This window comes from Nitrobacter sp. TKz-YC02 (genome assembly GCF_049852135.1).
In the GTDB taxonomy this organism is placed as follows: Bacteria; Pseudomonadota; Alphaproteobacteria; order Rhizobiales; family Xanthobacteraceae; genus Nitrobacter; species Nitrobacter vulgaris.
Map to the genome: position 1 here is coordinate 3,350,730 of NZ_CP180728.1, position 57,671 is coordinate 3,408,400.

Annotated in this window: 53 protein-coding genes (2 of these 53 cut by a window edge); 31 read left to right on the plus strand and 22 right to left on the minus strand. The window is 61.2% G+C overall.

Features of this window, described 5'->3' with window-relative positions; all coding sequences use genetic code 11:
* Positions 1-88: the start of a cell division protein ZapA gene (locus ACM561_RS16130; RefSeq protein ID WP_425906352.1), read on the minus strand. Its footprint begins 296 nt before the window's first position; only the first 88 of its 384 coding nucleotides appear in the window; the start codon lies at positions 86-88; its stop codon lies beyond the left edge, outside the window.
* Positions 85-417, minus strand: coding sequence for a DUF4164 domain-containing protein (locus ACM561_RS16135; RefSeq protein WP_425906354.1), 333 nt, complete (start codon positions 415-417; stop codon positions 85-87). Before ACM561_RS16135 ends, ACM561_RS16130 begins: the two co-directional genes overlap by 4 nt.
* Before the next feature lie 281 nt (positions 418-698).
* Between ACM561_RS16135 and tkt the strand changes: the two genes are divergently transcribed.
* The 7 genes from tkt (at position 699) to ACM561_RS16170 (ending at position 9,286) form a co-directional block, all read left to right on the plus strand.
* Positions 699-2,684, plus strand: coding sequence for a transketolase (gene tkt, locus ACM561_RS16140; protein ID WP_425906356.1), 1,986 nt, complete (start codon positions 699-701; stop codon positions 2,682-2,684).
* 322 nt (positions 2,685-3,006) lie between these two features.
* Positions 3,007-4,014 (plus strand): type I glyceraldehyde-3-phosphate dehydrogenase, encoded by a 1,008-nt coding sequence (gene gap / locus ACM561_RS16145; protein ID WP_425906358.1) that lies wholly within the window; start codon positions 3,007-3,009, stop codon positions 4,012-4,014.
* Positions 4,015-4,152: 138 nt separating this feature from the next.
* Positions 4,153-5,349 carry a phosphoglycerate kinase gene (locus ACM561_RS16150; RefSeq protein ID WP_425906360.1) on the plus strand — a complete coding sequence of 399 codons (1,197 nt, stop codon included), beginning with the start codon at positions 4,153-4,155 and terminating at the stop codon, positions 5,347-5,349.
* Between the two features lie 118 nt (positions 5,350-5,467).
* Positions 5,468-6,499: a class I fructose-bisphosphate aldolase gene (locus tag ACM561_RS16155; protein WP_425906362.1), complete on the plus strand. Its 1,032-nt coding sequence runs from the start codon at positions 5,468-5,470 to the stop codon at positions 6,497-6,499.
* Positions 6,500-6,700: 201 nt separating this feature from the next.
* Entirely contained in the window at positions 6,701-7,396 is a 696-nt protein-coding gene (locus tag ACM561_RS16160) for a thiamine phosphate synthase (protein WP_425906364.1), read from the plus strand.
* Positions 7,393-8,433 (plus strand): tetratricopeptide repeat protein, encoded by a 1,041-nt coding sequence (locus ACM561_RS16165; protein WP_425906366.1) that lies wholly within the window; start codon positions 7,393-7,395, stop codon positions 8,431-8,433. The genes ACM561_RS16160 and ACM561_RS16165 overlap by 4 nt, the downstream gene beginning before the upstream one ends.
* A 61-nt stretch (positions 8,434-8,494) precedes the next feature.
* Positions 8,495-9,286: an inositol monophosphatase family protein gene (locus tag ACM561_RS16170; RefSeq protein ID WP_425906368.1), complete on the plus strand. Its 792-nt coding sequence runs from the start codon at positions 8,495-8,497 to the stop codon at positions 9,284-9,286.
* A 185-nt stretch (positions 9,287-9,471) separates the two neighbouring features.
* Here the strand turns inward: ACM561_RS16170 and ACM561_RS16175 are convergent, their stop codons facing one another.
* The gene (locus ACM561_RS16175) at positions 9,472-12,633 is read right to left on the minus strand and encodes a multidrug efflux RND transporter permease subunit (protein WP_425906370.1); all 3,162 of its coding nucleotides are present in this window, start codon (positions 12,631-12,633) and stop codon (positions 9,472-9,474) included.
* A 3-nt stretch (positions 12,634-12,636) separates the two neighbouring features.
* The gene (locus ACM561_RS16180; RefSeq protein ID WP_425906371.1) at positions 12,637-13,845 is read right to left on the minus strand and encodes an efflux RND transporter periplasmic adaptor subunit; all 1,209 of its coding nucleotides are present in this window, start codon (positions 13,843-13,845) and stop codon (positions 12,637-12,639) included.
* Positions 13,846-14,420: 575 nt separating this feature from the next.
* Between ACM561_RS16180 and ACM561_RS16185 the strand changes: the two genes are divergently transcribed.
* From ACM561_RS16185 to ACM561_RS16195, 3 genes are read left to right on the plus strand one after another with little or no spacing between them, the layout of a single operon-like run.
* Entirely contained in the window at positions 14,421-15,494 is a 1,074-nt protein-coding gene (locus ACM561_RS16185; protein WP_425906373.1) for a flagellar motor protein MotA, read from the plus strand.
* A gap of 10 nt (positions 15,495-15,504) precedes the next feature.
* Complete coding sequence (locus ACM561_RS16190; protein ID WP_425906375.1) at positions 15,505-16,533, plus strand: peptidoglycan -binding protein; 1,029 nt, start codon at positions 15,505-15,507, stop codon at positions 16,531-16,533.
* A gap of 44 nt (positions 16,534-16,577) precedes the next feature.
* Positions 16,578-17,039: a GNAT family N-acetyltransferase gene (locus tag ACM561_RS16195; protein WP_425906377.1), complete on the plus strand. Its 462-nt coding sequence runs from the start codon at positions 16,578-16,580 to the stop codon at positions 17,037-17,039.
* A 45-nt stretch (positions 17,040-17,084) separates the two neighbouring features.
* Here the strand turns inward: ACM561_RS16195 and ACM561_RS16200 are convergent, their stop codons facing one another.
* Positions 17,085-18,971 carry an ABC transporter transmembrane domain-containing protein gene (locus ACM561_RS16200; RefSeq protein WP_425906378.1) on the minus strand — a complete coding sequence of 629 codons (1,887 nt, stop codon included), beginning with the start codon at positions 18,969-18,971 and terminating at the stop codon, positions 17,085-17,087.
* A 148-nt stretch (positions 18,972-19,119) separates the two neighbouring features.
* Here ACM561_RS16200 and rpmE point away from each other — a divergent pair, with 148 nt between their 5' ends.
* A complete protein-coding gene (gene rpmE / locus ACM561_RS16205) occupies positions 19,120-19,347 on the plus strand; it encodes a 50S ribosomal protein L31 (protein ID WP_079448021.1) in 228 nt (75 codons plus the stop codon).
* 239 nt (positions 19,348-19,586) lie between these two features.
* Here the strand turns inward: rpmE and ACM561_RS16210 are convergent, their stop codons facing one another.
* Positions 19,587-20,108, minus strand: a complete 522-nt coding sequence (locus tag ACM561_RS16210; RefSeq protein ID WP_425906380.1) for a DUF1465 family protein — start codon at positions 20,106-20,108, stop codon at positions 19,587-19,589.
* Positions 20,109-20,700: 592 nt separating this feature from the next.
* Positions 20,701-20,889, minus strand: coding sequence for a DUF1192 domain-containing protein (locus ACM561_RS16215; RefSeq protein ID WP_425906382.1), 189 nt, complete (start codon positions 20,887-20,889; stop codon positions 20,701-20,703).
* A 185-nt stretch (positions 20,890-21,074) separates the two neighbouring features.
* Here ACM561_RS16215 and ACM561_RS16220 point away from each other — a divergent pair, with 185 nt between their 5' ends.
* Positions 21,075-22,073: an NAD(P)H-quinone oxidoreductase gene (locus tag ACM561_RS16220; protein WP_425906384.1), complete on the plus strand. Its 999-nt coding sequence runs from the start codon at positions 21,075-21,077 to the stop codon at positions 22,071-22,073.
* Between the two features lie 218 nt (positions 22,074-22,291).
* Positions 22,292-25,168, plus strand: a complete 2,877-nt coding sequence (locus tag ACM561_RS16225; RefSeq protein ID WP_425906386.1) for an EAL domain-containing protein — start codon at positions 22,292-22,294, stop codon at positions 25,166-25,168.
* Positions 25,169-25,212: 44 nt separating this feature from the next.
* Here ACM561_RS16225 and ACM561_RS16230 read toward each other — a convergent pair whose 3' ends face one another.
* A complete protein-coding gene (locus ACM561_RS16230) occupies positions 25,213-25,863 on the minus strand; it encodes a YqgE/AlgH family protein (protein ID WP_425906388.1) in 651 nt (216 codons plus the stop codon).
* 139 nt (positions 25,864-26,002) lie between these two features.
* Here ACM561_RS16230 and ACM561_RS16235 point away from each other — a divergent pair, with 139 nt between their 5' ends.
* Both ACM561_RS16235 and ACM561_RS16240 read left to right on the plus strand, forming a co-directional pair.
* On the plus strand, positions 26,003-26,845 hold the full coding sequence (locus ACM561_RS16235) for a protein-disulfide reductase DsbD domain-containing protein (RefSeq protein ID WP_425906390.1): 843 nt from the start codon (positions 26,003-26,005) through the stop codon (positions 26,843-26,845).
* Positions 26,846-26,955: 110 nt separating this feature from the next.
* On the plus strand, positions 26,956-28,335 hold the full coding sequence (locus ACM561_RS16240) for a flippase (RefSeq protein WP_425906391.1): 1,380 nt from the start codon (positions 26,956-26,958) through the stop codon (positions 28,333-28,335).
* Between the two features lie 76 nt (positions 28,336-28,411).
* Here ACM561_RS16240 and ACM561_RS16245 read toward each other — a convergent pair whose 3' ends face one another.
* The 8 genes from ACM561_RS16245 to cysG all read right to left on the minus strand — a co-directional run bounded on the left by ACM561_RS16245 (position 28,412) and on the right by cysG (position 36,338).
* Positions 28,412-29,200, minus strand: a complete 789-nt coding sequence (locus ACM561_RS16245; protein ID WP_425906393.1) for a 3-hydroxybutyrate dehydrogenase — start codon at positions 29,198-29,200, stop codon at positions 28,412-28,414.
* A 170-nt stretch (positions 29,201-29,370) separates the two neighbouring features.
* Positions 29,371-29,880 (minus strand): CAP domain-containing protein, encoded by a 510-nt coding sequence (locus ACM561_RS16250; protein ID WP_425906395.1) that lies wholly within the window; start codon positions 29,878-29,880, stop codon positions 29,371-29,373.
* Between the two features lie 361 nt (positions 29,881-30,241).
* Positions 30,242-31,291, minus strand: a complete 1,050-nt coding sequence (locus tag ACM561_RS16255; protein WP_425906397.1) for a sulfate/molybdate ABC transporter ATP-binding protein — start codon at positions 31,289-31,291, stop codon at positions 30,242-30,244.
* Positions 31,281-32,150: a sulfate ABC transporter permease subunit CysW gene (gene cysW, locus ACM561_RS16260; RefSeq protein ID WP_425906398.1), complete on the minus strand. Its 870-nt coding sequence runs from the start codon at positions 32,148-32,150 to the stop codon at positions 31,281-31,283. The genes ACM561_RS16255 and cysW overlap by 11 nt, the downstream gene beginning before the upstream one ends.
* An 11-nt stretch (positions 32,151-32,161) precedes the next feature.
* Positions 32,162-32,947, minus strand: coding sequence for a sulfate ABC transporter permease subunit CysT (cysT, locus tag ACM561_RS16265; RefSeq protein WP_425909791.1), 786 nt, complete (start codon positions 32,945-32,947; stop codon positions 32,162-32,164).
* Between the two features lie 75 nt (positions 32,948-33,022).
* Positions 33,023-34,012, minus strand: a complete 990-nt coding sequence (locus ACM561_RS16270; RefSeq protein ID WP_425906399.1) for a sulfate ABC transporter substrate-binding protein — start codon at positions 34,010-34,012, stop codon at positions 33,023-33,025.
* Between the two features lie 128 nt (positions 34,013-34,140).
* The gene (locus ACM561_RS16275; RefSeq protein ID WP_425906401.1) at positions 34,141-34,905 is read right to left on the minus strand and encodes a phosphoadenylyl-sulfate reductase; all 765 of its coding nucleotides are present in this window, start codon (positions 34,903-34,905) and stop codon (positions 34,141-34,143) included.
* Positions 34,902-36,338, minus strand: coding sequence for a siroheme synthase CysG (gene cysG / locus ACM561_RS16280; protein WP_425906402.1), 1,437 nt, complete (start codon positions 36,336-36,338; stop codon positions 34,902-34,904). Before cysG ends, ACM561_RS16275 begins: the two co-directional genes overlap by 4 nt.
* A 254-nt stretch (positions 36,339-36,592) precedes the next feature.
* On the opposite strand from cysG, the gene cysD reads away from it, so the two are divergent.
* The 5 genes from cysD (at position 36,593) to ACM561_RS16305 (ending at position 42,989) form a co-directional block, all read left to right on the plus strand.
* A complete protein-coding gene (cysD, locus tag ACM561_RS16285; RefSeq protein ID WP_425906404.1) occupies positions 36,593-37,399 on the plus strand; it encodes a sulfate adenylyltransferase subunit CysD in 807 nt (268 codons plus the stop codon).
* Positions 37,400-37,425: 26 nt separating this feature from the next.
* Positions 37,426-39,351, plus strand: coding sequence for an adenylyl-sulfate kinase (gene cysC / locus ACM561_RS16290; protein WP_425906406.1), 1,926 nt, complete (start codon positions 37,426-37,428; stop codon positions 39,349-39,351).
* Positions 39,352-39,649: 298 nt separating this feature from the next.
* Entirely contained in the window at positions 39,650-41,836 is a 2,187-nt protein-coding gene (locus tag ACM561_RS16295; RefSeq protein ID WP_425906408.1) for a malate synthase G, read from the plus strand.
* 251 nt (positions 41,837-42,087) lie between these two features.
* A complete protein-coding gene (locus ACM561_RS16300) occupies positions 42,088-42,453 on the plus strand; it encodes a DUF883 family protein (protein ID WP_425906410.1) in 366 nt (121 codons plus the stop codon).
* 98 nt (positions 42,454-42,551) lie between these two features.
* Complete coding sequence (locus tag ACM561_RS16305) at positions 42,552-42,989, plus strand: hypothetical protein (RefSeq protein WP_425906411.1); 438 nt, start codon at positions 42,552-42,554, stop codon at positions 42,987-42,989.
* A gap of 33 nt (positions 42,990-43,022) precedes the next feature.
* Here ACM561_RS16305 and ACM561_RS16310 read toward each other — a convergent pair whose 3' ends face one another.
* Both ACM561_RS16310 and ACM561_RS16315 read right to left on the minus strand, forming a co-directional pair.
* Entirely contained in the window at positions 43,023-43,409 is a 387-nt protein-coding gene (locus ACM561_RS16310; RefSeq protein WP_425906413.1) for a hypothetical protein, read from the minus strand.
* Positions 43,410-43,621: 212 nt separating this feature from the next.
* Entirely contained in the window at positions 43,622-44,428 is an 807-nt protein-coding gene (locus ACM561_RS16315; RefSeq protein WP_079448038.1) for a response regulator, read from the minus strand.
* 238 nt (positions 44,429-44,666) lie between these two features.
* On the opposite strand from ACM561_RS16315, the gene ACM561_RS16320 reads away from it, so the two are divergent.
* Complete coding sequence (locus ACM561_RS16320) at positions 44,667-44,885, plus strand: NepR family anti-sigma factor (protein WP_079448133.1); 219 nt, start codon at positions 44,667-44,669, stop codon at positions 44,883-44,885.
* Positions 44,885-45,430 (plus strand): sigma-70 family RNA polymerase sigma factor, encoded by a 546-nt coding sequence (locus ACM561_RS16325; protein WP_079448039.1) that lies wholly within the window; start codon positions 44,885-44,887, stop codon positions 45,428-45,430. Before ACM561_RS16320 ends, ACM561_RS16325 begins: the two co-directional genes overlap by 1 nt.
* 110 nt (positions 45,431-45,540) lie before the next feature.
* On the opposite strand, the gene ACM561_RS16330 is transcribed toward ACM561_RS16325, so the two are convergent.
* The 3 genes from ACM561_RS16330 to dapF all read right to left on the minus strand — a co-directional run bounded on the left by ACM561_RS16330 (position 45,541) and on the right by dapF (position 49,611).
* Positions 45,541-47,190, minus strand: a complete 1,650-nt coding sequence (locus ACM561_RS16330) for a CHASE domain-containing protein (RefSeq protein ID WP_425906416.1) — start codon at positions 47,188-47,190, stop codon at positions 45,541-45,543.
* Positions 47,191-47,470: 280 nt separating this feature from the next.
* Entirely contained in the window at positions 47,471-48,739 is a 1,269-nt protein-coding gene (mtaB, locus tag ACM561_RS16335) for a tRNA (N(6)-L-threonylcarbamoyladenosine(37)-C(2))-methylthiotransferase MtaB (RefSeq protein ID WP_425906418.1), read from the minus strand.
* Positions 48,739-49,611: a diaminopimelate epimerase gene (gene dapF / locus ACM561_RS16340; RefSeq protein WP_425906420.1), complete on the minus strand. Its 873-nt coding sequence runs from the start codon at positions 49,609-49,611 to the stop codon at positions 48,739-48,741. The genes mtaB and dapF overlap by 1 nt, the downstream gene beginning before the upstream one ends.
* 282 nt (positions 49,612-49,893) lie before the next feature.
* Here dapF and ACM561_RS16345 point away from each other — a divergent pair, with 282 nt between their 5' ends.
* The 9 genes from ACM561_RS16345 (at position 49,894) to leuC (ending at position 57,380) form a co-directional block, all read left to right on the plus strand.
* Positions 49,894-50,622 (plus strand): GyrI-like domain-containing protein, encoded by a 729-nt coding sequence (locus ACM561_RS16345; RefSeq protein WP_425906421.1) that lies wholly within the window; start codon positions 49,894-49,896, stop codon positions 50,620-50,622.
* Between the two features lie 8 nt (positions 50,623-50,630).
* Positions 50,631-51,335 carry an SIMPL domain-containing protein gene (locus tag ACM561_RS16350; protein ID WP_425906422.1) on the plus strand — a complete coding sequence of 235 codons (705 nt, stop codon included), beginning with the start codon at positions 50,631-50,633 and terminating at the stop codon, positions 51,333-51,335.
* Positions 51,336-51,669: 334 nt separating this feature from the next.
* Complete coding sequence (gene ffh, locus ACM561_RS16355) at positions 51,670-53,205, plus strand: signal recognition particle protein (RefSeq protein ID WP_079448044.1); 1,536 nt, start codon at positions 51,670-51,672, stop codon at positions 53,203-53,205.
* A 78-nt stretch (positions 53,206-53,283) separates the two neighbouring features.
* Positions 53,284-53,616, plus strand: a complete 333-nt coding sequence (gene rpsP, locus ACM561_RS16360) for a 30S ribosomal protein S16 (RefSeq protein WP_425906425.1) — start codon at positions 53,284-53,286, stop codon at positions 53,614-53,616.
* A 12-nt stretch (positions 53,617-53,628) separates the two neighbouring features.
* Positions 53,629-54,150 carry a ribosome maturation factor RimM gene (rimM, locus tag ACM561_RS16365; protein WP_425906427.1) on the plus strand — a complete coding sequence of 174 codons (522 nt, stop codon included), beginning with the start codon at positions 53,629-53,631 and terminating at the stop codon, positions 54,148-54,150.
* A gap of 127 nt (positions 54,151-54,277) precedes the next feature.
* The gene (gene trmD / locus ACM561_RS16370) at positions 54,278-54,994 is read left to right on the plus strand and encodes a tRNA (guanosine(37)-N1)-methyltransferase TrmD (RefSeq protein ID WP_425906428.1); all 717 of its coding nucleotides are present in this window, start codon (positions 54,278-54,280) and stop codon (positions 54,992-54,994) included.
* A gap of 224 nt (positions 54,995-55,218) precedes the next feature.
* Positions 55,219-55,614, plus strand: coding sequence for a 50S ribosomal protein L19 (gene rplS, locus ACM561_RS16375; protein WP_425906430.1), 396 nt, complete (start codon positions 55,219-55,221; stop codon positions 55,612-55,614).
* 149 nt (positions 55,615-55,763) lie between these two features.
* Positions 55,764-55,895: a hypothetical protein gene (locus tag ACM561_RS16380; RefSeq protein ID WP_425906431.1), complete on the plus strand. Its 132-nt coding sequence runs from the start codon at positions 55,764-55,766 to the stop codon at positions 55,893-55,895.
* A gap of 78 nt (positions 55,896-55,973) precedes the next feature.
* Positions 55,974-57,380, plus strand: a complete 1,407-nt coding sequence (leuC, locus tag ACM561_RS16385) for a 3-isopropylmalate dehydratase large subunit (protein ID WP_425906433.1) — start codon at positions 55,974-55,976, stop codon at positions 57,378-57,380.
* A gap of 238 nt (positions 57,381-57,618) precedes the next feature.
* On the opposite strand, the gene ACM561_RS16390 is transcribed toward leuC, so the two are convergent.
* A protein-coding gene (locus tag ACM561_RS16390; RefSeq protein ID WP_425906434.1) for a hypothetical protein crosses the window boundary here: on the minus strand, positions 57,619-57,671 show its final stretch. It continues 325 nt past the right edge of the window; only the last 53 of its 378 coding nucleotides appear in the window; its start codon lies off the right edge, out of view; the stop codon is at positions 57,619-57,621.

A 57,671-nucleotide genomic window follows, 5' to 3' on the forward strand; every position in this document is an offset into this window, starting at 1 on the left:
CTGCAAGCTTCAGCAGCCGGTCTTCCTGGCCATCCTCGCAGGCCATCCGGTACTGGCGGCTATTGATGGTCACGTTGACGTGGCTCATGGCTTCTCTCCCGCCGCCTCGAGCATGGACTTGATAGTGCCGATCGCTGCGTCGAGCTTTTCGGCGATCTCGCGATTGGTGCGCTCGAGCTTGCGGGTGCGCACCAGCGATCCGTCGAGCTCATCCGCAAGGCGCGAACGATCCGCACCCAAAGCCTGAATACGGCTCGCTAGCTCGTCCTCATTGCGGTCGGCATCGCGCCGTCGCTCCACCGCTCTCTCCAGCGCATCAAGCGCGGCCGTCAGTCGCCGAGTTGCAGCGTCGATATCGGTTCCGCCACTATTAGCCGGTTCAGCACTGCCGGAACGATTGGCCGGTTGGTCGTTCATGTTCGTCCTGCGCGCCTTTGGGCCAACTGCCGGCCAGACTACAAAGGTGCGGCTCGGCAAGCCCTTAGAGACCGAAATTTACGTGGTGGACGAGGCCAACGCAACGCCGCTGCAAAACTATGCACCGCAAAACATTCTCGCCCTAAGGAGGGCCTCCCGCCCCTTGGACTCCGCCGACGCAGGTGCTATGCCCCCGGCAAGCTAGTTTTTACCCCCTTGGACACCATCGGATTCCCATGCAAACCGTCAGCCCTCCTCCCTATCAGGATCGGATATCTCCCATGCCGACCGTCGATTCCTCCCGTATGGCAAATGCAATCCGCGCGCTCGCGATGGATGGTGTAGAAAAAGCAAAATCGGGCCATCCCGGCCTGCCAATGGGCATGGCCGACGTCGCCACGGTGCTGTTCACCAAGTTCCTGAAATACGACGCCGCCGATCCGCACTGGCCGGACCGCGACCGCTTCATCCTCTCCGCCGGCCACGGTTCGATGCTGCTTTACGCGTTGTTGTACCTGACGGGCAACAAGGACATGACGCTCGATCAGCTCAAGAATTTCCGGCAGCTCAACTCCAAGACGCCGGGCCATCCCGAGAACTTCATCACCGACGGCGTCGAAACCACCACCGGCCCACTCGGCCAGGGCGTCGCCACCTCGGTCGGCTTTGCGCTGGCGGAGCGCCTGCTGGCCGCGGAGTTCAGCAGTGAAGTGGTCGACCACTACACCTATGTGCTGTGCTCCGACGGCGATCTGATGGAAGGCATCAGCCATGAGGCGATCGCGCTGGCTGGTCACCTCAAGCTCAACAAGCTGATTTTCCTTTACGATGATAACGGCATCACCATTGACGGCCCGATCTCGCTGGCCGACGACGTCGATCAGGTGGCGCGTTTCAAGGCGTGCGGCTGGGACGCAAAACGGATCGACGGCCACGATCAGAAAGCGATCGCCGCCGCAATCCGCCGGGCGCAAAAATCCGATAAACCGTCGCTGATCGCCTGCAAGACCATTATCGGTTTCGGCGCCCCCACCAGGGCCGGCACGTCCAAGGCGCACGGCGAAGCGCTCGGCGCGGAAGAACTCGCAGGCGCGAAGAAAGCCCTCGACTGGGATTACGGCCCCTTCGAAATTCCCGACGATGTCCTCAAGGTCTGGCGAAGCGCTGGACGCAAGGGCAAGCGGCACAACAAGGAGTGGCGCGCGCGGTTCGCAGCCCGGCCAGAGGCGGAGCGAGGCGAATTCAAGCGCCGCGTCATTGACCGCAAGCCGTCTCAAAATCTCGACGAAGTGATTCGCAAGCTCAAGGACAAACTGGTCGCCGAGCCGCCGACGGTCGCCACCCGCAAAGCCAGCGAATTGGCGCTCGAGGTGCTGGTTCCGGCGGTGCCGGAATTGCTGCTCGGCTCCGCCGATCTCACGCCGTCCAACAACACCCGCACCAAGGGTCTAAAAGAAGTGCAGCCTGGCCACTACGATGGCCGCTACATCCACTACGGCATCCGCGAGCTCGGCATGGCCGCGGCCATGAACGGCATCGCACTGCATGGCGGATACGCGCCGGCCGGCGGCACCTTCATGTGCTTCACCGACTATGCTCGCCCGGCGATGCGTGTTTCAGCGCTGGCGCATATACCCACAATCTACATCATGACCCACGACTCGATTGGGCTCGGCGAAGATGGCCCGACCCATCAGCCGGTCGAGCATCTGGCAAGCTTGCGCGCGATGCCGAACATGCGCGTGTTCCGCCCCGCCGATGCGGTCGAAACCGCCGAGTGTTGGCAGCTCGCTCTGGAACGGCCGAAGGGACCGACGGTTCTGGCGCTGTCCCGCCAGAACCTCACGCCGGTGCGCAAGACCGCGCATGCGGACAATCGCTGCACGCACGGTGCTTATGAGCTGGTCGCGGCCAATGGCGAGGCGAAAGTGTCGATTTTCGCGACCGGGTCCGAAGTTGAGATCGCCGTCGCCGCACAACAGCAACTGTCCCAGCGCGGCATCGCGTCGCGGGTGGTTTCGGTGCCCTCGCTGGAGCTATTGCTCGAGCAGCCCGAGGATCGCCGGCAAGCCATTATTGGCAAGGCGCCTGTCAAGATTGCCGTGGAAGCGGCTGTGCGCTTCGGGTGGGACGCTGTAATCGGGGCGGACGGGCTTTTCGTCGGCATGCACAGTTTCGGTCACAGCGCTCCTGCCAAGGACCTCTACAAGCATTTCGGCATTACCGCCGAAGCCGTGGTCAAGGCAGTGGAAACGCGCCTTGGCTGAGGTTGAGATTGCCTCAATATCAAAAAGGCGCTAGCTAAAAACCGTGGAAATGGATTTGGCATTCGCTGCTCGGCCAATCAGGGGCCCTGGATGCGAATGGAGAATCCAAAATTCCGCTGGCAACTTACATTTGCTGGCGGTCCCCGTGATTTCAACATTCGGAAAGATGCTCGCTGAAATGGGCATTCGAATGTTAAAATCGGACCGCTAGACATTACCAATGGTCACGGCCTGGCAGAACCGGGCGAAAAGGCGTTGACGCTGCGCGCGCAAAGTGTGGTTGCGCGCAGGGAACGTCACCCATTTGAAGGAGAATGAAGATATGGCAGTCCGGGTCGCAATCAACGGGTTTGGCCGCATTGGCCGCAATGTTTTGCGCGCGGTTTACGAGGCCGGCCGCGACGAGATCGAGATCGTCGCCATCAACGATCTCGGCCCGGTGGAAACCAACGCGCACCTGTTGCGCTTCGACTCGGTGCACGGCCGCTTCCCTTTCGAGGTGAAGGTCGAAGGCGACAGCATCGTGATCGGCAAGAAAAAGATCAAGGTGATCGCCGAGCGTGATCCATCGAAACTGCCCTGGAAGGAACTCGGCATCGACATCGCGATGGAGTGCACAGGCCTCTTCACCGCAAAAGAAAAAGCCTCCGCACATCTCACTGCCGGCGCCAAGCGCGTGCTGGTATCGGCTCCGGCCGAAGGCGCCGACATGACCGTGGTCTACGGCGTCAACCACGACAAGCTGACGAAGGACCATCTGGTCGTTTCGAACGGTTCCTGCACCACCAACTGTCTCGCTCCGGTGGCGAAGGTTCTCAACGATCTGGTCGGTATCGAAACCGGGTTCATGACCACGATCCACGCCTACACCGGCGACCAGCCGACGCTCGATACCATGCACAAGGATCTCTATCGCGGCCGCGCCGCGGCTCTCTCGATGGTTCCGACATCAACCGGCGCCGCGAGGGCGATCGGTCTTGTATTGCCAGAACTCAAGGGCAAGCTTGACGGCGTTGCGATCCGCGTACCGACGCCGAACGTTTCGGTGGTCGATCTCAAGGTGATCGCCAAGAAGGAGACCACCACCAACGAAATCAACGAGGCGATGAAGCGGGCTTCATCACAGGAGTTGAAGGGCATCCTCGGCACCACGGACCAGCCCAATGTCTCAAGCGACTTCAACCACGATTCGCACTCCTCGACGCTCCACATCGACCAGACCAAAGTGCAGAACGGCACGCTGGTGCGCGTGTTGTCGTGGTACGACAACGAATGGGGCTTCTCCAACCGCATGACCGACACCGCCGTAGCAATGGCGAAGCTAATCTGAGACCACGTGTCCGGGCGCATCGCGGCGCAAGCGCCGCGATGCGGAACCGGCACCGTTCAATACCGCAACTTTTCCTGCGTGGCGGTCCCGGTTCGCGGCGTACCGTTGACGCAGCACCGTGTTCGGGACATCCAGACAATGACAAATTCCTTCCGCACCCTCGACGACGTTGACGTTAGAGGAAAGCGCGTCCTGCTACGCGTCGACCTCAACGTCCCCATGGAGCAGGGGCGCGTTACCGACACCACGCGGTTGGAGCGGGTGGCGCCGACGATCACGGAAATCGCGGACAAGGGCGGCAAAGCGATCCTGCTGGCGCACTTCGGCCGGCCCAAGGGTCCAGATCCCAAAAACTCGTTGCGGCCGGTCGCGGCGGAACTTGCCAAAGTGCTCGGCAAACCGGTCGCGTTCGCCGACGACTGCGTCGGCGAACCGGCACAACAGGCGATCACCGCGATGAAGGATGGCGACATCCTGTGCCTGGAAAATACCCGCTTCCACAAGGAAGAGGAAAAGAACGATCCGGAGTTCGTCGCCGAACTCGCCAAGCTCGGCGATATCTGGGTCAACGACGCCTTCTCAGCCGCGCATCGCGCCCACGTCTCGACCGAAGGTCTCGGCCACAAGCTGCCGGGTTATGCCGGACGCACCATGCAGGCCGAGCTTGAAGCGCTCAACAAAGCGCTCGAAGCACCGACCAAACCCGTCATCGCCGTGATCGGCGGCGCAAAGGTCTCGACCAAAATCGACCTCCTGGAAAACCTCGTCAGCAAGGTCGATGCGCTGGTGATCGGCGGCGGCATGGCCAACACCTTCCTGCACGCGCAGGGCATCAACGTCGGCAAATCGCTGGCGGAAAAAGATCTCGCGGCGACCGCGCTTCGCATTATGGAAAAGGCCGAAGCCGCCAACTGCGCCATCATCCTGCCGGTGGATGCGACCGTGGCATTCCATTTCGCCGCCAACGCGCCGTCCCAAGCCTACGGGCTCGACGCTATTCCTGCGGAGGGGATGATTCTCGATGTTGGACCGCAGTCGGTGGAGCGCGTTCATTCGGCCATCGACGACGCCGCAACGCTGGTCTGGAACGGCCCGCTCGGCGCGTTCGAGCTGACCCCTTTCGATCACGGCACCGTCGTCGCGGCAAAACACGCGGCAGCCCGCACCAAGACTGGAAAGCTGGTGTCGGTGGCCGGGGGCGGCGATACGGTCGCGGCGTTGAACCAGGCTGGCGTAGCCGGTGACTTCACCTATGTTTCAACGGCCGGCGGCGCGTTCCTGGAGTGGATGGAAGGCAAGCCGCTGCCCGGCGTTGAGGTGCTAAGGGCAAAATGACGCTGCTCCTCGCGGCAAAATGAGTTGCGGTGTCAGAAAACCGCAACTCTCATGCCTGCATGATCCTCAAGTTCCGACCTTATCGGAAGTCGGATGAGGTATGCAGGAGGAGCCGCTGATGAATCTCGCTGATCTCAACAAAGTGGCGCAGGCCATGGTCGCGCCGGGCAAGGGCATTCTCGCCGCCGACGAATCGTCTCCCACCATCACCAAACGGTTCAATGCCATCGGCGTGACATCCACCGAGGAAAGCCGGCGCGACTATCGCGAGATGATGTTCCGCGCCACTGACGCCATGACGAAATGCATCTCCGGCGTCATCCTTTATGACGAGACAATCTGGCAGGACGCGAAGGACGGCACGCCGCTGATCAAGTTGATCGAGCAGGCCGGTGCCATTCCCGGCATCAAGGTCGACGAAGGAACGCAACCCCTGCCCGCTTGCCCCGGCGAACTCGTGACGGTCGGGCTGGACCGGCTCGCGGAGCGGCTGAAAAAATACTACGCCCAGGGCGCACGCTTCGCGAAATGGCGCGCGGTGATCGACATCAACGCCGCGGGCGGCGTCCCGAGCATGACGGCGATCGGCGTCAACGCTCATGCCCTGGGGCGCTACGCCGCGCTGTGCCAGGCTGCCCAAATCGTACCTATCGTCGAACCGGAAGTGTTGATGGACGGCGATCACGACATCGATCGCTGCTTTGAGGTCACGACGCGCGTACTCAACGTGACGTTCCAGGAATTGCGCAAGCAGCGCGTCGCGCTGGAAGGTATGATTTTGAAGCCAAATATGGCGGTCCCGGGCAAAAAGAGCGGGAAAAATGCATCGGTCGAAGAGGTCGCGGAAAGGACGGTGCGCATGCTGAAGGCCTGCGTGCCGGCCGCCGTCCCCGGTATCGCGTTCCTGTCCGGCGGACAGTCCGACGAGGAGGCCACAGCCCATCTCGATGCCATGAATCGGATAGACAACCTGCCGTGGAGGCTCACCTTCTCCTACGGCCGCGCGTTACAGGCGGCGCCGCAGAAGGCGTGGTCCGGCAAGTCCGAGAACGTCGCAGCCGGGCAACGGGCGCTCATTCACCGGGCACGGATGAATTCGCTCGCAAGCAAAGGAGAGTGGAGAGCCGACCTCGAGGAGAAAGCTGCGTGAGGGATTGCCTCCCAACCGCCTGTCCATGATTTGCCCTTGCGATACGACGCCGCAACTGTTTTTGAGGGTCGATGCCTGGATCACGGGCGCGGAGAAGGTGCTGCGCCCTAAAACTTTCCCCTGCTGCTCACGCTAAATTCGACGAAAACTCCTGACATTGAGCCCCTCACTTTCACCTGTCCGGCTACCCGAGGCCCTCCGATGCTCGCGAAATCAGCCCCCCTCCGGCCCGCGCCGCGTCTTTATCTGGCGACGCCGGAGGTCGACGATCCGGCAAGGATCATGACGCCACTGGCCGATGCGCTGGCGTCCGCGGATGTCGCCGCAGTGCTGATGCGGCTCGCGCCCTCCGATCCACGCACAATGATGTCGCGCATCAAGATTCTCGCGCCGTTGATCCAGAATAGCGGCGCTGCGCTTTTGCTCGATGGTCACGCCGATCTTGTCGCACGGTCCGGCGCCGACGGCGCACATCTCACCGGTATCGAGGCGCTGCAGGAGGCAATGCCGCCACTGAAACCCGACCGCATCGTCGGCGTTGGCGGCCTGTCGACACGCCATGACGCCATGGTCGCTGGCGAGACCGGCGCCGACTACGTGCTGTTCGGCGAGCCGGATAAGACCGGCGATCGACCGTCCGCGGAAGCGATTGCTGATCGGCTGGCATGGTGGGCCGAACTGTTCGAGCCGCCCTGCGTCGCCCACGCCGCGAACCTCAATGAAGCACAGGTTTTCGCCGCATCGGGTGCGGATTTCGTGCTGATCGACGACATCGTCTGGAACGACCCCCGCGGCGCGGCGCCGGCGCTCGCGGATATCGCAACCGCAATCTGCCAAGGTTACGGATCGCAAGGAAACGCGCAACGTGTGGACCATCCTAACAGGGGCGCCGGATGACCTTCCTGCGTCCTGTTGCCATCGTCGCCAGCGTTCTCATGCTCGGGGAAAGCGCCCTGGCGCAGCTCCAGTCAGCGCCGGCGGCCGGCCCGCCATCCGCCAGCAAGAACGTGAAGACGAAGACCATCAAGTCGGTCCCGCCAACGCCACCCGCCAAGCTAGAGCCGGACAACAAGGCGAGCGCGCAAGCCCCTGACGACCCGAATGCGGATCTGGTCTACGGCGCTTATCAGCGCGGTCTCTACAAGACAGCGTTTGATCTCGCGTCGAAACAGGCAGAGGAAAACAAGGCTCCCGCCGCCATGACCATGCTCGGCGAGCTCTATGCCAATGGGCTCGGGGTCAAGCGCGACTACGGCAAGGCAATCGAGTGGCACCAGCGTGCGGCCGATCTGGGGGATCGCGAAGCAATGTTCGCACTCGCGATGCTTCGGATCAGCGGACGCGGCGGACCGCCCGACAGGGCGAGCGCCGTGAAATGGCTAGCTTCGTCCGCCAAGCTAGGCCAGCCCAAGGCCGCCTACAACCTGGCCCTTCTCTACATGGACGGGCAAACGCTACCGCAGGACTTCAAGCGCGCCGCCGAACTGCTGCGATCCGCAGCCGACGCCGGCACCCCAGAGGCGCAATATGCGCTGGCGACCTTCTACAAGGAGGGCAACGGCCTCGAAAAGAATCTCTACAAGTCAGTGCGGCTGTTGCAGGCGGCCTCGCTCGCCGGCAACGTCGATGCCGAAGTCGAGTATGCGATCGCGCTGTTCAACGGCAGCGGCACCGAGAAAAACGAGGCCGCCGCGGTATCGCTGCTGCGCAAAGCCGCCAGGCAAAACAGCGCGATCGCTCAAAATCGCCTCGCCCGGGTTCTCGTCACGGACATGGGCGTGCCAACAAACAAGATCGAAGGCCTGAAATGGCACATCGTGGCGAAGACCGCCGGCAAGGGCGATCTGATGCTCGACGAAGCGATGGCGCAGGCAACGCCCGAAGAACGCGCCAAGGCGGAGAGCGCCGCCCGCAAATGGCTTGGAATCCAATGAACCGCTTGACGGGAACCTTCCCGCAGGGCACCCAGACCTCATCATCCACCCGAGCTCAATCATGCTGCAATCCGCTCTCATGAACGTCATGGTCAAGGCTGCGCGCCGCGCCGGCCGGAGCCTGAAACGCGATCTCGGCGAGATCGAGAATCTTCAGGTGTCACTGAAGGGACCTGCGAACTTCGTGAGTCTCGCGGACAAGCGCGCGGAGGACATCCTGTATGAGGAGCTCAGCAAGGCACGTCCCGGCTACGGCTTTTTCGGCGAAGAAGGCGGCAACCGCGAGGGCACGGACAAGAGCCACACCTGGATCGTCGATCCGCTCGACGGCACCACCAACTTCCTGCACGGCATTCCGCATTTCGGGGTCTCGATCGGCCTGCAGCGTGACGGCGTGCTGATCGCCGGCCTCGTTTACAATCCCGCCAATGACGAGCTCTACACCGCGGAGCGCGGCAAGGGTGCCTTTCTCAACGATCAGCGGCTGCGCGTGTCGGGGCGCCGCCAGATGAACGACTGCGTTATCGCCTGCGGCCTGCCGCATATCGGACGCGGTGACCACGAATTGTCGCGACGGGAGATGGCCGCCCTGCAGCCGAAGGTGGCGGGTCTGCGGCGCTTCGGCGCGGCCTCGCTCGATCTCGTCTTTGTCGCGGCGGGACGCATCGACGGCTACTGGGAGCGCAACCTGCAGCCGTGGGATATTGCGGGCGGACAGATCATCGTGCGCGAGGCCGGCGGCATCGTCAGCGGCATCCGGGGCGACGACGACCCGCTTGAGACCGGTGACGTAATCTGCGGCAACGAGTTCGTCCACGCCGAACTCGTGAAAATCCTCAAGCCGCTGGGATAACGGCTCAGGCCAATCAAGGCGTTTGCTCGACACAAAGCGATTCTGACGCCCACGCTGCAAAAACTGAAATCAGCGAGCACAATAGTCATGGCTGACGATTGTTGGCGCGACGTGGGAAGAGCTCACGCATACCGCACCGGCCTAGGATCGTTAACCGCTGCCGCGGCGCACGGAAACTCCGCTGGTTATTCCGCTGGATGCAGCGGCGCCGGCGGCCCGTGGATTTCCGGCTCTCCCACCGGCTCCAATCCGCTCTTGTCGCGCCCGAGTACGCGCATCACGACGACGAAAAACACCGGCACCATCAACAGCGCCAGCACCACCACCGCGATCATGCCGCCCATCACGCTGGTGCCTAGCGCCTGCTGGCTCGCTCCGCCTGCACCGCTTGCAACGACCATCGGCAACACGCCGGAGACGAATGCAAGGCCGGTCATCAAAATCGGACGGAAGCGCAGCGCGCACGCCTCCATCGTGGCTTCGATGAGCGGCTTGCCCTGCGCGCGCAAATCCTTGGCGAATTCGATGATGAGGATGGCGTCTTTGGCCGCCAAGCCGATAATGGTCACGAGTCCGACGGTGAAATAGACGTCGTTGGCAAGCCCGCGCGTGGTCGCCGCCAGCACCGCGCCGCAAATCCCAAGCGGCACCGTCAGCAACACGGCCAGCGGAATGGTCCAGCTTTCATAAAGCGCAGCCAGGCAGAGGAACACCACCAGCGCCGAGAGCGCGAGTAGGAACGGCGCCTGCGATCCCGACAACTTTTCCTGCAACGACTGACCGGTCCATTCATAGCCGAAGCCGCGCGGCAGGCGATCGGCCAGCCGTTCCATCTCGGCAATCGCATCGCCGGAGGTGAAGCCAGCCCGCGCCTCGCCGGTGATGCGCATTGACGGATAGTAGTTGAAGCCGACGACCTGTGTCGGCCCCTTCGACCATTCGATCGAGGCGAACGACGAGAACGGAACCAGCCCCCCACTGCTGTTCTTGACGTTGTAGTTGAGGATGTCGTGTGCCGTGGTGCGGCCGTCACGATCCGATTGCACGATCACGCGCTGCATTCGCCCGCGGTTGGGGAAGTCGTTGACATAGGTCGAGCCGAGATTGGTCGACATGGTATCGTTGATGTCCTCGAACGTAACTCCCAGGGCGCTCGCCTTCTCGCGATCGATCGTAAGATTGACCTGTCCCGCTGACGGCAAACCCTCGACATAGACATTCTGCAGGATCGGACTGGCATTGGCCTCAGAGATCAACTGAGCGGTCGCCTGCAACAACGCCGGGTAGCCTTTTTGGCCGCGATCCTGCAAACGGAAGCTGAAACCCGAGGAATTGCCGAGGTTGTCGATCGGCGGCGGCTGCAGCGCGGTGATCTTGGCGTCGCGCAGCGACAACAGATCGCGATTGGCGTCAGCGACGATATTGGCCGCTGAATCTTTCTCAGAACGCTCCGACCAGTCCTTCAAGGTGATAAACGCCTGCGCCGTGTTCATGCCCTGCCCCGAATAGGCAAAACCGGTCAGGAAAGTGACATCCTGAATCCCCGGCCGTTTGGCCAGGTATCTCTCGACTGCTTCCACAGCCGTTTCGGTGCGCCCGTGGGACGAATCCGCCGGCGTCTGCACGTCAGTCGTGATGAAGCCCTGATCGTCTACCGGCAGAAAGCCGGCAGGCAATCGAACGAAACCCCAGACGAGAGCACCGACCAGAACGGCGTAAATCAGCATCAGGCGTCCGGTTCGCCTCAGCGACCAGCCCACCGTCGAAATGTAGCGGCCACGCACGCCCTCCAGCGCGCGATTGAACCAGCCGAACAAGCCTTTGCGGGCGTGGGTGTGTCCGGCCTCTACGGGCTTGAGCAGCGTGGCGCACAGCGCCGGCGACAGCGACAGCGCCATCAGAGCAGAGAAAGCAATCGCGGAAACCACCGTGACGGAGAACTGCCTGTAGATGATGCCGACAGAGCCCGGAAAGAACGCCATCGGCACGAACACCGCCATCAGAACCAGCGTGATGCCGATGATGGCGCTCGTGATCTGCGACATCGCCTTGCGCGCCGCTTCCTTGGGCGGCAGTCCCTCCTCCGCCATGATGCGCTCGACATTCTCCACCACGACGATGGCGTCGTCGACCAGAATGCCGATCGCCAGCACCATGCCGAACATTGTCAGCATGTTGATGGAATAGCCGGCGATTAGCAGCACCGAACAGGTACCGAGCAGCGCTACCGGCACCACGATGGTCGGGATGATCGTGTAACGGATGTTCTGCAGGAACAGAAACATCACGAGAAACACCAGCACCACCGCCTCGATCAGCGTATGCACGACCTTTTCGATCGAGGCTTCCACCACGGGCGTGATGTCGTAAGGGATACCGTAGGCGATATTCGCCGGAAAGAACTTCGAAAGTTCCTTCATCTTGGCTTCCACCGCGCTCGCGGTGGCAAGCGCGTTGGCGCCCGGCGCGAGCAGCACCGAAAGACCCGCGGTTGGCTTGCCGTTGAGGCGGGTGGTGAATCGGTAATCCATGCCGCCGACCTCGACCCGCGCCACGTCGCGCAGGCGCACGGTGGAGCCGTCGCGGTTGGCGCGCAGCAAAATGGAGCCGAATTCCTCGGGCGTGGTGAGCTGCCCCTTCACCAGCACCAGCGCCGCGGTTTTCTGCCCATCCCGGCTCGGCGGCCCACCGACGCTGCCCGAAGCCACCTGCGCGTTCTGCGCCGCAATCGCCTTGGTGACGTCTTCCGACGTCAGATCGTAGCCAACGAGCTTTTCTGGATCGAGCCAGACGCGCAACGAGCGTTCGGTGGAGAACAGTGTGGCCCGGCCGACGCCGGGAATACGCCGGATTTCCCCGATGATGTTACGGGTCATGAAGTCGCCGAGGCCGACCTCATCCAGACTGCCGTCTGTCGAACGCAGCGTGATGATCTGCAACACCGCGCTCGAGGCTTCCTGGACCAGGATGCCTTCCTTCAGTACGGCCGCGGGCAGGCGAGCCTCGATGCGCTTGATGCGATTCTGCACGTCCACCGACGCAAGAGCAGTGGAGGTGCCGGGAACAAAGAACGCGGTGATCTCAACCTGCCCCAAAGAATCGCTTGTGGATTCGAAATTGAGGATGCCCGTCGCGCCGTTGAGCTGTTCCTCGATCAGGCGCGTGACGCTGTTATAAAGGTTCTCCGGCGAGGCGCCGGGATACACGGTCGCGACCGATATCGAAGGCGGTGCGATGATCGGATACTGCGCGATGCCCAGGAATGGAATCGAAATCGTGCCGATCAAACAGATGAACAGCGCGACGACCCACGCGAAAATCGGCCGGTCGATGAAGAAAGCCGGCATGCGTTACCGCCGCGCGGACGCGGTCTCGCCCGCCAGCGCTCCGGTCTCCCGCGAAGCATCGGCTTCCGCCCACGTCACGGCGCTGACCTTGTCGCCCACCGTGAACTTCTGGAAGCCCTCCACCACAACACGGTCGCCCGCCTTCAGCCCGTGGCTCACCATGGAGTGGCCGTGTTGGACGGCAGCCGTCCGGATCGGACGCACGATGACGCGACCGTCGTCTCTGACGACGTAGACCTCGCTGCCACCGCTGGCGTCGCGCTGCACCGCCTGTTGCGGAACGGCGATGGCATCGCTGTCGACGCCTTGCTCCAGCAACACGCGAACGTACATGCCTGGCAGCAACTCGCGCTTCGGATTCGTAAATTCGCCGCGCAGCGTCACCTGGCCGGTTGAGGCATCGACCTTAGCCTCAGAAAACAGAAACTTTCCGGGCACCGGGTAGAGCGTTCCATCGTCGAGCACGAGGCGGACCTTTGCAGCGCCCGGTGCGATGCGCTCCAGTTCACCGGTCTCGAATGCACGACGCAGATTGTTTAGCTCCGACACTGACTGCGTGAAGTCGGCATAAATCGTGTCGAGTTGCTGCACAGTCGCAAGGCTCGCCGCATCGTTCTGAATAACAAGCGCGCCCTCGGTCACCTGAGCCGCGCCGACCACGCCGTCGATCGGCGCGCGAATGGTGGTGTAATCAAGATGGAGCCGAGCTCGCGCCAGGTCAGCCTTGCGCCCAGCGACATCCGCCGCTGCCTGACGCATGTTGGCAATCGCCCTCTCGTTTTCGGCCTCCGAGGTGGCATGGCGGGCGGTCAATTTCTCGATACGCCTTGCATGATGCGATGCCTGTTCGAGTACGGCATCAGCCTTTGCCAGCGCCGCCTCCGCGGCCTGCACTTCGACCGCGAACGGCTCCGGATCGATCTGATACAGCGAGGCGCCGGCCTTCACTTCGCTGCCCTGCTGGAACAGCCGCTTGGTAATAATGCCGGAAACCCGTGGGCGTACTTCTGCAACCCGTAACGGCGAGATGCGGCCGGGCAGTTCACGAACGATCGCGTGCGGTTTCGGAACCACCGTGACCACGCTGACTTCGGGGGTGACCGCTTTCGCCGAAGCTTCGGCCGTAGCGGGCTCATCACAGCCGCCAAGGAGCGGCGACAATCCGGCGAGCACAATAGCCCCCAACGTCAGACGTAAATTGAATCTCGGCATTGGAACTTGGAAACCTCACATTCGCAAAGTGAAATACGAATCCGCCGTCCGCAAAGCGTTATGCTTCGCAGCCTGATGCGCGAATCCGTATCAATATCCCCTGAAGCAGGTTAGACGAGAACGACTGCGACGCAATACGATTTGTTGGCGGCGCAATGTCACATGACACTATCGATTTGAGATCACTCCGATTTCTCGGATTCAAACAGTCGTGATCGGGTTCCATTCGAATTGAAAGAAAATGGTAACGCGCATGCGTTTCCGAGCGTGCTGTTCGATCGCCACCAGGCTAAGCACAAGGATCGACCAGAGCAGTAATATCTTTTGGCACGAGACCGTCACCTCATCGAGTCGGGTCGGTCCGCACAGTTGAAACCGCGACGCGCGTCTAAGCCTCACAGTAGTCTGCACGAAGTTTTCGACACAAAAGAAACGCAACGATTGAAAGCTCTTGGTGCTGCAAAACAGCGACGACAAAATAGTTGGAAGAGCTATTTTTTGCCGGCGACACCGTGCCATAATGCGGCTTGTCTCGACTTCCTCGCCTCTCCTTGATGGGTTAAGCAAGTTCGCTCATGGCGCAAGGCACCGTCCCCCGCTCCGCACCGGAGATCGAACCGACCAAGCTGGCGCCACCCCGGATATTTCTGGTGCGCATGGTCGTGTTCATTGTGCTGTGCGCACTGGTACTGATCGTTCTTTACAAGCAAACCGTTTCCGCATTCTTTGCCAACCCCAGTCTCAACGCGCTGATCGTAGGCGTGCTGGCGATCGGAATCGTTTTTGCATTCCGGCAAGTGATCCGACTTTATCCGGAAATCGCGTGGGTCAACAATTTCCGCGTCGCCAATCCGGGCCGGGCCACTGACCGGAGGCCGCGACTGCTGGCTCCGATGGCTGCGATTCTCGGCGGCGAACGCACCGGGCGGATGTCGATCTCCCAGCAGACGATGCGGCACCTGCTCGATTCCATCGCCACCCGGCTCGACGAAGCTCGCGACATCTCCCGCTACATGATGGGTCTGTTGGTTTTCCTGGGCCTGCTCGGCACGTTCTGGGGCTTGATCGAAACTGTCGGCTCCGTCGGCAAGGTGATAGACGGCCTGAAGATCGGCGGCGACACCGGGTCCATGTTCGAGACACTGAAAGAAGGTCTCGCTGCTCCGCTCGGCGGCATGGGCATTTCATTTTCGTCGTCGCTGTTCGGCCTCGCCGGATCGCTAATTCTCGGCTTTCTCGATCTGCAATCCAGTCAAGCGCAGAACCGCTTCTATACCGACCTTGAGGACTGGCTCGCTACCACCGTTCGCGAATATAGCGGCGAGACCCGGGCCGACCCCACCGCCGAAATAAAAGCTGCGATTGAGCGGCTTCGCGTCACCGTCGAGAAGACGGGATCCGGCCATGAGACCACCTCCGCAATGGCGAGCCTTGCAGAAGCCATTCAGGGGCTCGTCAGCCATATGCGGACCGAACAGCAGTTGGTTCGCGAATGGGCGGACGAACAGGGCGAGCAAAACCGCGAGATCAAAAAGCTGCTTCAGTACCTTGCACAACCGCCGGATGACGACCAGCTGACCGTCCCGTTTACCCCGACCGCCGCTTCGCGGCCGGCGCCTTCCTCCGCAGAGGGAGGGGCACAATCTTAAGAGAAACATCATGGCCCTAGCACGCGGGCGCCGGAACGAGAGCGGATTCAACTACTGGCCGGGATTCGTTGATGCCCTCTCGACGCTGGTGCTCGCGATCGTTTTCCTGCTGTCTGTGTTTCTGGTGGTGCAGTTCTTCCTGTCGCAGGAAGTCTCGGGCAAGGACAAGGCGCTGGAGCAACTCAATGCCAGGATCGCTCAATTGACCGATCTGCTGTCGCTGGAAAAGCTCGGCAAGGTCAGCCTCGGCGACGAGGTCAGCCAGTTGCGTGCGGGTCTCGTATCGGCCGAAGCCGAGCGCGATCGGATCAAGGGACTTTATGAGGGCCTCGCCGGCGCGGGTAACGATGCCGCGGGCCGCAACAGCCAATTGAACAAGGCGCTGGATTCCGAAAAGCAGCTTTCGGCTCGCGCGCTGGCGCAGGTCGAGGTGCTGACACAACAGATCAGCGCGCTGCGCCGGCAACTGGCAGCGCTGGAGAACGCACTCGACGTCTCCGAGAAAAAAGACAAAGAGTCGCAGAACCGCATCGCCGACCTCGGCCAGCGGCTGAACGTCGCGCTGGCAAAGCGAGTGCAGGAGCTGTCTCGCTACCGTTCGGAATTCTTCGGACGCTTGCGCGCGATTCTCGGCAACCGACCGGATGTTCGAATTGTCGGCGACCGTTTTGTTTTCCAGTCAGAGGTCTTTTTCGATACTGCGCAGGCGACGCTGCTGCCGGAAGGACAAGCCGAGCTCGACAAGATGGCCAGCGCGTTGACCGATCTCGATCAGCAGATTCCGAACGAGATCGCCTGGGTGCTGCGGGTCGACGGCCACACCGACGTCCGGCCGATCAAAAGCCCTGTCTTCAAGTCGAACTGGGACTTGTCGTCGGCCCGCGCGATCTCGGTGGTGCAGTATCTGGTGTCGCGCGGCGTGCCGCCGCAACGCCTGGTCGCCGCCGGCTTTGGCGAATTCCAGCCGCTCGATGCCGGCACGACGGACGACGCTTATAAGCGCAACCGCCGTATCGAACTGAAGCTGACGGAGCGGTGAGAGCATGATCCCGAAAAGTGGACTTCCGGTTTTCGGGTAAGCTCATGCCTAAACAAGACACCAAAACATTCAAACTCCGCCCCTACGCACAAGCCGACGAAGACGCAACGATCGCTTTGTGGCAGGCGACCTGGCAACAGACCTATCCCGCGATCGATTTCGCGGCGCGCGTGCCGTGGTGGCGCGAACGCTGGCGCAACGAGCTTGTACCCAACGCCGAAATCATTATTGCCGAGCAATCCGGAAAGCTGGCAGGTTTCATCACCATCGATGCGGACGGTTATCTCGATCAGCTCGTGGTCGACCCCGCGCATTGGGGCGGCGACATCGCAACCGCGCTGATAAGTGAGGCGAAACGGCTGTCGCCTGCGGTTATCACGCTGCTGGTCAACGCCGACAACATGCGCGCCATCCGCTTCTACGCGCGCAACGGATTCGTCCACACGGGCGACGACGTCAATCCGACGTCAGGACGGCTGGTCAAGCGCATGGAATGGAAACCGTGACGCCCGTATTTGAGTCGTCGTGGCCGGGCATGACGCAGCATTGCGTCACACACCCTCGAACTGCAGCCGCGCCAGGCGGGCATACAGTCCGTTGGCGGCGACCAGCGAGGCGTGCGTGCCCTGCTCCACGATCCGCCCCTGATCCATGACCATGATTCGGTCGCAGGAAAGTACCGTGGCGAGACGATGCGCGATCACCAGCGTGGTGCGGTGTTTCATCAGTTCTTCCAGCGCGGTCTGCACCAGCGTCTCCGATTCGGCGTCGAGCGATGATGTCGCTTCATCCAGCAGCAAGAGCGGCGCGTCGCGCAGGATTGCGCGGGCGATGGCGATGCGCTGGCGCTGTCCGCCGGACAGCGTCACACCGCGTTCGCCGAGCAACGCCTCGAAGCCTCCCGGCAATCGGCAGATGAACTCGGTGGCATGGGCCAGTTCGGCGGCACGCTCGACCTCGGCATCGGACGCATCCGGCCGACCGAAGCGGATATTCTCGCGGGCGGACGCGGCAAAGATCACCGATTCCTGCGGCACCAGCGCGATGCGGGCGCGAACCTCGCGTGGATCGGCGGTGCGCAGCGGAACGCCGTCGAACGAGATGGTGCCGGCGGCGGGATCGTAGAACCGCAGCAGTAGGTGAAATATTGTGCTTTTTCCCGCGCCTGACGGGCCGACGATGGCAACCTTCTCACCTGCCTTCACGGCAAGCGAAACGCTGTCCAGCACCTTGACCTGCGGACGCGACGGATAGGCGAAGCTGACGTTGTCCAGCGTGACATCGCCGCGTGCTGGCGCCGGCAGAGCGCGCGGTGATGGCGGCGCCGCGATCACTGGCTTGACGCGAAGCAACTCGAAGAGGCGCTCGGCCGCACCGGATGCGGCGGCGACCTCGCCCCAGACTTCACTGAGCTGGCCGAGACCGGTCGCGGCGAACGCGGCATACAGCACAAATTGGCCGAGACGGCCCGGTGTCATGTCGCCACTCAGCACGTCGCGCGAACCGATCCAGAGGATCAGGACCACGCTAGTGAAAACGATGAAGATGATGATCGCGGTCAGCACGGCACGGGCGCGCGCCGAATTGCGCGCCGCCAGATAGGCCTGCTCGACTTCGCCGCCGAAACGGACATCGGCGAGCCGCTCGTTGGTATAGGCCTGCACGGTCCTGATCCCGCCGACCAGTTCGGAGGCATAGGCCGTGGCTTCCGCAAGATTATCCTGCGCGCTCCGCGACAGGCGGCGCACCCAGCGTCCGAATGCGACCAGCGGCAGGACGATCAGCGGGATCGCCGCCAGCACCAGGCCGGACAGGCGCGGGCTAGTGATAACCATCATCGAGGCCGCGCCGAGGAACAGCACGACGTTGCGTAACGCAACTGAGATCGAGGAACCGACCGCAGACTTGATCTGGGTTGTATCGGCCGTCAGCCGCGAGACCAGTTCGCCGCTGCGGGCGGTGTCGAAAAACACCGGCGACAGCGAGATCAGGTGGGCGAAAACGTCGCGCCTCAGATCGGAGACGATGCGCTCGCCGGTGGTGGTCACCAGAAAATAACGCGCCGCGCTGGCGCCGGCGAGGACGGCGACAACGCCGATCATCATGGTGAAGTAGCTGTTGATCATCGCGACGCCTTCGGACGTGAAGCCGAAGTCGATGATCCGGCGCACTGCGAGCGGCACGACCAGCGTCGTCAGCGCAGCGACGACCAGGGCGACAAGCGCAAGCAGCGCCCGACCGCGGTAGCGGGCGATATAAGGCAAGAGCGCGAGAAGCGGGCGCAACCGGGTGCCGCCGCGGGCGCCGGCGTCCGGCGGCGAGGCCTGATCCGCTATGACAGGTCCGGCCGGCTCGGGTCCGGCCTTTGAGGGACCATCGAGCGGCAGGGTGACGGCCGCGGATTTCGGGGTATTCTCACGCACTTCTACCGGACTCATCGCCTGACCACGCTATTGCTGATAAGGCAACCTAATATGCCCCCCCGCGCACGCTGGCAAATGCACAGGCGCGCTTGTCCGTCAAACCTTGGTGCGATATAGAGCGGACCAAATCCGCCCAAAACCATCCGCCCTGCAAGGACACGTCATGAAAGCCGAAATTCACCCGGATTATCATACAATTAAGGTCGTGATGACCGACGGAACAGAGTACCTGACCCGTTCCACCTGGGGCAAGGACGGCGATACGCTGAACCTCGACATCGATTCCAAGTCGCATCCAGCATGGACCGGCGGATCCCAACAGATTCTCGACCGCGGCGGCCGCGTCTCCCGGTTCCAGAAAAAATTCTCGGGCTTCCTCAAGAAGGACTGAGTTTAAAACTCAATCAGAGATCGCGTCATTGCGAGGCGCATCACGCCGGAACAATCCGGAAGTTCTGAGGAGACCGCTTAACGGGTCTTCTATCGGCTGGCCGGCCAGCCGGCTCGCATGACATCGGAAATGAGCGTTCCATCAAAAGGTGAAGCGCTCTCGTTGCGCTACGCCTTCAAAAACATGCGGCATCAAAGCACGACAGCCGAGACCGTCCCGTTGCGACTTTCTCGGTAGGGTCAGCCGGTCTGGCGCTCGAATGCTTCCCTGAGACGGTCGAGTTGCGACACCAGCGGATTACCGGCCGTCCCATGCTCTACAGGCGGCGCATGGATGGTGGTATCGAGGCGCCGTACCCGCGCCTGCAAATTCATCGACCGCTCGATCAGATCCTGCAACTGCCACGGCAATTTTGCGATCATGTCCTGCGCACCGGGATCCGCCGCCGACAGCTTGACCCTGGTCTGTTCGCGATTGGCCTGTGCCAGCGTCATCTCGCCTTCCTTCACGGCGCGATGCAGCAAGAGCCACGAAGCAAGTTGCATCAACCGAGTGGTCAGCCTCATGCTTTCGGTGGCGTAGGTCAGGCTGACTGAACGTTCGAGCGACTTCGCCTCGGTGCGGCCGTCACCATCGAGATAGGCAGCGGTTTCCTCGACCAGATCCATGCCTTCCCGGAACAAGGCGGTGAATACGGAAGAGCCGGCGAGATGTTCGCTGAACTGGACAAGACCGCTGTCGCCTGCCGATGGATCGAACATGGTTCACGCCTCACGCAGTTTCCGCAAGTGAAATCCGGTTACCGCAAGAAAATTCATTAAATCAATAACTTACGTACACCCTGACCGCGACGACCGGTATCCATTTTGCGGGCCACCCGCCGGCTTCTTCGCGCCGACTTATGATGAACAAATCATTGCGCGTCGCGGAGCGGGAGTCCAGCGTCAGATATCGGCAAGGATTAATAAGGGTTAATATTCAAGGCGACATTGCGAGGATAATGCCAAGCAAAATGACGCAGTAAGATGCCGCAGGCAAAAAAAGAGCCGCCGTTTCCGGCGGCCTGAAGTTGATAACAGGGAGGCGTCAAACAGAGTGGACAGGAAGCCACTCGGTGTCCAATGAAGGACATTTCAGTCATAGTCGGGAAAGCTTAATTAATCGTAAACGAACGAATTTCTTCAGCTTTTGTTTGCAGTTTGGGCAGGGCGCTCCCCGGTCGTGCAGGCACCGGGGAACCGGTTGGACCAGTCCGGACACGACAATCCTTCGTTGTCCGTTTCGCGCCTGCTCCTCGGCACATTTGGAGCAGTTTCGCTCGTCTTGGCTTCAGAGCCGGACAAAAGACATCTCTCAAGACTTGAAAAAACGGTCAGCCGCGTCCTTCGAGGCACGCTTCTTCACTTCAGCCGCCCGCAGGCGCTGGATCTCGGCCGTCAGCAGCGCGATGCGCTCCTCGAGTTCGTTCACCGAAAGCAGCGAGAGATCCTGCCCGATGTCATGCGTGATCTTTTTCCTGGGTTCGTCGTCGTCGATGGTCATGCGCCCGTCCCGCTGCGGCTCAAGAGCCCGTCGTCACAGATTTTTCCAGTTCGCGGCCGGCTGTCCAGAGCTTATTCGCTTCTCATGCAATCACGGGCTTCTCACACGAATTGGTACGCACATCGCTTGAAAACGCTATAGTCAGCATCGGACCGTCTTTCCCGCGGTTTCTCCGGTGACGACCCATGGATAAGCCACCAGCGCAAATGACCGCCATTGGCATCAGCAAGCCCGGTGGCCCGGAGGTTCTTCTGCCGGAGATTCGTCCGGTTCCCTCACCCGGCACAAACGAAATCCTGATCAAGGTCGCGGTGGCCGGCGTCAACCGGCCGGATATCCTACAGCGCTCCGGCAGCTATCCCCCACCACCCGGCGCCAGCGATCTGCCCGGCCTGGAAGTCGCCGGCGAGATAGCTGCGCTTGGCGAAGGCGCGAGCAAGTATCAACTCGGCGAGAAAGTGATGTCGCTGGTCTCGGGCGGCGGATACGCACAATACTGCGTCGCGCATGAATCGATCGCGATGCCGATCCCTCTCGGGTTCTCCATGCTTGAAGCCGGCGCTACACCGGAAACCCTGATGACGGTGTGGCACAATGTGTTCGAACGCGGCGCATTGAAAGCAGGCGAGACGTTGCTGATACACGGCGGTTCATCGGGCATCGGCACTATGGCGATTCAACTCGCCAAGGCGTTCGGTGCAAGGACGATCGTGACCGTCGGATCAAAGGAGAAGGCCGACGCCTGTCTTAGCCTTGGTGCCGATCACGCCATCAACTACAAACTCCAAGATTTCGTCGCGGAGGTGAAGGCGATGACGGCCGGCGCAGGCGCCAATCTCATCCTCGATATGGTCGGCGGCGACTACATCGAGAAGAACTATGATGCCGCCGCGCTCGAGGGCCGCATCGTGCAGATCGCATTTCTCAATGGTGCGAAGGCAACCGTTAATTTCGCCAGGCTGATGGTGAAGCGGCTGCACCATACCGGTTCGACGCTGCGGCCGCAGTCGGTTGCAGACAAGGCCTTGATGGTCGGCGCCATCGAAGCCAAAGTGCTGCCCTTGATGCACGAGGGACGAATCAAGCCGCTGATCGACAGCAGCTTCCCGCTCGACAAGGCAGCGGAAGCTCATCGGCGGATGGAAACCAGCGCGCATGTGGGCAAAATTGTGTTGACAGTTTAGATTCCTGCGAACCTGCGGGAGCCTATAATTCCTTTTGAAATTATGTCATCTATCTCGCGCGGTCGGCTGGTTCGGCGAGAGCAGGTGACGGGTTTGCACGGGTTCGCTTTCATTTCTGTGACGTCCAGGTCTGTGACATCCAGGATCGTCTCCGCCCGGGTCTCGATCTCCTCCCGCGCAAAAAGGCGGGACTGTATGTTGAACATGAGGAAATGACATTGCGTGCGATCAGGTGGCTTGCGTGTCTTTCGCTGGCCCTCATGATTTTCGTCGCGGCATCGCCGGCACGCGCAGTCGACGCCGTCAGCGTCCGCAGCGACGCGCCCGCCATCGACCTCACCGCCATCCTCGATCATCAGCATAGCGACTCAGACCGCATTCAAGTCTCGACCGCGCCCGGCACCGACGGTATCATTCGCCGCATCGAGGTGCGCGCGCGGGAAGGCGGCCAGCACTGGGTCGTTTTCGCGCTCGCCAACAACACCGACGATCAACTGGATCGCCTGATCGTCGCACCGCATTACCGCCTCGTGTCTTCGGGACTGCTCTGGCCGGATCTCGGACAATCGCGCATCGCGACCATCACGCCATCGACCGGTGATCGTCCGGAGCGGCAGGAGAGCGCCACCGCCGACGTCTTCCGCATCACGCTCGATCCGGGCGCAGTCATTACTTTCGTTATGGAACTGCGTACCGACAAGCTGCCGCAGCTTTATCTCTGGGAGCCCGACGCCTACAAGGACAAGGTCAATTCCTTCACCTTGTATCAGGGCATCGTCATCGGCATCTCCGGGTTGCTGGCGCTGGTGCTGACCATCCTGTTCGTGGTCAAGGGAAGCATCATGTTTCCTGCCGCTGCGGCGCTTGCCTGGGCGGTGCTGGTCTATATCGGCGTCGATTTCGGCTTCTGGGGCAAGGTGCTGGACATGTCAGCCGGTGCTGAACGGGTCTGGCGCGCCTCGGGCGAGGCGATTCTCGCGGCAACGCTGCTCGTATTCCTATTCGCCTATCTCAATCTCAATCGCTGGCACGTCCGCTATTCGCATATCACCCTTGGCTGGCTGGCTTTCCTCGGCTCTCTGGTGGCGCTTGCCCTGTTCGATCCGGCGGTGGCCTCCGGCATCGCACGGATGTCGCTCGCCCTGATCGCCATATTCGGCTTCGGGCTGATCGTCTATCTCGCGGTTCACGGTTTCGATCGCGCCGTATTGCTGATCCCGACCTGGTTCCTGTTGGTGGTGTGGGTCAGCGCAGCCGGAATGGCGATCGAAGGCAAAGTCGTCAACGACATCGTCGGCCCCGCCTTGCTCGGCGGCCTCGTGCTGATCGTGATGCTAATCGGATTCACGGTAATGCAGCATGCTTTCGCTGGCGGAGGCAGCACCTCGGGCGTCGTATCCGACGTCGAGCGCCGCGCTCTCGCGTTGACCGGCGCGGGCGATCTGGTTTGGGACTGGGACGTCTCCGCCGACAAGGTCTTCACCAGTCCCGAGACCGAAAGCCTGCTCGGCCTGAAACGCGGTGCGCTCGAGGGTCCGGCGGCGACCTGGCTGGAGGTGCTGCATCCGCTCGATCAGGACCGGTTCCGCGCGGCGCTAGACAGCGTACTCGAACAGCGTCGGGGACGGCTTGTGCAGGACTTCCGGCTGCGCATGTCCGACGGCCACTTCATGTGGTTCGCACTGAAAGCGCGCCCGGTGGTCGGGTCCGACGGCGAGGTTTCACGCGTGGTCGGAACTCTCACCGATGTCACCGAGACCAGGAAAGCCGAGGAGCGGATGCTCCACGATTCGGTGCACGACAACCTGACCGGCCTTCCAAATCGCAAGCTTTTCATCGACCGTCTCATCGCGGTCGCGACCTTCGCCAAGACCATGCCGAGCCTGCGGCCGACCCTGATGGTAATCGACCTCGACCGTTTCAAGCAGGTCAACGATTCCGTTGGTATCGCGGTCGGGGATTCGATCCTGCTGACGCTGGCACGGCGGTTGACGCGCATCCTCAAGCCACAGGATACGCTGGCGCGACTTGCCGGCGATCAATTTGGCCTCATCCTGTTGTCGGAGCAAGATCCGCCCCGCATCACAGCGTTCGCCGAAACCATCCGCAAGACCATCCGCGCTCCGATCACCTTCAATGACCGCGAAATCTTCCTGACCGCGTCGATCGGTCTCGCGCTGAGCGACCCTCAGACGCAATTGACGGAGGAGATCATCAAGGACGCTGAACTTGCGATGTACCATTCCAAACGGATCGGCGGCGATCGGATCGACGTTTACAAACCCGCGATGCGCGCCCGGAAAAACGATCGACTATCGCTCGAGTCGGAGTTGCGGCGCGCCATCGAACGGCGTGAGATCGCCATCCTGTATCAGCCTATCGTCCGGCTGGAGGACCGCTCGATCGCGGGTTTCGAAGCGCTGGCACGGTGGGATCACCCCAAGCTTGGGCGGATGGCGCCGGACGAATTCATCACCATCGCCGAAGAAGCCGGCCTGATTATCGATCTCGGGACGTTCGTGATGGACCAGACCACGCGCCAACTCGCGATCTGGCAGCGCACCAGCCGGTCGCAACCACCGATTTTCGCCAGCGTCAACGTCTCTTCGCGCCAATTGCTGCGGCATGATCTGATCCACGACATCCGCTCGGTGCTGTCACGCTCATCAATCGCGCGCGGCACACTGAAGCTTGAACTGACAGAATCGCTGGTCATGGAAAATCCCGAACATGCAGCGCAGATGCTGCAACGAATTCGCGAACTTGGCGTCGGGCTCTCGCTTGACGATTTCGGTACGGGCTATTCCTCGCTATCGTACCTGCAGCGTTTCCCGCTCGACACCATCAAGATCGACCAATCGTTCGTGCGCACCACAACCCGCGGCACGCGGCCTGTCATTCTCAAGTCAATCATTGCAATGGCGCACGATCTCAGCATGGATGTTGTCGCCGAAGGCGCCGAAACTGACTCTGATGCGGTAGAACTCTATCAAATGGGCTGCGAATACGCGCAAGGCTTCGCATTCGGCGAGCCGATGGACGCCGATGCGACTATGCGACTCCTGGCCCAGGAGCGGCTTGAGGCGGCAAGCTGAGACCGGCCAGTGCGCAACGCCCGAAAGGCAAAACCTCGGCTCGCTCAGGCGTGACCGGCTTCGTTCGACAACATGCCCGGATCGATGCCGATCTTGTGCAGCGCGCGAGTATATTTATGCTCGATATCGTGGCCGAAGATCAGGTCCTGATCAGCCGGGCAGTGCAACCATCCGTTGTCCTGGATTTCCGTCTCCAGCTGACCCGGCGCCCAGCCGGCATAACCAAGCGCCAGGATCGCGTGTTTTGGGCCGGTGCCTTTGGCAATAGCTTCCAAAATATCGAGCGTCGCGGTCAGGCAGATGCCCTCGTCAATGGGCAGCGTCGCATCTTCGATGAAGAAATCGCTCGAGTGCAGAACGAAGCCGCGGCCGGTTTCGACCGGGCCGCCTTTCATCACTTTCATCGTCTCGGCGGTTTCCGGCAGCTTGATCTGGTCGGTTCGCTTGATGATGTCGAGTTGCACCAGCAAATCGGTGAAGTCGACGCTTCCGGCAGGGCGATTGAGGATAATACCCATCGCTCCCTCGGACGAGTGCGCGCAAACATAGATCACGGATCGTGCGAACCGCTCATCTTCCATCACCGGCATAGCAATCAGCAGCTGGCCGTCGAGATAGTTGCGGTCATCAGTCTCCGTGTCTGCATCGTCGATGTGACGACGGTCCCTGCCAGGCCCTTTACGCGCTGGATTCATCAGCAAATGACCCTCATGTTGCCCTTCCATCCTGATATTGGGCGCCCATTCTGTCAATCAACCATCCCGCCACGGCTAAACAGCACATCACAAGCAATTCAATAGTTTGGCTTCGGAGCAACCTGTAAAAAGACGCTGCATGATCATCAAAGTTCCTCTTTACGCGGTGCCCTGCGTTGCGGTCGCATTGCTGGGTTGTGCGCTTTCAACTCCTGCGACGGCCCAAGATTCCTCGCCATGGCAGCAAGGCAGCCACGCCGCCGTCCGCCTGCTCGCGGGCTCGCGCAGCGGAGCAGTACTGCTCGGTGGCATCGCGTTTCAGCTCGAGCCGGGTTGGAAAACCTTCTGGCGGACACCGGGCGACTCGGGCGTGCCGCCGCGGTTTGACTTCTCACGGTCGGACAACGTCGATGCTGTGACTGTGCTGTGGCCCGCGCCATCGAAATTTCCCGACGGCGCGGGCGGCCATGCGCTCGGCTACAAGGAGCAGATCGTGCTGCCACTGCGGATCGCAGCTACCAATGCCGAGAAACCGATCACGCTGCGCGCGACCGTCAATTTCGCGGTATGCGCCAAGCTGTGCATTCCCGCCGAAGCCACTATGGAGCTTGCTTTCGCCAGCGTCGCCAGCGCAGAGGACAGCGCGCTTGCCGCGGCGCTCGATATGGTGCCAAAGCCGGCCCGGATCGGAGACCCTAATCCCTTGACGATTCGCGACGTCAGGCGCGACGAGAAATCCACGGTGATCGTCGATGTCGCAACCTCAAATCCCAGGGACGAGGTCAACCTGTTCGTCGAAGGCCCGACGCCGGACTGGTCGCTGCCGATCCCGACCCGGCACGAGCACGCGCCGCGCGGGGTGAAACGATTTTCATTCAAGCTCGACGGCCTACCGGCGAACGCGAATGCTGAAGGCGCCGCGTTGAAGCTGACTCTGGTCGGCGACAAGAGCGCCTATGAATTCAATATCAATCTGAATTGATGGCGAACCGTCAGAGGCGATGCAAGCCTATCTGTTTCACCCAACTGAATCTTAAGGAATCGTTGCTTAAGTCCGGATCATGGCGCGCTTCCCGCGCCGAGGACTTCGCCGTGGCCATGACGGACGCCCAACCCGCCCCTGCAAAGCGATCGTCCTTACTGACCGGACGATTGCGCGCAATAATGGGAGGTTCGAGCGAGGCTTCGCTGACCAAGCGGCTCGCCGGTACGATCTTCATCATCCGGCTCATAAGCGCCGGCCTTGCATACGTGGCGCAAATCCTTCTCGCGCGGTGGATGGGCGGTTCCGACTACGGCATCTATGTGTATGTCTGGACCTGGGTTCTGCTGCTCGGCAGCATGATGGATTTCGGCATCTCGGCCTCGGCGCAGAAGATCATTCCGGAATATCGCGCGAGCGGCGACGACGCACGGCTGCGCGGATTCCTGAGCGGCAGCCGCTGGATGACATTCATCGTTGCCTCGCTGATCTCGATATCGCTCGCGGCCCTGGTCAGAGTACTGTCGCCGTGGATCGATGCGGCGACGGTCGTGCCGCTTTACGTCGGCTGCCTGACGCTACCGGCATTCGTGGTCGCCAACACCCAGGACGGCATTGCGCGTTCCCACGATTGGATGCGGCTCGGACTGATGCCCCAGTTCATCGTGCGGCAATCGCTGATTATCGGCTTCACCGCCGGCGCTTTCGCGCTGGGATTTCACCTCAGCGCCACCGTCGCCATGCTGGCCAGCGTAGCGGCGGTCTGGATTGCCATGATCGGCCAGACGATCGTACTCAATCGCAGATTGGGCACGATCGTAGCGTCCGGACCGAAGGTCCACGATTTTCGCGGCTGGCTCTCGGTCTCGTTGCCGATTTTGCTGGTCGAGAGCTTTTATCTCCTGTTGTCCTACACCGATGTACTCGTGCTGCAGCAGTTTCGTTCATCGGAGGAGGTCGGCGTTTACTTCGCCGTCGTTAAAACCTTAGCGCTGGTGTCGTTCATTCACTACGCTATGTCGGCGACAACGGCGCACCGCTTCACTGAATATCATGCCGCAGGCGACCGCGAGCGGTTGGCGGCCTACCTCGCCCATGCGATCAAATGGACGTTCTGGCCCTCGCTTGCAGCAACGCTGCTGCTGCTCGCACTCGGCAAACCGATGCTGTGGCTATTCGGTCCGCAATTCGTCACCGGCTACAGCATCATGTTCGTAGCCGCGATCGGGCTCGTGGTCCGCTCCGCCATCGGCCCGGTCGAGCGGCTGCTCAACATGCTTGGCCATCAGCACGCCTGTGCATCCGCTTATGCGCTGGCCTTCGGCATGAACGTCGCGCTGTGCTTCGCGCTCGTCCCGCGCTACGGCGGCCATGGCGCCGCTGCCGCCACTTCAATCTCGCTCGCGTTCGAAACGGTACTGCTGTTCTGGATCGTCCGCCGAAGACTCGGATTGCATGTGCTGGCGTTTGGAAAGCGGACCTCTCTATAAAAACGTCACCCCGTCGTGGCCGGATTTGTTCCGGGACATGGACGAAACAAATCCATCGTTCAGCGAAGAAGATCGCCTACGCTGCCGTCCAGCCGCCATCGATCGACAGGTTGCTTCCGGTGATCTGAGCGGCATCGTCGCCGCAGAGATAGAGCGCCAGCGCGGCGACTTGCTCCACGGTGACGAACTGCTTGGTCGGTTGTGCCGCGAGCAGCACGTCGTCCACGACCTGCTCCCTGGTCAGGTTGCGCGCCCTCATGGTGTCGGGAATTTGTTTCTCGACCAGCGGCGTCCAGACATAGCCGGGGCTAATACAGTTGCAGGTGATTCTATGCGGCGCGAGCTCAAGCGCCACCGTCTTGGTAAGGCCAGCAATTCCATGCTTGGCGGTCACATAGGCCGACTTGAAGGGCGAGGCCACCAGCGAATGCGCCGATGCGGTATTGATGATGCGGCCCCAACCGCGTTTCTTCATGCCAGGCACGGCGGCGCGGATGGCATGGAAGGCCGACGACAGATTGATGGCGATGATCGCGTCCCACTTCTCGATGGGAAAGTCCTCGATCGGCGCAACGAACTGGATGCCCGCGTTGTTAACGAGGATATCGACCGAGCCGAAGGTTGTTTCGCCCAGTTCGATCATGCCCGCGATTTCGGCGGGCTTAGTCATGTCGGCAGGCGAGTAGACCGCCTTGACCTTGAACTCCGCCTCGATGCCGGAGCGTTCCTTGTCGATTTCTGCCGCAGTGCCAAGCCCGTTGATCACGATATCTGCGCCGGCGCCGGCGAAGGCGCGGGCATAGGCCAGCCCTATGCCGCTGGTTGATCCGGTCACGACCGCGGTCTTGCCTTTCAAGTTCGTCATCGCCTTCTCCTGTCGGAACCGCGGATCATCGACGGCGCGGTGCTTCTCTCAAAGCACGGGCACACAGTGTTGCCGATCAAGCCGGCTCCCGGCGCCTCCACGCTAATCCGCCTGAGGCCGTGACGTCGGTCACGCTCGGGTCGCACGGCGACACCTGCTCCACGCAGTCGCTATCGCGCGTCGGTAGAAGCCAATACCAGCGTCCAGAACACCTTGTATTTGGTATCCGGAGCATAGGTCGCCGCGATGCCCAATTTCGTGACGCCGTTCTTGAGCATGTTGGCCCGATGCGGGGGCGAATCGCGCCAGCCAGAGAAGGCCTCGGCGAGGGTGTGGTAACCGGCACCGATATTCTCGACCGCCAGCGTTGCCGGATAACTGGCCGCCGCCAGCCGCTTGGGCAGCGTGCCGGCAATGTCGTGATCCATTTTGTTGCGTTTGGCCATCACCATCGATTGGGTTTCGGCGACCTTCATGAGTTCGGGATCGACCGTCACAGGACCAAGGCTGTTATTAGCGCGATAGCCGGAAATCATGGAGGCCGCCACCGCGGCATCCAGCTTGGCTCCGCCATGGGCCATGTCGAGATAGAACGCCGGCTGCTCGTCAGACGGTGGTTTATCCGTAACGCATCCGGCCACGGTCAGCAGGCCAAGAAGCATGGCAAAGGTGCGGATCATCCTCGTATCCCGAATCCGAAGTTCTGCACTGCACCCTTCGAACTTCGGATTCGAAAGGGCGCGAGCAACTTATATTTGCTAGAGGTCCATCAATCTTAACATTCGCCAAAGACGCGCTGAAAACGGCCTGCGAATGCCGGAATCGGGCCACTAGTCCCCAATCAGTTGCAGGTGTTGCACATCAATGGTGGCTGAAAGGTGAATGAGCCCCTAGCGTCCCGACACCGGCTTTCGCCTGTCTTGCGGCAATCTTTGATATGAACGCCGGATCAAAGGGACATAAGCGACCCTATAATTCTAGATTTGGTTCACTTGACGGACTCGCTGAGACAATGAAGCGAAGGTCTGAACCAAAACCACACTAGGCCGAATCCGCGAAAATACGATAACGTCGGGGCCGCAATCCGACGACCTCGCCATCCCGAAGCTCGCGATCACGCGGTGCATCGATCTCGATGATGGTTTCACCCTGGCCGTCGGACAATGCGATGTCGGCGCGCTGGATCGGACCGAAGGTCCGCACCCGCCGCACGGTACCTTCGAGGCCTCCCCAGCCGGGCGGGCTGATCTGCATATCGTGGCGGCGAACGAACAGCTTCGACGGCCCGGACACACCGCACTCCGCGGCGATATTCAGCGGTGTGCCGCCGAGCCGAATCACACCGTCCTGGACATCGACGGGCAGGACAATCGATTCGCCGATAAAGCCATGGACGAACGCGGTCGCCGGGCTGTCATAAACTTCACCCGGCCTGCCGATCTGCTCGATCCTGCCCTTGTCCATCACCACGACGCGGTTTGCGACTTCGAGCGCTTCCTCCTGATCGTGAGTCACGAACACCGAAGTGACATGAATCTCCTCATGCAACGAGCGCAGCCAGCGACGCAACTCCTTCCGCACCTTGGCATCGAGCGCGCCGAACGGCTCGTCCAGCAGCAAGATGCGGGGCTGGATGGCCAGCGCTCGGGCGAGCGCGATGCGTTGGCGCTGGCCGCCGGAGAGTTGACTCGGGTAGCGGGCAGCGAGCCAGTCCAGCTGCACCAGATCGAGCAACTCCTTGACTCGCGCGCGGATGCTAGCTTCGTCCTTGCGAATAGCGCGGGGCTGCACCCGCAGCCCGAACGCGACGTTTTCGAATACCGTCATGTGGCGGAACAGAGCGTAGTGTTGAAATACGAAGCCCACCTGCCGCTCACCTGCCCCGCGCGCTAGGGCGTTCTCGCCGTCGAATGACACCGAGCCACCGTCCGGCCAGTCAAGCCCGGCGATAATTCTCAGCAGCGTCGTCTTGCCCGAGCCCGACGGGCCAAGCAGCGCCAGTAATTCTCCGTCCGCGATCGTCAGGTCGACACCACCAAGCGCGGAAAATGCGCCAAATCTCTTGACGATATTTTTTAGCTCAATGCTCACGCGCCTGCCGCCCCTCGTCGAGTTGCCCTTCGAGAATCGTTTTGGCAACCAGCGTGATCAATGCGAGCAACGCCAATAGCGATGCTACCGCGAACGCCGCCACGAATTGATACTCGTTATACAGGATTTCAACCAACAGCGGCATCGTATTGGTTTCACCCCGGATGTGACCGGAAACCACGGATACCGCACCGAACTCGCCCATGGCGCGCGCGTTGCAGAGCAACACGCCATAGAGCAAGCCCCATTTGATATTCGGAAGCGTAACGCGAAAGAACGTCTGCAGTCCGGAGGCGCCGAGCGATAGCGCGGCTTCTTCTTCCGCAGTCCCCTGCTCCTGCATCAACGGAATTAGCGCCCGCGACACGAACGGAAAAGTCACGAACGTTGTCGCCAATGCGATGCCAGGCAACGCAAACAGAATCTCGATGTCATTATCTTGTAGCCAAGGTCCGAGAAAACCCTGTCCGCCGAACAACAGCACGAACACCAGACCGGAAACGACCGGACTGACCGAGAACGGCAGATCTATCAAAGTGATGAGCAGCGTCTTTCCGGGAAACTCGAACTTGGCGACGGCCCATGCGGCAATCAATCCGAACACCAGATTGAGACCCACCGAGATCGCCGCAACCGTCAACGTCAACCTGATCGCCGATAACGCTTCCGGCTCGACAAGCGCCGCGAGATACACCCGCCCGCCCTTGGCCAACGCTTCGGCGAACACAATCGCCAGCGGCAGCAAGATGAACAGCGTGAGAAACAGGATACAAAGGCCGATCAACAGTCCACGCACCCAGCGCGGCTCGGAGCGGGCATCGGTCCGGTCAAGCGGAATCGCGATCGCGGCTTCAGACATCAACGCCACCTCTAGTACGCCTGCTCTTGCGACCGAGCCCAGCGCTGCAAGCGATTGATGACGAAGATCACCAGGAAAGACACCACCAGCATGACCACGGCGATCGCGGTCGCGTCGGCGTAGCGAAATTCCGACAGACGGATCACGATCAGAAGCGGCGCGATCTCCGACACGTTCGGCAGATTACCGGCGATGAAAATCACTGAGCCATATTCACCGACCGCGCGTGCGAATGCGAGAGCAAACCCCGTGAGCAGTGCCGGCACAAGGCTTGGAAGAACAACCCGCCACACTGTCTGCCATCGACTGGCACCAAGGCTGGCAGCGGCTTCCTCGATCTCCGGATCGAGATCAATCAATACCGGCTGCACGGTGCGCACCACGAAAGGAATCCCGATAAACACCATCGCGACAAAAATACCGAGCGGTGTAAACGACACCTGGACGCCCAGCTCGGCCAGCGGTGCGCCGAGCCAGCCATTTTGCGCGAATAGCGTCGTCAGCGCAATGCCGGCCACCGCGGTCGGCAACGCAAAGGGAATGTCGACGATCGCATCGAGAATTCGGCGACCCGGAAACCGGTAGCGCACCAGCGCCCAGACGATGACGCTGCCCATCACCAGATTGACCAGCGCAGCAAGGAACGCGAGCCCGAATGAAATCTTGAGCGCGTTCAATGTTCGCCGACTGGTGATGATATCGAGAAACTGGGCAAAGTTCAGTTCAAATGACTTAAGAAACAATCCCGCAAGAGGGATCAGAACGATGATCGAAAGCCAGGTCAATGTCAGCCCCATGGTGAGGCCGAATCCCGGCAGCGTCCGACGTCGTCCCAATCCTCCTTTCACGTCGTCCCGCTCCGCCCCGTTGAATCAGTCCTGGTAGATCTGATCGAAGATGCCGCCTTCGCTGAAGTGCACCTTCTGCGCCTTGGCCCAACCGCCGAACACGTCGTCGATCTTGAACAGTTCAACCTTGGGGAATGCATCGGCATATTTCTGGATTATTTCCGGGTCAGTCGGACGGTAGTAGTTTCGCCCAGCGATATCCTGAGCGTCCTTCGTATACCAATATTTCAGATACGCCTCGGCAACGGCGCGCGTATCCTTCTTGTCTACCACTTTATCCACGACAGCAACCGGCGGTTCCGCCAGAATGGAGATCGACGGCACCACGATCTCGAATTTATCTTTTCCGAACTCCCTCAGCGCGAGAAAGGCTTCGTTCTCCCATGCCAGCAGCACGTCGCCGACGCCGCGCTCGACGAAGGTGACGGTAGAGCCGCGCGCGCCGGTATCGAGCACCGGAACGTGTTTGTAAATGTCGGCCACAAACTGTTTAGCCTTGTCTTCGCCGCCCAGCTTTTTCAGCGCAAAACCCCATGCTGCGAGGTAATTCCAGCGCGCGCCGCCGGAGGTTTTGGGATTCGGCGTAATGACTTTGACACCGGGCTTGGTCAGATCGCCCCAATCCTTGATAGCTTTGGGATTGCCGGTACGCACCAGAAAAACGATCGTTGACGTATAGGGAGATGAGTTCTCCGGCAACCGCTTCTGCCAGTCCTTTGCCAACAGACCGTGCTCCGCCGCCACATCGATGTCATAGGCGAGCGCAAGGGTCACCACATCGGCCTGCAAACCATCGATCACCCCGCGCGCCTGCTTTCCGGAGCCGCCATGAGACTGCTTGATCTCGACGCTCTTGCCGGTTTCCTTTTGATAATGCGCCGCAAACGCCTTGTTGAAATCAGCATAAAGCTCTCGAGTCGGATCGTATGAGACATTCAGCAACGACACGTCGGCCGCGTAGGCAGAACCAGCCCATATCAATCCAGCCAAAACCATAAAGCTTCGACGAAGCATTCCCATCTCCATAAGGCCCGCTCACGCGACGACCAATAGCGCCAGAACCCATGAAGAAACTCGTCAAAGGGCAGCTTCAAGTCAACGAAACGACATTTCAATGTTTGCGGCGGTGCAGAGTGATTCCTCTACGAAGTCTTCATCGTGTGAATGCCGCATTCCGTCTTGGCTCTGCCGCGCCAGCGGCCGGCGCGTGCGTCTTCATTCGCGGTCGCGCGCGAGGTGCATGGCATGCAGCCGACGGAGAGGAATCCCGACGCGATGAGCGGGTGCGGCGGCAGTTTCGCCGATGCATAGATCGCCTCGATGTCGGCGCGCGAGGCGTTCGCGAACGGATTGAACTTCAGCCGCGCGCCGTCGTCTTCCACGAATGGAATGTCGGCGCGAAGTCCACCCTGAAACCGTTTGCGGCCGTTGATCCAGGCGTCGAACGGCTTAAGTGCGCGCGCAAGCGGCTCCACTTTCCGAATCCGGCAGCAGGCATCAGGATCTGAGTGCCATAACTCGCGATCAGGGTCCTCGCCTTTCAACGCATCCTCTGACGGCGGAATGGAGCGAACATCTGTCAGGCCGAGTGCCGCTATCAATGTGTCACGATAGGTCAGCGTCTCTTCAAACAGCCATCCGGTATCAAGAAAGATGACCGGAATGGCAGGATCGACGTCAGCCATCACCTTGAGCAGCGCAGCGGACTCGGTGCCGAACGACGATACCAGCGCCAGCCTGTCTCGACCAACCGTGCGAAGCGCCGCACTGATCACATCCGCGGGGGAAGCGTTGCGCAAGGACTCGTTTAGCGCGGCCGCAGCAGGCAATGCGGGGATCTCTGCCGCCGGAGCAGATTGCGCCGTCGCACCGGTCTCGGCGCTCTTTCGTTCAAGCAGAGAAGTCATTCTGCGGCCATCTGAAATGTCTGGAGGGAGGAATTCTGGCTCGCATTGCGCCACGGCACGGAGTGCGAAACGACGTCACCGATCACAAGGATAGCGGGGCCGCCCTCGACATCGCAAACCAGCGCCGGAAGGTGATCCAGTATACCGACGACAGATTTGGCATCGGGACGGGTGGCGCGGGCGAACACGCCGACCGGCGTTTCGGGCGAACGCCCGGCCTCCAGCAGCCCGCTACGGATCGCCGCCGCCGCCGTGATTCCCATATAGACCACGACGGTCATCTTACGGTCGGTCAGTGCCGACCAGTCGACGTTCGAAGCGTCCTGGGCCTTATGCGCGGTAAGAAAGGTGATGCGCAGCGCCTCATGGCGGTAGGTGAGCGGCACTTCGAATTCTGCAGCCGCGCCGAGCCCGGCCGTAATTCCAGGTATAACCGAACAGGCGACACCGGCCTCTCGTAGCGCCTCTATTTCTTCGCCGCCGCGGCCGAAAATGAAGGGATCGCCGCCCTTGAGGCGGACGGCCCGCTGACCGGATTTGGCGGCATCGATCAGCAGCCGGTTGATGGCGTCCTGTCCGATGCCGGGTTTGCCGACACGGCGACCCACCGGCACACGCACCGCGTCGCGGCGCGCGCGATCGAGAATCTCAGGCGTGACCAGTTCGTCGTAGAATACGATGTCGGCATCCTGTAGCGCTCGCAGCGCCTTGATGGTGAGCAGATCCGGATCGCCCGGCCCAGCGCCGACCAGCGTGACACGCCCTGCGACATCACCCGGAACAGATGCACCCGCATAAACAGACGGATCGACAATCGCCTTCAGTGAGCCCTCGGCCTCATCGGAACGGCCAGCGAGCACCGCCTCGCCGATCGGGCCGTCGATCACGCGTTCCCAAAAGCGACGACGCAGCGGCAGGTCGGGAATGTGATCATGAATCGACCTGCGCCAGCGCCCGATCATAGCCGCCAAGTCGCCTATACGCGCTGGCAAGGCCGCTTCGATACGTTCGCGCACACGCCGCGCCACCACGGGTGATGCGCCGCCGGTGCCGATCGCCGCCACCACGTCGCCGCGATCCACGATCGCAGGAACGATGAAACTCGAATGCGCGGGATCGTCCATCACATTGACGGGCACACCGGCCGACCGCGCACGCGCCGCCACGCGCTCGCCGATCTCCCCGGCACTCGCGCAGAACACCGCGACGATGCCGCTAAGATCAACCGCGCGCGGATCGGCTTCCGCTCTCTCGATCCGCGAAGCGGTAGCCGTCTCAAGACCGGGAACCGCGAAGTCACCGTCGGTGGCGTGCCAGCGCACATGCGCTCCCGCCGCAAGCAACAGGCGCAACCTGGCCCGAACCGGGTCGCCCGCTCCGACCAAAAGGATCGGACCGGCACTGGGATCGAGAAAGATCGGGAGGAACTTCATCTGGTGTTCTCTACTCCCCTGGATAGGGTTGACTGAAATTATTTTCTATTTATGTATCTGACAAGATCACAAAACAGAAAATTATTTCTTCTATGCGAAGACCTAGGTATAGAATTTCCTACTTCAAAACACCACCCGGACGAGATGCATCTTCTCAGCCTCCGGAATCCGCAATTCTGGCGGCCGCTGACTTTGACGATCAGCGGCACAGCCGTCGACTGTGAACGACGAAAAACGAAGTTAAGGAGCAGGCCATGCAGCCTGGAATGGACCATCTTGATGCGCTTGAAGCGCAGAGTATCTACATTTTCCGGGAAGCGTTTGCCCGCCTGAAAAAGCTCGCGCTGCTGTGGTCGCTGGGCAAGGATTCCAACGTGATGATCTGGCTGGCGCGCAAGGCCTTCTTCGGCCGGGTGCCGTTCCCGGCGTTGCACGTGGACACCGAGAAGAAATTCCCCGAGATGTACGCATTTCGTGATCGCTACTCGAAGGAGTGGGACCTCGACCTCAAGGTTGATTACTGCCCGCCGGTCGAAACGATCGACCCGACCTTGCCGCCCGCCGCACGCTCCGCGGCGCGCAAGACCGAGGGGCTGAAACTCGCCCTCAACAAATATGGCTTCGACGGACTGATCGCTGGCATCCGCCGCGATGAGGAAGCGACCCGCGCCAAGGAACGGGTGTTTTCGCCACGCGGCACCGAAGGCGGATGGGATGTGCGCGACCAACCGCCCGAATTCTGGGATCAGTTCAATGCCTCGCCGCCTCCCGGCGCGCATTTGCGGATCCATCCGATCCTGCACTGGACCGAGGCGGATATTTGGGCCTACACCAAACGCGAGAACATCCCGATCATTCCGCTCTATCTGGCGAAGGAGGGCAAACGCTATCGTTCGCTCGGCGACGCCGACATCACCTTTCCTGTCCCTTCGACCGCATCGAGCATCGACGAGATTCTGATCGAACTCGAGGGCACCAAGATTCCCGAACGCGCCGGGCGCGCGCTTGACCACGAGACCGAAGACGCTTTCGAGCGGCTTCGTGTCGCCGGCTATCTCTGATCTGAATCGAATCGAGCGCTTTTCCAATGAACATGATCGCACCTAACCTCGCGTCGAACGCTGCCCTCTCGACGCCCAACGGCACGACCCGCCCGCAGGTCCGCATCGTCATTGTCGGCCACGTCGATCACGGCAAGTCAACGCTGGTCGGGCGGCTGCTGCACGAGACCGGCAGCCTGCCCGATGGCAAACTTGAGATGCTGAAAGCGGTCAGCACCCGACGCGGTATGCCGTTCGAATGGTCGTTCCTGTTGGACGCCCTGCAAACCGAGCGGGATCAGGGCATCACCATCGATACTACGCAGATCCGTTTCCGTACGCGCTCGCGCGACGTGGTGCTGATCGACGCTCCCGGCCATGCCGAATTTTTGCGTAACATGATCACCGGCGCGGCACAGGCCGACGGCGCAGTGCTCATCATCGACGCGCTGGAAGGCGTGCGCGACCAAACGCGGCGGCACGGCTATCTGCTGCATCTGCTTGGCATCAAACAGGTCGCTGTCGTCGTCAACAAGATGGACCGCGTCGATTTCAGCGCGGAACGCTTTGGCGCCATTAGAGATGAAATTTCAGCACATCTGACCGGCCTCGGCCTCGTTCCGACAGCGGTCATTCCAATCTCGGCCCGCGACGGCGACGGCGTGTCCGAGCGGACTGCGAAGATCGGCTGGTACAGCGGTCCCACCGTGGTCGAGGCCATCGATGCACTGCACCCGGCGCGACCGCTCGACGAACTGGCGCTGCGCCTCCCCGTTCAGGCGATCTACAAATTCGACGATCGGCGAATCGTGGCCGGGCGTATCGAGTCGGGCGGCCTGACCGCGGGCGACGAGATCGTGATCATGCCGGCCGGAAAGATCGCAAAGATCCGCAGCGTCGAAGGCTGGCCCTCGAGTCCGGAAAGTGCGCAGGGGGCCGGCCGCTCGGTCGGCATCACGCTCGACCGCGAATTGTTCGTCGAGCGCGGGGATGTCATTGCCCATGTGGGGTCGGCCCCGCGCGATACCCGAAGGATACGGGCACGCATCTTCTGGCTGCACGAGCAACCGCTCGCAGCTGGCGCATCCATTCTACTGCGGCTCGGCAACAAGGAAACGCGCGCCGTCGTCGTGGCCATCGAGAAAGCCGTCGATCCCGGCGAACTCTCGAGCGAAGAAACCAAGGCGATCGCGCGCAATCATGTCGGTGAAATCGACATTTCGCTATCGCAGCCTCTCGCCGCCGACCCGTATGTCGACAACCCCCGCACCGGCCGCCTCGTGATCGAGGTCAACGGCCGCATCGCCGGCGGCGGGCTGGTGCTCAGCGTCGACGCAGGACAGCGCGCGGCTCCGGTCGACATCGTGCCGGTGGAATCCGCGCTGCGGCCCGACGAGCGCTCCGCCCGCTATCGTCACAACGGCGCCGTCGTCTGGCTGACGGGATTGCCGGGCTCCGGTAAATCTACGCTGGCCCGCGCGCTGGAGCGAAAGCTGTTCAGCGACGGCGGCTCGCCGATCCTGCTCGACGGCGACACGCTGCGCGCCGGACTGAACGGCGACCTCGGTTTCTCGCCGCAGGATCGCACTGAGAACATCCGCCGGCTCGCCGAAGTCGCCACGCATCTCGCGCGCAATGGTCACCTCGCGATCGTCGCTGCGGTCTCCCCATCGCGCGAGGATCGTGCCGCGGCGCGGCGCATCGCCGACAGCACCTTCCGCGAAGTCTATGTCGCAACGCCGGCTGACGTTTGCGAGCGCCGCGATCCCAAGGGGCACTATGCGAAGGCGCGCGCGGGTGTGCTGCATGGCTTCACCGGCATCGGAAACGACTATCAGCCCCCGGAGACGGTGGAACTGACGATCGATACCTCGTCCCGCACGGTGAGTGATGCCGCCGATGAGATCGAGCAGATGCTGATCAGAACCGGCGTTCTGTTCGACGAACTGACCGACGTCGCCGCCAACATCTGAGGCCGCGAATACTGGGCCATAGCCGCGGACCCTGCGCGGCTATGTATCGGCTTGTCTCGGTCTATAGCGTTTTCGAGCGAAGTGGATACCAGTTCGCGTGAAGAAAATGTGTCAGATCAAAATCGTAGAGTTCCGCTTCTGGCTCCATCAGAAGCGGAAAGGCTCTAAGACCATTCAACTCGTGTGAAGGGCTTCTCACGGCGTCGGCTTTGGCGCTAAATGACGGCCGAGCGCCCGTATTTGGGCGACCGACCGGCCTTGAAACAGCGCAGCCGTTTCTCGCGAGAAGCCCGCCGACATGACCCGAATTGACGCCCACGGACTGAAGATCGCGCCCGTCCTGTTCGATTTTGTCGCCGAGGAAGCGACGCCGCGAACCGGCGTTACGCCCGATACGTTCTGGGCCGGACTTGCCGCCATCGTCCGCGATCTCGGACCGAGAAACCGCGAGTTGCTCGCGGTGCGCGATACGCTACAGGCGAAGATCGACGGGTGGCATCGCGCCAATAAAGGCACGCCGTTCAACATGGGCGCTTACACGGCGTTCCTGGCGGAGATCGGCTATCTGCAACCAGAGCCGGAGACGCGGCGGGTCGAGACCGCCAATGTCGATGACGAGATCGGGAAAATCTGCGGCCCGCAACTGGTGGTGCCGCTGACCAATGCGCGCTACGCGCTAAACGCCGCAAATGCGCGCTGGGGCAGCCTCTACGATGCGCTGTATGGGACCGACGCCATTGCGCACGAGGCCGACGAGGCCAAAGGCTATGACAGGGCGCGCGGCAATAAGGTCATTGCGAAAGCAAGGGCTTTCCTCGATTCGGCAGCGCCGCTTTCGAATGGCGCTCATGCTGACGTCGCAGGCTACAGCGTGGTCAACGGACAGCTGTCGGTCAAACTCAAAAACGGCGACACGACTAGTCTGATGAGGGAGTCGCAGTTCGCGGGCTACCAGGGCGATGCGCGTACTCCATCCGCGATCCTGCTCGTCAATCACGGTCTGCACATCGATATCCGGGTCGACCGCGCCCACCCCATCGGCAAGGATGATCCCGCCGGCGTCGCCGACGTGATCATCGAGGCTGCCATCAGCACCATTCTCGACATGGAGGATAGCGTCGCCGCTGTCGATGCCGACGACAAGGTTCAGGTGTATCGTAATACGCTCGGCCTGATGAACGGCACCCTCACTGACACTTTTGAAAAGGGCCGCAAGACCGTCACCCGCGCCCTCAACCCCGATCGCCTCTACACCGCACCGGACGGTGGACAACTCACGCTGCACGGACGCAGCCTGCTTTTGATCCGCAATGTCGGTCACCACATGTTCACCGACGCGGTGCTCGATCAGAGCGGCGCAGAGATTCCGGAAGGCCTGCTTGACGCAGCGGTGTCAGGCCTGCTCGCAATTCATGATCTCAATGGAGTTTCGCAGACGCGGAACACCCGTAGCGGCTCGGTCTACCTGGTCAAGCCGAAGATGCACGGCCCCGACGAGGTAGCGCTGACCTGCGAATTGTTCGCCCGCGTCGAGACGATAATCGGATTGCGGGAGAACACGCTCAAGATCGGCATTATGGACGAGGAACGCCGCACCACGGTCAACCTCAAAGCCTGCATCCAGGTCGCATCGAAACGCGTCTGCTTCATCAATACAGGCTTTCTCGACCGCACCGGGGACGAGATTCACACCTCGATGGAAGCGGACCCGATGATCCGCAAAGACGAGATGAAGGCGCAGCCATGGATCAAGGCCTATGAGGACTGGAATGTCGACATTGGCCTGATCGACGGCCTGCCCGGCCATGCTCAGATCGGCAAGGGCATGTGGGCCGCGCCCGACAGGATGGCGGACATGCTGGCGCAGAAAATCAGCCACCCGCAAGCGGGCGCCACCACTGCATGGGTGCCCTCGCCGACCGCGGCGACGCTGCACGCCTTGCACTACCATCAGGTGGACGTGCCGAGGCGTCAGCGAGAGCTGAAAGCCGGCGGCCGGCGCGCCAGGCTGTCCGATCTCCTCACGATCCCGGTATCTCATTCGAACTGGGCGCCCGAAGACGTGAAGCAGGAAATCGACAATAACTGTCAGGGCATTCTCGGCTACGTGGTGCGCTGGATCGATCAGGGCGTCGGCTGCTCGAAGGTCCCGGACATCCACGACGTCGGCCTGATGGAAGATCGTGCTACGCTGCGGATTTCCAGTCAGCATTTGGCGAACTGGCTGCATCATGGCGTCGTCACCAGCGATCAGGTGATGGACTCGCTCAAGCGCATGGCCGTCATCGTTGACGAACAAAACGCAGGCGATCCTCTCTACAAGCCAATGGCTCCGAATTTCGACAGCGTGGCTTTCAAGGCGGCCTGCGATCTGGTGTTCAAGGGCCGCGAGCAGCCAAACGGATATACCGAATACATCCTGACCGAACGACGGCGCGAGGCCAAGATGGAGCGCGTTGGATTGACGGTACGATCCTGCGAATGACCTGGCGGGTCTGCCAGGGCAGCTCGCTCGTCACGCCATTTGCGCGCCGATACGGCGCACGGTTTATGCCTCTCGACGCGGCCGTCTGCTCCGATCAAACGAGTCGGCTGGAGTCGGAACGCCGTTAAGGTCAAACTTTCCTAACAATACCTCGCTCGATCCGTGTGGCACATGACCCGCCAGCCTCGTTGCGGAACTTTAGCCGCAACAGCACGTTGGGGTTCATATCCCTCAGTTTTCAGGAGCGTTGGATGGCGAGCGATGGCGATGCGATAAAAAACCTGACCGACAAAGCGACCTATGACAGGCTCGAGAAAGATTTATCAGCCGTAAAGAACGAGATCACTGCATTAGCCGATCAAGTCTCGGACGCGCTCAATACGCTGACCGGCTCCGCCAAGAAGCAGGCCCGCCGCGGGTACAGGCAGGCGAGGGCGAATGTCGATTCCGTTCTCTCCGATGTCTCCGATCGCGGCAATGCAGCGCTTGATGCTGCGCAAAGCGCCGTCACGACCATCGAGGACACCCTGGAAGAGGCCATCCAGCAGCGCCCGCTCGCGACAGTGGGGCTCGCGGTGGGTCTGGGATTTCTGATCGGCGTCACGTGGCGTCGATGACCGTCTAGACGAATCCATTAAAATTCTGCCGATGGCCCACACCCGGCCGATCGCGCCAATGGTTTCAATAAATGATTTCGTTTCAGATGAGGCATTGAATGTTTCAGCGGACAATCGATGACTTCAAGGAAAGCGCAGGCAGTGCTATGCGGCTGACGTGCCTGGCCCTGGTGGCTGCGTTTGCGGCCTTTGTCACGATCGTGTTCCTTTGCGCAGCCGCGTTCGTCTTCGTTTATCAAAACTACGGCTTGATCGAAGCGTGTCTGAGCGGGGCAGCGATTTTCTTGCTGATCACTTTGATCGCAGTCGTAACGTTAGTGATTCGACGAAAGGCCGCTAAGAAACGAGCGGCACAACACGCTAAAGCCGCGACGCAGAACTTTCTCGCCGACCCGATGGTCGTGGCGGCGGGGCTCCAGCTGGCACGCGCAGTCGGCGTGAAGAAGCTGATTCCGATCCTGGCCGTCGGCGGCCTGGCGCTCGGGCTGTTCGCTCGGGGACGTAACCGCGATGACGGGACTGATAGCGGAGACTAGTGTCCACCAGGAAACTAAGTCTGACGGCACCCCTCATGTCACGCAGCGACCAGGCTGAAGCTGTTTTGCAACCTCCGTCAGCGTACTCACCACCGGTTCGCATGCGATCGTTCGCTTGACTCGCATCGCGGGCGCGTGATGCGAGTCTCGCTTCGTCGTGTGATCGGTCACTTCCTGACCGGAGCTTCTCGGAATCCGGAATACGATTGACATACGCGGCAGGCTTTCCATCCTAATAGAAATGGTGCGGCCGATGGCGTGTGGAGATGGGACAATGCCGCGATCGGACTTGACGGCTCGATAGACCGCGGCATTCGCGTCGGGGCTGGCCGCCTGATGGCCTGACTCAAGATGCACCGCGCCCAATGACAGGGTCGCCGCCAGACCGGCGAGAAATCCTGCGGATGTCTGAAACATCATTGTCGCCTCTTCCCTCAAGCTATCGCGCTCGCGGATCTGAACCGCCAGCAACAACGCCGGTCGGCAGACTTCGTTCACTGATGTTTTGAGAAAAAACCGGAGCGGAACGCCTGTCAGCACCCGCATTGCCTTGACCACCGGTTCTTTCAAATCGACCGGCGATGACGATGTCGTTGATGAATCAGCCGCGTCCTTCCGCGGTGGTTACCACGTCACGACGCAGCGGCACGAGGCTCGCGATTGCGCGAATTCCGTTGGAAGAACAGCGCCTGACTGGCTACTGCCGAAACCATGGCGGGTTGGAACGGTTTCGAGATGAGGAACGCCGGCTCGGGCCGCTCGCCGGTCAGAAAGCGTTCGGGATAGGCTGTTATGAAGACAACGGGCACCTCGACCACGCGCAAAAGTTCGTTGACAGCGTCCAATCCCGAACTGCCGTCAGCAAGTTGGATATCAGCCAGAATGAGGCCCGGCTCCTTGGTCTTGGCGAGGGCGATCGCGTCGGCGTGGGTACGTGCAACACCGATCACACGGTGCCCTAGATTCTTGACGAGACTTTCCAGATCCATCGCAATAAACGTCTCGTCCTCGATAATGAGGACGTCCGTTGCGATTTCCGCCGCCATTTCGCGGCCGGCGATACCACTCAGCTTGCGGACTTCAGCGACGTCGACTTCCAGAACAAACGCAGCCTCCTCCTCCGAAAAACCTTCCAGCGACAGCAGCAGGAACGCCTGACGGGGAAGCGGGGTGATATTCGTCAACCGGCGCTCTGTCGGCGCGAGCGTCGGTACCTCGTCGGCGCCTCCGTTGATCGAGACTGAATTCCAAATTCGTGTGAACAGTCGGAACAGACCGGCGCGCGGCCCGTGCTGTTCGTCAAGCAGCGTCGGATCCTGAAGCAGCGCCTCTAACATGGCGCCGACATAGGCGTCACCAGACGCCTGGCTTCCTGTCAGGGCGCGTGCATAACGGCGCAAAAGCGGCAAATGTTCAGCAACGACCTGTGATCGAAACATTCCCGTCCATCCTTTTCGAGATAACTCATGCTCGGGACCACAAACCGTCCGGCGTAAGCACTGCAAACGCCGCATCCCGGCCCCCCTCGCCTATCTACTCCCGAGCATCACAAAAGTTCCCCGGACCCGGAACTTTCGCATCATCATTGAATTAGGCTTTCATACGAGTTCCGTGGAAGCGGCGCGAAATACAGGAATTTCCAGTATTTTCAATATCTTGAAACTCGGGCGCGAAGTCATGAAAGATTCAAAGCCATCACCCGCCAAAGACGGCCTCAACGCCGAGATTCAATCCCGAATCGGCCATCAGCTTCGCGCCATGTATGACGACGTCGTGAGGCAGGGTGTTCCCGACCGGTTTGCCGAATTAATTCGAAAGCTCGATGCATCTGAGCCCGGGAAACCACACATAACCCCAACGGGCGATCTCGATGCAAAAAATGACGGGAGGGACTAATGCCTCTCACAGATTCATTACGCGAGGAAATTCTGGCATCGGTGCCGAACTTGCGCGCTTTTGCGATTTCGTTAAGCGGAAATGGCGATCGAGCCGACGACCTCGTGCAGGAAACTCTGCTCCGCGCGCTTGCTAATATCGATTCATTTCAGCCAGGATCGAACCTTCCGGCATGGCTGTTCACGATCCTTCGCAACCTGTTCCGCTCCGACTACCGCAAGCGGCGGCGGGAGGTCGAGGATTCAGATGGCAACTATGCGAAAACGCTGAAATCGCAGCCGAGCCAGAATGCTCACCTGGAGTTCGAAGAATTTCGGGCGGCGCTCGATAAATTGCCGCAGGACCAGCGGGAGGCTTTGATCCTCGTAGGGGCTTCAGGATTTTCCTACGAGGATGCCGCGAAGATCTGCGGATGCGCAGTCGGCACCATCAAGAGTCGCGTTAACCGCGCGCGATCGAAGTTGAGCGCCCTGCTTTATGTCGAGGGCACGGAGGATTTTGGACCCGACGACACCGTCAGGGCCGTAATCGGCAACGGCCGATAATTCTCGCCGCGCATCCAATGGCCGAGAGCGGTAGTGGCGGTCGCCGCTCATTCGGAGCTTGTCGAACCGGCTTTGGGATAAAACCTAAATCTGAGATGAACGCGGTTGAATCAAACTACTGGGTTCGAAATCTGCATCGTACGATCTCGCTCGGTCAAATCCACGACGGTGTCCATGGGAGCGGCGAGTTCATAGACATAGCTCACCTCGGTAAAGTACCGCTTGGAGACGCCGCCCAGCGCCTCCGGCGCAACGCGATCCAGCAGAATGATGCCAAAATCGCTATCCTCGCGTCTTGTCGCCGCACTGGTGTTGAATTCTTCCCACCGAAAATGAAATAACGCCTCGTCGGCCTCGCCCTCGATCCCCCAATGCACCACAATATTCGGATGCTTGCCGACCAGCGAGAGTCCCTCGTCGGAATGCGATGCCAGTTCGAAAAACAGCAATGAGAGACTCTGAGCCGCCCGCGCACTGACCGTGATATCAGGACCATGGATCGCGATGCGGTCGACGTGAGGGATGGCGCGAGCCTCGAACAATCCCCTCAATTTGACGCCCTGCCACTGGCTCTCGCTAAGCAGCGAAACCACATTGGACATGGCATGGATCCGGCCAATCAGCAATTCTCGGGCGACTTCGATGTCGGACCCGTGCCGCAGCGTACGCGTGACGATCGATTGAATCACTGCGAGAATGTTTTTGACACGGTGATTGAGTTCATCGATGACGGCGGTCAATCGCCGCTCGAAGCCGATCCGAACCTGAATCTCCCGGCTCAACCGCAAATTATTATAGGCGACATATCCGAACAGTCCGCAAATGATACTTGTCAACGCAAGACCGATCGCGGCCACCACCGCGGCCAGTTTTTGCGCGCGGTGCATGGCATTCACTTTCGGGTAATAGCCAAGCGACCAGTCCCTGCCGCCGAAGGTCACCGTCCGGAGCACCATCGGAACGGGATTAGCCCCCCACCCGAGACGCGAGGTGACATTGCCGCTGTCATCGGCAATCAATTCCGAGCCTGGGTTGCGCGGATCTTTCAGGACGACAGAGAATAGCGACAGTTCATCATTCGTCAGCATCAAGGATGCCAGTTTATAGGAGAAAGTAACGAAGCCGGCGGCTGTCTCGCTTTCCTCCTGGAAAACCGGTGTTGCGATGACCAACCCGATCGGCCCGTCCCGCCCCATCAGATTGAGTGGATCCGATACGACGGAAGTCTTGGTCTGCAGCGCTCGGGCGAACATCGGCCCCAAGATCGGATGCTGGTCGAGCGAGCGGCCCAAGAAGGCCGAGGTTTGCGCGTTTTGCGGTTCGACATCCATTATCACGTCGATCGGTTTGTCGAGCGACTGCAGATCGCGCGGGGTGTCGTCAAAACTCCGGATTTGAGAATCTGGAAATCCAGCCGCCGCCAGGACAGCATGAGCCTGCTGAAATTCGCTTGGCCGAAGACATGCAACCCAACCGGCAACGACAAAATCAGTCTTGAAGGCATAGATCGACGCACGCAATGGGTGGAGCACGTTGGCCTGCACCGCGGATGGCGACCGGAACAGCCCCGAGGCGACACGCGCCAAAAGCTCTCGTTCGATGAGACGCTCCTGAACCAGACTGGCGTGGACGTCGATGGCGCGCGACAGCGCAATGTTGTCGATCGCCACCTCCTGATCATAAGCCCGCCATGCCGCGAGACCGGAAAGAAAAATTCCGATGACGGCGACGAACCCAATGACGAAACCCAGCCGAACCACGCGCCTACCCGGAGATCAGGAAAATAACCATTCGCAACATTGGCCGGCCTCACCATTAACAGCAGCGTCCCGCCCTGACGATGCATGACATCAATCGTGCCGCGCCAGCATGGTTCCGCCTCCAGTTGCAAAAGCCGGGGACGATCGTTAACGGAGTCCGGCCAGCCGACCGTTCTACTCACCATGATGAAAGGTCCGCTCGCCCTCATTCGTCTGTGGCGATGCGCCTCTCCGCGAGGCGCGAGGCTCAGTCATCCAAATCGTTTTCGGGGGAACAAGATCAAGGCAGCAGCCGAGTACCATCGTGCCCTGAAAATCTCATCATTTGCACGGTGCCGGGCTCGGCTCCCACAATTGCGACCGGCAGAAAATGCTCGGTACGGCCTTGGATGGCGCTTTCGATCAGCACTCGGCGCGTCGCACCGACTTCCGCCGCGAGCCGCCGCCGCAGCGCCGCGCTCGCCGCCGCCCGCAACTGCCTGGCGCGATCCCTGATCACCTCGGCCGCGACCGGCGGCATCCGTGCCGCAGGCGTCCCCGGCCGCGACGAATATGGAAACACATGCAGGAAGGTGAGATCACATTCGGCAACGAGGTCCAGCGACCGCGCGAACATGTCGTCAGTCTCAGTCGGAAAGCCGGCGATGATGTCGGCACCGAAGGCCACGTCCGGTCTTAGCCGCCGCACCTGCGCGCAGAATTCGATGGCATCGCGGCGCGAATGCCGCCGCTTCATCCGCTTCAGGATCATGTCGTCTCCGGATTGCAGCGAGAGATGCAAATGCGGCATCAACCGCTCCTCGTTCGCGATGACATCCAGCAAATCGCGATCCGCCTCGATCGAATCGATCGACGAGATTCGGAGCCGCCTCATCTCCGGCACGTGCCGCAGGATCTGTTTTACCAGTCCGCCCAGCCGCGTTCCGCTCGGAAGATCGGCGCCATAACTTGTGAGGTCGACACCGGTCAACACGATCTCGGCGTGACCGGCCTCGACGAGCGCGCGGACCTGATCGACGACCGCAGCCATCGGCACCGAGCGGGAATTGCCGCGTCCGAAGGGAATGATGCAGAAGGTGCAGCGATGATCGCAGCCGTTTTGTACCTGCACAAAAGCGCGTGGCAGTCCGCCTTGAAAGCCATCGACGAGATGCGGCGCCATCTCGGTCACCGCCATGATATCGGCCACCGCGATTTTCTTCTCGGCCGTGATTTCCACATCAGGCGCGGCTAATGCGACCTGTGCGGCACGCCACGCCTCACTCCGCATTTTGTCATCGTTGCCAATCACGCGATCGACCTCGGCCATCTGCGCGAACATCGCCGGCTCTATCTGCGCGGCGCATCCGGTGACGACGATGCGCGCCGAAGGTCGCTCGCGCCTTAAGCGGCGGATCGATTGCCGTGTTTGCGCCACGGCCTCGTTGGTCACAGCGCAACTGTTGATGATGACGACCTCATCAAGGCCAGCATCTTCCGCGTTGCGACGGATGACTTCGGATTCGAAGGCGTTGAGCCGGCAGCCGAAGGTAATGACGTCGACTGACACTAGGCCACCGACGCGAACAGCGCCGGATCGAAGGTGCCTTCATATTCGAATACGGCCGGACCGGTCATCAGCACATGATCGTCGCGCTCGCGCCATTCGACGGTCAGGCTGCCGCCGGGAAGCGCGACATGGACGATGCGATTGGCCCGCTTGAGCCGCACCGCCGCCACCGCCGTTGCGCAGGCAGCTGAACCACAAGCCTTCGTCAGGCCCGCGCCCCGCTCCCAGGTCCGCATCGTGATGTGATCGCGATCTACGATATGCGCCAGCGTGATGTTGGCGCGCTCGGGAAAGACCGGATGGTTTTCCAGCAGCGGCCCGAAACGGGCGAGATCGTAGACATCGATGTCGTCGACCCAGAAGATCGCGTGGGGATTACCCATGCTAACCACGGACGGCGAATGCAGCACCGGTGCGTCGATCGGCCCGATTTGTAACTCGATATAGCGGGTATCGCGAAACTCCTCGGCGAGCGGAATGTCCCTCCAGTCGAATTTTGGCGATCCCATGTCGACAGTGTAGAGACCAGGCGCGGAGCCTCGCCAGCAGCTCAAAAGACCGGCGCGCGTTTCGAAGGTCAGCGCGGCCTTATCTGTCGCCTCGAAGATCTGGCGCGCCACGCAGCGCATGCCGTTGCCGCACGCATTGGCTTCCGAGCCATCATTATTGTAGATGCGAACGAAGGCCTCGGTGCCTGATGTCCGCGGGGGTTGCAGAACCATCAATTGATCATAGGGAACGCCCGCCGGTGATGCGACAGCACGCGCCTCCTCGGCCGTGACTGCGGCTGAGCTGTCGCGAAGATCGACAACGACGATCTCGTTGCCGATCCCATTCATCTTGCTGAAAGCATGATTTGCGAGCGCGCCCATTGGTTTTCCAGTTTCCGGCGTTCATTTTCCGGCATCCGCCTTCCGCGACTTTATATGGCGAATGCGCGCCAGTTGACCAGTGTCACTCACGACCGCCATCGCTAACGCAAATCCGTGTCGGCGCCCCACACCCGCCACGATGCGGCATGACATATCTGTTTTGTTCTGTCATGGGATGAACGTCAGCGTCGCGTGTTAAGCATCGTAATAAATCAGCCCGTAACAGCGGCTAAGGACCGGGTCTCGCGGACATCGGCCAGCACGACCAGGGAGACCCTACCAATGAATCGTCCCCGCCCTTTTTGCCGATTCGCGATCGCAATGATCCCAGCGACCTTGATGTTCGGGCTCTCTGCCGTGATGGCCGAGACGCCGCCTGCGACACCTCCCGGCGCGACTGCGCCGGCCGCAGAGGCTCCACCAGCCACACCTACCCCACCCGGAACGACGACACCGGCCACGCCGGTCCCGCCCCCTGCCGAAGTGCAGACGCCGAAAAATCCGACCGCCGAAGCCCCGAAGCCGCCGTTGACCGCGCCCGTGCAGACGGCCGACCCTTTCGGCGAAGAACATACGCTGGCCCCGAAGACCGTCCTGACGTTGCGCAACAACGCCACCTGGGAAAACGCATTCGAGACGCTCATTGATTCGTTCAAGTCGCTGGCCGCCGTTCTCGACAAGCAGGGCGTCAAGCCTGCCGGCAACATGATGATCGTCTATACCTCAACGGACGATAACGGCTTCTCGTTTCTGGCGGAAATCCCCGTCGATCAAGAGATCAAGGATCTGCCCAAGAACGTCAGCATGGGCAAATCACCGGAGGGCAAGGCGCTGAAGTTCGTACATCGCGGCTCCTACGACAACATGGACAACACCTATGAGGCGATTACGAATACCCTCGACGACAAGAAGCTTGAGGCCAAGGACACCTTCATCGAGGAGTACAAGACCGATCCACTGAAGACCGAGGAAGACAATCTGATCATTGATGTCTATGTCCCGCTGAAATGAGAACCGTCATGCAGAACCGGATCCAGCTCGCCATCGCCGCTGCTACTATCGCCGCTTTGATCTCGGTGCCCGCGCAAGCCGATGTGCCACCACCAGCAATCTCGGTAACCGGCGAGGCCACAATCTCCGCGCCGCCCGATCTTGCTCAGATCGAGGCCGGGGTCACGACCGACGCCAAGAATGCGCGCGACGCGTTCGAAGCCAACAATACCGCCATGGGCAAAGTGCTCGCAGCGCTGAAAAGCGCGGGCATCGCCGAAAAAGACTATCAGACCTCGCAGTTGTCGCTGCAGCCACAATTTACCAATCAAAATCGCTCGGGATCCAACGTCCTCTCCGGCTACCGCGCCACCAACCGCGTCACCGTCAAGCTGCGTGACATCAGCAAAATGGCCGGGGTGATCGATGCGGTCACCGCGGCCGGCGCCAACGACATCGGCAGTATCAATTTCATGGTCTCCAACGCATCGAAGCTGCTCGACGACGCGCGGGCTGAGGCGATCGTCGACGCCCGGCGCAAGGCGGAGATCTATGCCAAGGCTGCGGGCGTCTCGCTCGGCGGGCCGATCAGCATTGCGGAGCACGGGAGCGCGGTGCCGGTGATGTACCGCCGTGCTGCGGCGCCGATGGCCGCGGAGGCCGCCATCGCGCCCGGCGAAGAAACGCTCCGCGTGACGGTCGGCGTCTCCTGGGAGATCAAGGAGGCGCCATAAGGCGCGGCCCGCCCGATCAGCTTGACTCGGGCAGGCCGGTGCCTGTAAATCCGCCCGAACTCTCGAAAAGACTTCCTTTTCGACCCGCCGACCGGCCGCAGGGGCCGGAGGTCAACGCCCGACAGCGCTGTGCGCCCTCGGGCGTAGTTGTGTTTTGGAATGACTGTTGATTTTGGCGATCACCTAAATCAACACGCGATAGCTCTGGGGTGAGCGTTTCCTCCCGCGAATCCCGCGGACGAGTTGAGCGCGATACCTAGGTCCCCTACCGCCGTGAAGACGCGGCGACCTCTCCCCGCAGAAGAGCAGGGCGAGGTAAAAAGGAAAAGCAGGCATGTTCGACAATCTGTCGGAACGGCTCGGCGGCATTCTCGATCGGCTGACGCGGCGCGGCGCGCTGACGGAAGCCGATGTCGATGCCGCCATGCGCGAGGTGCGCCGGGCACTGCTGGAGGCCGACGTCTCGCTCGACGTGGTGCGCAGTTTTACCGACAAGGTCCGCGAACAGGCGGTCGGCGCCACCGTCGTTAAGTCGGTGACGCCGGGCCAGATGGTGGTGAAGATCGTTCATGACGAACTGATCGCCACGCTCGGTTCCGATGGCCAGACCATCGATCTCAATGCCGTGCCGCCGATCATCATCATGATGGTCGGCCTGCAAGGCTCGGGCAAGACCACCACGACCGCGAAACTGGCGCGGCGGCTGACCGAGCGGGATAAACGCAAAGTCTTGATGGCCTCGCTTGACATCTATCGTCCGGCGGCGATGGAGCAGCTCGCGGTGCTCGGACGCGATCTCGACATCAAGACGCTGCCGATCGTCGCAGGGCAAAAACCTGAACAGATCGCTCGCCGCGCGCTGGAGGCCGGCAAGCTCGGCGGCTACGACGTGGTGCTGCTCGACACCGCCGGCCGCACCACGCTCGATGACGAGATGATGTCGGAGGCGGCGAACATCAAAACCGCCGCCCACCCCCACGAAGTGCTGCTAGTCGCGGATTCGCTGACCGGACAGGATGCGGTCAATCTCGCGCGGTCGTTCGATGAGCGCGTCGGCCTCACCGGCATCGTGCTGACCCGCGTCGACGGCGACGGTCGCGGCGGTGCCGCGCTGTCGATGCGTCAAGTCACCGGCAAGCCGATCAAGCTGATCGGCACCGGCGAAAAGACCGACGCGCTGGAGGATTTCCATCCCTCCCGTATCGCCGGCCGCATCCTCGGCATGGGCGACGTGGTCTCGCTGGTCGAAAAGGCTTCCGCCAACATCGATGCCGAAAAAGCCGCACGCACCACCGAAAGGATGCGCAAGGGCCAGTTCGACCTCAACGACATGCGCGAGCAGTTGCTGCAGATGTCCAAAATGGGCGGCATCTCCGGCCTGATGGGCATGATGCCCGGCGTCTCAAAGATGAAGAACCAGATGGCCGCGGCCGGTCTCGACGACAGGATCATCAAGCGTCAGGTCGCCGTGATCGACTCGATGACACGGCAGGAGCGCAAGCATCCCGAAATCCTCAAAGCCAGCCGCAAACGGCGCATCGCCGCCGGCGCCGGCCAGAAGGTCGAGGAGATCAACAAGCTCCTCAAGATGCATCGCGGCATGGCCGACATGATGAAGATGATGGGGACCGGCAAGCGCGGCCCCCTCGCCGGCATCGCGCAGGCCATGGGCTTCGGCGGCGGCATGCCGAGTCCCGAGCAGATGAAAGCGCTTGCGGAGAAAATGCCGAAAGGCGCGGATGGCCTGCCGCAATTGCCGAAGGATCTGCCGGCCGGATTGCGCGGTGGCCTGCCAAATCTTCCCGGTCTCACCGGACTGACCGGCAAGCCGACGCTGCCCGGTCTCGGCTTCCCCCGGAAGAAGAAATGAGACGAACGGCTTCACACATTTCGCCAACGCTATAACGACACAACGAACTCACCAGACAGACTTCAAAAGGAGAACCTTATGCCCGTCGTGATCCGCCTCGCCCGTGCCGGCACCAAAAAGCGGCCGGTTTATCATGTCGTCGCCGCGGATTCGCGTTATCCGCGCGATGGCCGTTTCATCGAACGGCTCGGCCATTTCAATCCGTTGATGCCGAAGGACAACGCCGACCGGCTCAAGCTCGACCTCGACAAGGTCAAGGCCTGGCTCGCCAAGGGCGCGCAGCCGTCGGACCGCGTCGCCCGTTTCCTTGATGCCGCCGGCGTCAAGAAGCGCACGCCGCGCAACAACCCCGAGAAGGCCGTGCCGCGCAAGGAGCGCAAGGCGCAGGCCGAAGCCGCCGCGAAGTCCTGAGGCTGAAGCGGCATGACGGCGCGCGTGTGCGTCGCCCGGATCGGCGCCGCGCATGGCCTGCGCGGCGAGGTGCGGCTGTGGACGTTCACGGAAGACCCGATGTCGGTGACGCAATACGGCCCGCTCTCGACGAAAGATGGCGCGCGGCAGCTTGAAGTAACGCACGCGCGCGCGGCCAAGGATCACCTCGTTGCAACGCTCACGGACGTGACCACGCGCGAGGAGGCCGAGCGGCTCAACGGCGTTGAACTCTACGTCGCACGCGACAAGCTGCCCGATACGGACGAAGGCGAATTTTACCACGCCGATCTCATCGGTCTCGCCGCCTTTGATGCGGCGGGCGCGACGATCGGAACGGTCGCCGCGATTCACAATTTCGGTGCGGGCGACATCATCGAGATCGCGCTTGCGCACGGTCCGACCCTGATGCTGCCGTTCACCGACGCCGTGGTGCCGACCGTGGACCTCGCCGGCGGGCGCGTGGTGATCGAGATGCCCGGCGAGATCGAGGGCGAGGAGCCGGATCAGGCGTGACATACCCGGCGGGTGCTTCGTATTCTGCCGTCATCGCCGGGCTTGATCGGGCGATCCATCGTTTGATGGATACGCGGGTCAAGCCCACGTATGACGCCGTTACGTGATTGTCTCCTGGTGCTAGTCCATGTGGCGCGCGACTGTCCTGACCCTGTTTCCAGAGATGTTTCCGGGGCCACTCGGCATCAGCCTCGCCGGAAAAGCGCTGACGACCCGCTTATGGGCGCTCGACATCCACGACATCCGCAGTTCCGCCACCGACCGCCACCGCAGCGTCGATGATACCCCAGCCGGCGGCGGCCCTGGTATGGTGCTGCGTGCCGACGTGCTAGCCAAGGCCATCGACTCAGTGGAGACCTCGCCGGACCGACCGCGCCTTCTGATGAGTCCGCGCGGTCGGCCATTGACCCAGTCGCGGGTGGTGGAACTCGCGGCCGGTCCTGGGCCCCTGATCGTCTGCGGACGCTTCGAAGGGGTGGACCAGCGGGTCATTGAAGCCCGCGGGCTCGATGAGGTGTCGATCGGAGATTATGTGCTGTCGGGAGGGGAACTCGCGGCGCTGGCGCTGATCGACGCTTGCGTCCGGCTTTTGCCGGGGGTGATGGGCAAGGCGGAATCGAGTGAGGATGAAAGTTTTTCGCACGGGCTTCTCGAATATCCCCAGTACACTCGTCCGCAGGAGTTCGAGGGCCGGCAGATCCCGGACATTTTACTGTCCGGCGACCACGCCAAGGTGGCCGATTGGCGAAGAGCCAAGGCCGAAGCTTTGACGGAGACGCGCCGTCCGGACCTCTGGGCGACAAGGAACAGGCAAAATCCGCCAAAAAGCAAGACAGACGGGTGACAACGCGCCCGCTTTGCCGTATAGGAGCGCAAATCCGCGCAGCGAGCATTTTCAGGCAAAGTGGAATCCGGTTTGCCTTTAGAAAATGCTCTAGCTCGTTGAGCTGTGCGTATTCTTTTCGCAAAACCGGGTATCCACTTTTGCGAAATGCGCGCCACTGGACAGACGAATTCCGCGCAGCTCCCTCAAACGGCCGGAGGGGCGCGCCGCCGATGGAGATTTCGATGAACATCATTCAGCAGCTCGAAAAAGAGCAGTTCGACAAGCTGTCGGCGACCAAGACCATTCCGGAGTTCGGCCCCGGCGATACCGTGATCGTCAACGTCAAGGTGGTAGAAGGCGAGCGGACCCGCGTGCAAGCCTATGAAGGCGTCTGCATCGGCCGCTCCGGCGGCGGACTCAATGAGAGCTTCACGGTCCGCAAGATTTCCTACGGCGAGGGCGTCGAGCGCGTGTTTCCGGTGATGTCGCCGATGATCGACTCGATCAAGGTGGTGCGCCGCGGCAAGGTGCGTCGCGCCAAGCTGTACTATCTGCGCCAACTGCGCGGCAAGTCGGCCCGCATCGTCGAAAAGCAGGACAAGCAAGATAGACCGGACAAGAAGGCCGCGACGAACTGAGCGCTCGCCGCCTCGCCTGCCACAATATCCGAAAGCGCGGCACAGGCCGCGCTTTTTTGTTGCGGCGAACCGGTCTCCACTTCGCCGGAAAATGTCCTATCTATCCGGAACGCGCCGCCGGTCGTTCGATTGTCGCGGCGGATGCGGCCATGGTAAAAGACGCAATGGTTACGGATCAGATCAGCAGCGACATCGGCCGGTTCACGACCCGCATCGTGATCGACGATCGCAGCCGTTTGCCAGGGCGTTTCTTTGGACGGTTCGCGACCTCGGCGACCTGACGCGGACGCCCTCCCGTCGGCGATTGTCCCGCGCGCGCTGCGCGACCCGTTTCAAGAATCCCAATTAGGTTCACGTCCATGTCCAAACCGACAACCCTGTACGACAAGATCTGGAACGATCATCTGGTGCATGAGGCCGAGGACGGCACCTGTTTGATCTACATCGACCGTCATCTTGTCCATGAAGTGACGTCACCTCAGGCATTTGAAGGCCTGCGCGTCGCCGGACGCAAGGTTCATGCGCCGGAGAAGACGCTCGCGGTGGTTGATCACAACGTACCGACCACCGATCGCTCAAAGCCCAATCCCGACCCGGAGAGCGCCGAGCAGATCGCCACGCTGGCGCAGAACGCCAGGGATTTCGGCATCGAGTACTACAACGAGTTCGACAAGCGACAGGGCATCGTTCATGTGATCGGCCCCGAGCAGGGCTTCACTCTGCCCGGCACCACCATCGTCTGCGGGGACAGTCACACTTCGACCCACGGCGCGTTCGGTGCGCTGGCGCACGGCATCGGCACTTCCGAGGTCGAGCATGTGCTGGCGACCCAGACGCTGATCCAGAAAAAAGCGAAGAACATGCGCGCAGTGGTCGACGGCAAGCTGCCGGACGGCGTCACCGCCAAGGACATCATACTCGCCATCATCGGCGAGATCGGCACCGCAGGCGGAACCGGCTACGTGCTGGAATATGCCGGCGAGGCGGTGCGCGCGCTGTCGATGGAAGGCCGCATGACGGTGTGCAACATGTCGATTGAGGGCGGTGCGCGCGCCGGCCTCATAGCGCCGGACGAGAAGGCATACGAATTCCTGAAAGGCCGGCCGAAAGCGCCGAAGGGCGCCAGTTGGGATGCGGCGATGCGATACTGGGAGACGCTGCGCAGCGACGACGGTGCGCATTTCGATCACGAGATCCGGCTCGACGCCGGCAGGCTACCTCCGATCGTGACCTGGGGCACCAGTCCTGAAGACGTGATCGCGGTGACGGGCAAGGTACCGAACCCCGCCGACATCGCGGACGAGGCCAAGCGGCTGTCGAAGGAGCGTGCGCTGCACTACATGGGCTTGAGCCCTGGCACGAGAATTACCGACATCAAGCTTGACCGTGTCTTCATCGGCTCCTGCACCAACGGTCGCATCGAAGACTTGCGCGCCGCCGCGAAGATCGCGGATGGCCGGACAGTCAACGGCCATGTCAACGCGATGGTCGTACCAGGCTCAGGGCTGGTGAAGGAACAGGCGGAGGCAGAAGGCCTCGACAAGATCTTCATCAAGGCTGGTTTCGAATGGCGCGAGCCTGGCTGCTCGATGTGCCTTGCGATGAATCCCGACAAGCTAAAGCCGGATGAACGCTGCGCTTCGACCTCGAATCGCAATTTCGAGGGTCGGCAAGGTTTCAAGGGCCGCACGCATCTCGTATCGCCCTCAATGGCGGCAGCGGCCGCAATCGCAGGACATTTCGTCGATGTCCGCGAATGGCATTGAGCGTTCTTTCGCTCAGTGGTGTTAAGCCGGCTCCGGACGACGGAGGGATCGATAACTCGAAAGAAAGTTATTGCCGCAGTTTGCGCGATGGTCTTGCACTCGACACCGCAATGAAGCACAACACAGCCGTGTGACCGAGGCGAGCGTGCCGCGTCGCTTTCTGTCGAACGAAACAGGTGCCCGGAAACCCCGTGCACATTCGTCTGGCAAAGCGGGCCTTCCGATCAGTTCCGCTCGATCACCGATCGAACAAGCTATCAACGAGGATGCGACGGCGAATCAAGCTTGCCT

Excerpts from the sequence above, each read along its gene's own strand:
- ACM561_RS16190 (WP_425906375.1), top strand. The coding sequence starts at position 15,505 with ATGGCCCTAGCACGCGGGCGCCGGAACGAGAGCGGATTCAACTACTGG.
- ACM561_RS16135 (WP_425906354.1), bottom strand. The coding sequence starts at position 417 with ATGAACGACCAACCGGCCAATCGTTCCGGCAGTGCTGAACCGGCTAAT.
- ACM561_RS16325 (WP_079448039.1), top strand. The coding sequence starts at position 44,885 with ATGCCTCTCACAGATTCATTACGCGAGGAAATTCTGGCATCGGTGCCG.
- ACM561_RS16200 (WP_425906378.1), bottom strand. The coding sequence starts at position 18,971 with ATGAGTCCGGTAGAAGTGCGTGAGAATACCCCGAAATCCGCGGCCGTC.
- ACM561_RS16320 (WP_079448133.1), top strand. The coding sequence starts at position 44,667 with ATGAAAGATTCAAAGCCATCACCCGCCAAAGACGGCCTCAACGCCGAG.
- ACM561_RS16180 (WP_425906371.1), bottom strand. The coding sequence starts at position 13,845 with ATGCCGAGATTCAATTTACGTCTGACGTTGGGGGCTATTGTGCTCGCC.
- cysG (WP_425906402.1), bottom strand. The coding sequence starts at position 36,338 with ATGAAGTTCCTCCCGATCTTTCTCGATCCCAGTGCCGGTCCGATCCTT.
- cysC (WP_425906406.1), top strand. The coding sequence starts at position 37,426 with ATGAACATGATCGCACCTAACCTCGCGTCGAACGCTGCCCTCTCGACG.
- rimM (WP_425906427.1), top strand. The coding sequence starts at position 53,629 with ATGACGGCGCGCGTGTGCGTCGCCCGGATCGGCGCCGCGCATGGCCTG.
- ACM561_RS16245 (WP_425906393.1), bottom strand. The coding sequence starts at position 29,200 with ATGACGAACTTGAAAGGCAAGACCGCGGTCGTGACCGGATCAACCAGC.
- ACM561_RS16300 (WP_425906410.1), top strand. The coding sequence starts at position 42,088 with ATGGCGAGCGATGGCGATGCGATAAAAAACCTGACCGACAAAGCGACC.
- ACM561_RS16160 (WP_425906364.1), top strand. The coding sequence starts at position 6,701 with ATGCTCGCGAAATCAGCCCCCCTCCGGCCCGCGCCGCGTCTTTATCTG.
- ACM561_RS16250 (WP_425906395.1), bottom strand. The coding sequence starts at position 29,880 with ATGATCCGCACCTTTGCCATGCTTCTTGGCCTGCTGACCGTGGCCGGA.
- rpsP (WP_425906425.1), top strand. The coding sequence starts at position 53,284 with ATGCCCGTCGTGATCCGCCTCGCCCGTGCCGGCACCAAAAAGCGGCCG.
- ACM561_RS16380 (WP_425906431.1), top strand. The coding sequence starts at position 55,764 with ATGGTAAAAGACGCAATGGTTACGGATCAGATCAGCAGCGACATCGGC.
- ACM561_RS16155 (WP_425906362.1), top strand. The coding sequence starts at position 5,468 with ATGAATCTCGCTGATCTCAACAAAGTGGCGCAGGCCATGGTCGCGCCG.
- trmD (WP_425906428.1), top strand. The coding sequence starts at position 54,278 with ATGTGGCGCGCGACTGTCCTGACCCTGTTTCCAGAGATGTTTCCGGGG.
- rpmE (WP_079448021.1), top strand. The coding sequence starts at position 19,120 with ATGAAAGCCGAAATTCACCCGGATTATCATACAATTAAGGTCGTGATG.
- ACM561_RS16215 (WP_425906382.1), bottom strand. The coding sequence starts at position 20,889 with ATGACCATCGACGACGACGAACCCAGGAAAAAGATCACGCATGACATC.
- ACM561_RS16230 (WP_425906388.1), bottom strand. The coding sequence starts at position 25,863 with ATGAATCCAGCGCGTAAAGGGCCTGGCAGGGACCGTCGTCACATCGAC.
- ACM561_RS16345 (WP_425906421.1), top strand. The coding sequence starts at position 49,894 with ATGAATCGTCCCCGCCCTTTTTGCCGATTCGCGATCGCAATGATCCCA.
- ACM561_RS16305 (WP_425906411.1), top strand. The coding sequence starts at position 42,552 with ATGTTTCAGCGGACAATCGATGACTTCAAGGAAAGCGCAGGCAGTGCT.
- rplS (WP_425906430.1), top strand. The coding sequence starts at position 55,219 with ATGAACATCATTCAGCAGCTCGAAAAAGAGCAGTTCGACAAGCTGTCG.
- cysD (WP_425906404.1), top strand. The coding sequence starts at position 36,593 with ATGCAGCCTGGAATGGACCATCTTGATGCGCTTGAAGCGCAGAGTATC.
- ACM561_RS16295 (WP_425906408.1), top strand. The coding sequence starts at position 39,650 with ATGACCCGAATTGACGCCCACGGACTGAAGATCGCGCCCGTCCTGTTC.
- cysT (WP_425909791.1), bottom strand. The coding sequence starts at position 32,947 with ATGGGGCTGACATTGACCTGGCTTTCGATCATCGTTCTGATCCCTCTT.
- ACM561_RS16315 (WP_079448038.1), bottom strand. The coding sequence starts at position 44,428 with ATGTTTCGATCACAGGTCGTTGCTGAACATTTGCCGCTTTTGCGCCGT.
- ACM561_RS16270 (WP_425906399.1), bottom strand. The coding sequence starts at position 34,012 with ATGCTTCGTCGAAGCTTTATGGTTTTGGCTGGATTGATATGGGCTGGT.
- ACM561_RS16175 (WP_425906370.1), bottom strand. The coding sequence starts at position 12,633 with ATGCCGGCTTTCTTCATCGACCGGCCGATTTTCGCGTGGGTCGTCGCG.
- ACM561_RS16275 (WP_425906401.1), bottom strand. The coding sequence starts at position 34,905 with ATGACTTCTCTGCTTGAACGAAAGAGCGCCGAGACCGGTGCGACGGCG.
- ACM561_RS16150 (WP_425906360.1), top strand. The coding sequence starts at position 4,153 with ATGACAAATTCCTTCCGCACCCTCGACGACGTTGACGTTAGAGGAAAG.
- dapF (WP_425906420.1), bottom strand. The coding sequence starts at position 49,611 with ATGGGCGCGCTCGCAAATCATGCTTTCAGCAAGATGAATGGGATCGGC.
- tkt (WP_425906356.1), top strand. The coding sequence starts at position 699 with ATGCCGACCGTCGATTCCTCCCGTATGGCAAATGCAATCCGCGCGCTC.
- ACM561_RS16170 (WP_425906368.1), top strand. The coding sequence starts at position 8,495 with ATGCTGCAATCCGCTCTCATGAACGTCATGGTCAAGGCTGCGCGCCGC.
- ffh (WP_079448044.1), top strand. The coding sequence starts at position 51,670 with ATGTTCGACAATCTGTCGGAACGGCTCGGCGGCATTCTCGATCGGCTG.
- ACM561_RS16235 (WP_425906390.1), top strand. The coding sequence starts at position 26,003 with ATGATCATCAAAGTTCCTCTTTACGCGGTGCCCTGCGTTGCGGTCGCA.
- leuC (WP_425906433.1), top strand. The coding sequence starts at position 55,974 with ATGTCCAAACCGACAACCCTGTACGACAAGATCTGGAACGATCATCTG.
- cysW (WP_425906398.1), bottom strand. The coding sequence starts at position 32,150 with ATGTCTGAAGCCGCGATCGCGATTCCGCTTGACCGGACCGATGCCCGC.
- ACM561_RS16195 (WP_425906377.1), top strand. The coding sequence starts at position 16,578 with ATGCCTAAACAAGACACCAAAACATTCAAACTCCGCCCCTACGCACAA.
- ACM561_RS16210 (WP_425906380.1), bottom strand. The coding sequence starts at position 20,108 with ATGTTCGATCCATCGGCAGGCGACAGCGGTCTTGTCCAGTTCAGCGAA.
- ACM561_RS16350 (WP_425906422.1), top strand. The coding sequence starts at position 50,631 with ATGCAGAACCGGATCCAGCTCGCCATCGCCGCTGCTACTATCGCCGCT.
- ACM561_RS16310 (WP_425906413.1), bottom strand. The coding sequence starts at position 43,409 with ATGATGTTTCAGACATCCGCAGGATTTCTCGCCGGTCTGGCGGCGACC.
- ACM561_RS16165 (WP_425906366.1), top strand. The coding sequence starts at position 7,393 with ATGACCTTCCTGCGTCCTGTTGCCATCGTCGCCAGCGTTCTCATGCTC.
- ACM561_RS16185 (WP_425906373.1), top strand. The coding sequence starts at position 14,421 with ATGGCGCAAGGCACCGTCCCCCGCTCCGCACCGGAGATCGAACCGACC.
- ACM561_RS16220 (WP_425906384.1), top strand. The coding sequence starts at position 21,075 with ATGGATAAGCCACCAGCGCAAATGACCGCCATTGGCATCAGCAAGCCC.
- gap (WP_425906358.1), top strand. The coding sequence starts at position 3,007 with ATGGCAGTCCGGGTCGCAATCAACGGGTTTGGCCGCATTGGCCGCAAT.